We start from the raw sequence: 53731 nt of genomic DNA, 5'->3' as shown, positions 1-53731 counted from the left end.
CGAGCGTCCCGACGAAATAGAGCGCGAACCGCCCGACGACGACCAGCAGCGCCAGACCGATCAGCCACCACGCGACCCGCGACCGCTCCAGTTCCCGTGGCCACTGCATGGGCGCTGTACCGGTGGGCAGTCCCTTTGCTCTTCCCCCTACTCGCCTAACTCCCCGTCCAGCCCCCACTCCGCGGCGCGTTTCTCGGCCTCGGCGCGGGCCTCCTCCTGGATCGCGGCGATGCGCTCCTCGTCCTCGAGGAACGACTCCAGCGCGCTGGCGCCGCCACGGTCCGTGGCCTCCTCGGGGGCGCGCTCCCGTGTCCGCTCGGCGAGCGTGGCGTCGTCGGCCAACTCCTCGGCGGGCGCACCCGGCGGCACCGTGAACGACGGCTGTTCGTGAACGCGGTCGAGCGATCCGGCCGGGAGTTCGTACAGTTCGACCGTGCAGGGGCCCGGAACGGCCAGCGCGGCCAGCGCATCGACGCCACGGCTGTCCCCTTTCGCGCCACGCTCGCAGTACGCCGCGACTGGAACGCCGTCCGCGAACGTAAGCACGCCCGGGTCGCCGTCGGCGAGCAGGGAGTCGGGTTCGATCCGGGCGTAGCCCGTCAAATCCCGGGAGAGCGCGGCCTCGAGGGCACCGGCGACGCCGACCCGCGAGCGCACGAGCGTCCCGCGCGGGAGATCCAGTTCTCCGACCGCTGTCTCGCTCATGGCGACTCGGGGATCACCGCCGAGCGGAACCGGTCGGCCACCGCGCCCTCGTCGCCGTCCTGGATCTCCAGCCGACCTGCGGCACGGCGGTACGCCGCGGCGGCGTCGGAGTCGGGTGCGTGTGCGAGCAGGGGTTCGCCTGCCCGGCGCGCGGCGCGTGCGGCGTCGCTCTCCGGGATGGTCGCCAGCGTCGGCCCGCCGAAGTAGCGTTCGGCCTGCTCGGCCACCCGGTCGATGGCCTCGTCGTCGCGGACGCGGTTGAACAGCACGCCCGCGGTCTCGGTGCCGTAGGAGCGGGCGTACTCCTGGACCTTCAGGCCGTCCGAGAGCGAGGGGATGGTGGGCTGGAGCACGACGACCGTTCGATCCGCGAGCACCAGCGGGAGCACCGCCGACTGGGAGCCGAGCGCGGCCGCCGAATCGAGGAGGAGCACGTCAGTGTCGGCGGCCAACTCCGCGACCACCTCGCGCAGCAGCGTCGGGTCGGCCTCCCGGAACGCCGACAGCGAGGTGCCACAAGGGACCAGTGAGAGCCCGAACCGCTCGTAGACGGCGTCCTCGACGGTCGCGTCGGCGTCGTCGAGCAGCAGGTCCTGGAGCGTGGTGTTGGCGTCGGCGAGACCGGTGTGGAAACAGAGGTTCGCCATTCCGGTGTCGGCGTCGACGACGGTCACGTCGTACTCGTCGGCCAGCGCCATTCCCAGCGCCAGCGTGCTGGTGGTCTTTCCCACCCCGCCCTTGCCGCTTGCGACCGCCAGCGCTTCGACCATACGCTCGTTCTCCCCGTCATAGGGTTAAAAATTTCTCCCCAAGGCCGGATCAGCTCCACCACGCCGCCAGCACCCGCCGCCAGTTCCGGGAGGCGATGGCCTCCCGGTCCGCCCGGTCGAACCCCCTCGCTTCCAGGCCGTCGAGCACGGTCCGCAGCCCCCGCACGTCGCCCACCTCGTCGGGAATCGAGGCGCCGTCGAAGTCAGACCCCAGCGCGACGTGCTCGACGCCCATCCGGTCGGCGAGGTACTCGATGTGGTCCAGCAGTACCGACAGCGGGGCGTCGTCGGGCAAAGCCCGACTGCCCGAGGGACTGCGTCCCTCGACGCCGCGCTGGCCGTCCGGCCGGAGGTGGGCCGTGCCGAACGTGCAGCCGACCAGCCCGCCACTCCCGGCCACGGCGTCCAGCTGCTCGTCGGTGAGGTTCCGCGAGGCCGGCGAGATGTGGTGCGCGCCGGCGTGAGAGACTACCAGCGGCGCGTCAACCGTCTCGGCGACGTCCCAGAACCCCGCGGCGTTGAGGTGCGCCAGGTCGACGAGGATCCCCCGCTCCTCACAGGCCACAACGAGATCGAACCCCGACTCTGTCAGCCCCGGGCCGATGTCGGGCGTGGCGCCGTGCTCGAACGGCACGCCGTGGGCGAAGGCGTTCGGTCGCGACCAGACCAGCCCGAGCGACCGCACCCCAATTTCGTATAGCGAGTCAAGGTTTACGAGGTCGGGCGAGACGACGCCGGCTCCCTCGACGTGGGGAACGGCACCCACCGCTTCGCCGTCGATACAGGCGTCGAGGTCGTCGATATCGCCGATAACCCGGAAGCGGTCGGTCGCGTCGGCCCACCCGTGGAGGGTGCGGAACTGCTCGTCGACGATCCGGCGGGCGCGCTCGTGGTCGACGGCGGGCGGGAGTTCGCTCCAGTCGTCCTGTTCCCCTTCGTTGGGGACGAACGCGGCGAAAATGCCGGCCGCGAGCCCGGCTTCCTCGGCGCGGGCGAGATCGAGATGGCCCTCGGGGTCGTCGGATTCCGTGAGAAAGGCGCCGCCGGCGCGGTCGCTGGTGGCCGCGAGCAGGGTGTCGTTGTGGCCGTCGATGATGGGGAGCACGCCCCACCTCTGTTCCCCGACCGACTCCAAGCTTCCGGCGGGGGCGAAGCGCCACCCTTCAAGCCCATCGCCGCCCGTCCCCCGGTATGAACGCGACCGACGGCCTCTGTGTGGAGTCCTGCGAGCGCTGCCCGGCGCTCGTCGAGTCCCGGAGCCGTATCGTCAACGGGGTCGGCCCGGAGGACGCGGATCTGGTGTTCCTCGGCGAGGCGCCGGGCGAGAAGGAGGACGAGGGCGGCGAGCCGTTCGTCGGCCGCTCGGGCGACGTGCTCGACGAGGCGCTGCGCGACGCGGGCCTGGCGCGCTCGGATGTCCGAATCACCAACTGCGTGCGCTGTCGGCCACCCGAGAACCGCGACCCCCACAAGGAAGAACTCGGGAACTGCCGGGGCTACCTCGAGGCCGAACTCGAGACGGTCGACCCCGAACTGGTGGTCACGATGGGGAAAGTGCCCAGCGAGCACCTGCTGGACCGCGGCGTCGCCGTCACGAAGGAGGCCGGCGAGGTGCAGGACGCCCGAATCGGCGACCGCTCCCAGCGCGTGCTGCTCTCGGTTCACCCGGCGGCGACGCTGTACGACGCCTCCCAGCGCGACACGTTCTCGGACGCCATCGCCCGCGCGGCCGAACTCGCGGGCGTCGCCGACGAGGAGGGCGGGCAGTCACGGCTGGGCGACTACTGACGCCGCGGGTGGCCGTTCCCGCGACGACTACTGCGGTTTCTCCAGCAGCGCGCGCCACATCACCGATTCCTCGTCGCCCGGGTGGCCTTCCATGGCGTCGACGACGTCCCACGGGGTGCCGACCGCCGCTTCTCGCAGTCTATCGACCGAGAACAGCCGGAACTGCAGGGTTCGGCTCACCTCGCCCTCGTACTCGCTGTGGTAGACGCGGTGGGCCAGCCCCGGCGTCGGGTCGTCGCGGACGGCGAACACCCCCGCCTCGACCGCGCGGTCGGGGTCGTACCCGTCCAGCATCGCCGTCGCGTCGGGGGTCGTCACGTACGCCAGATCGGCGAGGAACTGCTGGAGCGCGTGGTCGCTAGCCGCCAACTGGAGCTGTGAGCCGACCGAGAGCGCGGCGCCGAAGCGGTCCCGGCCGAACTGCTCGCGGAGCGCGAACATGTCGCCGACGCGGGCGTCCTCGACGCCGCGCTCGCGCATCGTCTCGATGAGGTGCTCGCTCGGGTCGATGGCGACGGTGTCGACGCGCTCCTGGAAGTAGAGCGTATCTCGGCCGGCGCCGGCGCCCATGTCCAGCAGCGGCCCGTCGACACGGGGTTCGAACCACGATTCGGGGCGGTGGTCGCCGAAGTAGTAGCCCCCGATGTCGTGCTCGCGGGTCTCCGTGCCGTCGCGGTCGATCAGCGGCGCCTCGCGCTTGCCGCGGTGGTGATCGCGGATCGCCCGCCCGTAGGGGTCCGGGGACATAGGTCGGACTCGGGGCGGCGGGGTGGAGAGTGTTGTGCGGGTCTGTGACACTATACCGAACAGCCGCGACGGAAAGTCACTTGAGCGACGGAACCGCAGGCTCGCATATGGACACACTCGCCGAGGTAGTCATCGTGGACTACGGGCTCGGCAACCTCCGCAGCGTCACGAAGGGGCTCGAACGCGCGGGGGCGTCGGTCACCATCACCGACGACCCCGACCGCTTCGCGGACGCCGACGGCGTCGTCCTCCCGGGCGTCGGCGCGTTCCGCGAGGGGATGGAGAACGCCGACCCGTACCGCGAGGCGCTCGCGGACGTCGCGGCCTCGGACACCCCGCTGTTCGGTATCTGTCTCGGGATGCAGATGCTGCTTTCGGGCAGCGAGGAGGCCGAACACGCCGGACAGGGCGCCGTCGAGGGGCTGGGCTTCATCCCCGGCACGAACGTGCGCTTCCGCGGCGACCAGAAAGTGCCCCACATGGGCTGGAACGAACTGGACGTGACCCGCGACCACCCGCTGGTGACTGGCGTCGAGGGTGGCCGCGGCGGCTCCGTCGACGGCGACTACGCCTACTTCGTCCACTCCTACTACGCCGACCCGGAGGACGAGCACGCCGTCGTTGCGGAGACGGACTACGGCGTCACGTTCCCGGCCATCGTCGCCAACGACGACGGCACGGTGTTCGGCACGCAGTTCCACCCGGAGAAGAGCGGCGAGACCGGGCTCACGATCCTGAAGAACTTCGTCGACCTCTGCTGAGGCGGTTTTCGCCCGATTCGGGCTGGTTCTCGATTCTCGTGAGTAACGGGTGCTACCGGTTCGATAAATTAGATAGTGCGATACAGAACTATCGAACTGATCGCGAGCAGCGCCGCTCTCGGGTTGGGAGTGTCAGGAACCGATATCGGCGCCGCTCGCCAGTTAGCGTTCGTAAAACGGAGTTAAATCGCCGGAAGGCGACTACTCAGTTAGTTGCGGACGAGGTTCGTCGCGCGGGGGCCCTTGTCGGCCTGTTCAATTTCGAACTCCACTTCTTCACCTTCTTCGAGGTCCGGGCCGCCGATGTCTTCCATGTGGAAGAACACGTCGTCGTCCGCATCCTCAGTCTCGATGAAACCGTAGCCGCCTGTGTCGTTGAAGAAATCAACCGTACCGTTTGCCATTACAAACAAACGTAGAGGCCATTCGGGCATAAGGGTTGCGAGAGTCGTGGTACCACGGGGGTTCGTTTGGCGTTCGTTTACCCCAATCGCCCCTCGCTTCCCCGAACCGTTTTGCCCGCGCTGGCCCCAGCCACCGTATGGACGCAGGCTTCGACGCACGGCTCCGGGCCGACGGCGTGGCGTTCGGCGAGCGAGACGCCGAACTGCTCCGGGCCGTCGACGCCGCGGGGTCGCTCAACGCCGCCGCCTCGGAGTTGGGTCGCTCCTACTCCCGGGCACACGACCGGCTCACGGATCTGGAGGACGCCTTCGGCGCGCTGGTCGAGCGCCAGCGCGGCGGCAGCGGCGGCGGCGGCAGCGCCCTCACCGAACGTGCCCGCGACCTGCTCGCGGCGTTCGACCGCCTCCGCGCGGGCTACAACGCCATCGCCGAGACCACCGAAACCGTCCTCGACGGCGGGGTGATCGACCGCGACGGCGAACTCGGCACCGTGGAGACCGCTGCCGGCCGGGTCCGCGCACTCGTCCCGCCGGAAGCCGACTCCGTCGAGGTCGTGCTCCGCGCGGACGCGGTGACGCTTAACGATCCCGACGACGCGCCCGCGGGCGGCGCGACGAGCGCGCGGAACCGCTTTACTGGCGAGGTGGTGGCAGTCGGCCGCGGGGAGTCGATCTGTCGGGTCTCGGTCGACGTGGGCGCCGACGACCCCCTCGTGGCGCTGGTGACCGAGGAGAGCCGGCAGCGACTGGGGATCGAGATCGGGCGGACGGTGGTGGCGTCGTTCAAAGCGACGGCGACGCAAGCGACACCGCGGTGACGGGCAAGCGCGGTGGTGAGAGCGACACCGCGGTGACGGGCAAGCGCGGTGGTGAGAGCGACACCTCGATACGGCCGACCGTTCCCGGATGCGACAGTGTGGCGAATCCCCGACGCGTTTTTCCCGGCCCTCCGCAATCGTTCGGGTATGCACGTGGTCACGCTCGGCCCGGCGGGGACGTACTCCCACCGTGCCGCGCAGTCCATCGCCGATGGGTCGGTCAGCTTCCGCGAGTCGGTGACCGAAATCGTCGCGGCCGTCGCCGACGGCGAGTTCGAGCGCGGGGTCGTCCCCGTCGAGAACAGCATCGAGGGTTCCGTCGACGAGAGCCTCGACGCGCTGGCCGACCGCGAGGTCAGCGTCGTCCAGGAGATCGTCTCCCCGATCCGACACGCGCTGCTCGCACAAGCCCCCGAGTTCGACACTGTCGCCTCCCATCCGCAGGCGCTCGCACAGTGCCGGGAGTACCTGAAGGAGAACTACCCCGACGTGGCTCAAGAGGCGGTGGCGTCGACGGCCCGCGGCGTCGAACGCGCCCGCGAGGATCCCTCCGTGGCGGCCATCGGTCACCCCGCGAACGACGGCTCGCCGGCACAGGGAGGCGGCGAGGGCGACGGCCTCCAGCGCATCGCCGAGAACATCCAGGACCGCGACTCCAACGCGACCCGGTTCCTCGTCGTCGCGCCCGAGAGCGCGCGCTCGGACGCGGGCGGGAAGACCAGCCTCGTGGTCTACCCCGGCGCGAACTACCCCGGACTGCTGCTCGAACTGCTAGAGTCGTTCGCCGAGCGGGAGATCAACCTCTCCCGCGCCGAGTCACGGCCCAGCGGCCGTCGGCTCGGCGACTACTGCTTCCACTTCGACATCGAGGCCGGCCTCTACGAGGCCCGCACGACGCAAGCATTGGAGGAGATCGAGGAGATCTGTGCGAACGGCTGGGTCTGCCGTCTCGGCTCCTACGACACCGAGCACGTCGTCGAGTAGCGGGTCGGCGACAATTCTTAACAGTCCAGCCGCCCTTCAGTCGCGTATGTCCGGACGACGCGATCCGTTCAAGGAGATCGAAGAGCTGTTCGAGCAGCTAAACGAGGGGTTCGCGGACGTCGGCCGCGACCTCGGCGAGGAGTTCGGCGGGGGCAGCATCCACGTCGACGTGGCCGAGGGCGACGACGAGATCGTCGTCACCGCCGACGTGCCCGGCTTCGACCCCGAGGACATCGACGTCTCGGTGTCGGACCGACAGCTCCAGATCGCCGCCGAGCACACCGAGGAGACCGAAGAACAGAGCGAGGAGGAAGTCAAGTACTACCGCCGCGAACGGAGCCGTCGGTCGGTCAGCCGCACGGTCTCGCTCCCCACCGACGTGAAAGAGGAGGAGGCCGACGCGAGCTACGAGAACGGCGTGCTGACGGTGACGCTCCCCAAGACCGGCGGCGACGGCGGCATCGACATTCAGGTCAGCTAACGGCGATAGGCTAGCACGGCTCAGTACTGCTTTCCCGTCTCGCGACCCCGCTGCGAGGTCGCTGAACCGCTGGGACCCAGCGGCCGGCCGCTGAGAACCCTTCCGTCCGGCGCTTGTCCGATTTTCCGTCGTTCACTCCGCCCAGCGCCGCACCGCGTAGTCGCTGCCCACCGAGAACAGGAAGAACAGCGGCGGCACCAGCAGCGTCGTCACCCAGTTGATGTCGTTCGTAAGGTAGCCGTAGCCAAGCAGCGCGAGAAACACCGCGAGCGCCCGGAGCACGCGGGTCCGGAGCGACTTGCCGACGATTTCCATACCGAGGGGTGGACGCTACGGCCGAAGAAGCCCCCGGTGTCGTCGCGCCCCGATCACGATAGACCACCATCATTTTTCACCCCCCTCTTTGTGAACGACATATGGTTGCTGAAACCATCCCTCGCGCCGATGCCGACTCGATCCCGTTCCGGCGCATCACCCGGTATGCGCTCTACGCCCTCGTCATCGTCGCCGCCGGGCGCGTCGCTGCGGCCATCGCCGTCGGCGCTGTGGACCTCGTTGTCACCGCGCTCTGGCTCGTGTTCGAGGGGCTGATCTCGCCTGAACTCCGTCGGAGCGTACTCTCCCACCTCGGCGAGTCGATTCGGGCGTTCACGCTGCTCACGGCGGCTGGCGTGTTCCTCTCGCAGTTCGAACCAAACGGCTGATTCGGGTGGACTCGCTTCACCGGTATCGTTTTGCCGTCCATCGCCGAAGCCGCGGGCGTGTCACTCCCGCTGACCCAGCGTGTGGCCGCGGCCGCCTTCGGCGCGACGGTGGTCTGGCGCGCCCTCTCGGGCGTCGCCGCCGTCGTGCGCTGGCTCTGGCTGGGGGAGTTCCTCGGCAACGGCTCGATGGCGGCGCTGCTGGTCTCGGTGGTCGTCGGCCCCGTCGTCGGCGCCGTCGCGGGCGACGCCGCGCTCCGGCGGGGGTTCTGGTCGCGAGGAGAGCGGGCCCATCGGCGACGGATCGCGGCGTTCCTGGCGCTACTGGTCGTGCCGTTCGTGGTGACACAGACCCTGAACCTACTGTTCGGAACCACGTCGCTGCCGCTCTACGGGGCGGTGACGCTCACGGTGACGGCGCTGATTCTGCTCGGTGCGTTCTCAGGCCGCGACGAGTGAGACAATGGAGACGGCCGCGCCCACAGCGAGCGCGGGGACGGCGGCGCCGATGGAGAAGACACCGGCGAGTGCGCCGAGCGTGACCGGTACCATCGCGAGGAGACAACAGAGGCCGAGGCCGAACGCCAGGAATGGGGCGACGCGGCGGACGGCGTCGGGAATCGCGATAGAACCGTTCGTGCTGTCCATAGGTGTCCGAGTAGCGTCGGCTTCGCTGCAAAAGGTCTTCGGTCGGGGGATTCGCGTGTGGGCCGTCACCACGGCGCTCGGTTCGGGCGGCCGCGGATCGGCGTCGCTGCCGGCCGCGCCAGTCAGAACTGATGGGTATTTTTACGCGGGGACGGGAGAAACGGGTATGGACTACGACCCGCAGGCAATCGAGGAGCGCTGGCGGCAGCGCTGGCGGGAGGAGGGCCGGTACGAGGCCGATCCCGCGGAGGGGGCGGACGGCGAGGACGCCACCTTCGTCACCGTCCCGTACCCCTACCCCAGCGGCGGGATGCACATCGGTCACGCCCGCACGTACACGGTGCCGGACGCCTACGCGCGCTACCGGCGCCAGCAGGGCGACAACGTGCTGTTCCCGATGGCGTGGCACGTCACCGGCACGCCGATCATCGGCGCCGTCGAGCGCCTCAAAAAGGGCGAGGAGGAGCAGCTATCGGTGCTGCAGGACACGTACAACGTCCCCGAGGAGGACCTGAGCGATCTGGAGACGCCGATGGGGTTTGCGGAGTACTTCATCGAGGAGCACTACAAGAAGGGGATGAAGTCGCTGGGCCTCTCCGTCGACTGGCGCCGGGAGTTCACCACCAACGACGAGCGCTACTCGAAGTTCATCGAGTGGCAGTACCAGACGCTGAAGGAAAACGGGCTGGTCGAGAAGGGTCTGCACCCGGTGAACTACTGCACCGACGAGGAACAGCCAGTCACCACCCACGACCTGCTGGAGGGTGAGGACGCGGAGTTCCAGGAGTACACCCTCGTGCGATTCCGCGGCGACTCGCCCGACGAAGGCGACGCGGACCGGGCAGGCGCGTCGGACGACGGCGAGGCCGTCTTCCCGATGGCGACGCTGCGACCCGAAACCGTCCGGGGCGTCACGAACGCCTACGTCAACCCCGAGGCGACGTACGTCCGCGCGAGCGTCGACGGCGGGACGTGGGTCATCTCCGAGGACGCCGCCGAGAAGTTCCGCCTGCAGGACCGCGAGGTCGAAATCCAGACCGAGTTCGCTGGTGCGGATATCGTCGGGACGGGCGTCGAGAACCCCATTACGGGCGAGGACGTGCTGATCCTGCCCGCGGGCTTCGTCGACGCCGACAACGCCACGGGCGTCGTGATGTCGGTCCCGGCCCACTCGCCGGACGACTACGTCGCGCTGCAGGAGCTGCAGGCGCGCGCCGACGATCTGACGGAGTACGGGATCGAGCCCGACGCAGTCAGGGAAATCGAGCCGATCCCGATCCTCTCCGTGGAGGGGTACGGCGGGATTCCGGCCAAATCCGCCGTCGAGGAGCACGGCATCGAGTCGAGCAACGACCCCGCGCTGGAGGAGGCCACCAACGACCTCTACAACGCGGAGTTCCACTCCGGAATCCTGAACGACGAGTACGGCGAGTTCGCCGGCGAAGTGGTCGAGGACGTGCGCGAGCGCTTCCGCGAGCACCACGCCGGCGACGCGTTCGACACGATGCAGGAGTTCTCGGAGGAGGTCGTCTGTCGCTGCGGCGGCGACGTCGAAGTCGCCTACCAGGACACGTGGTTCCTGCGCTACAACGACGAGGAGTGGATGGAGAAGACCCGGCAGGCAATCGCGAACTTGGACGCCATCCCGGAGAACACGCGCGGCGAGTACGAACACACCGTCGGCTGGCTGAACGAGTGGCCCTGCATCCGGAACTACGGGCTGGGCACGCGCCTGCCGTGGGACGACGAGTTCGTCATCGAACCGCTGTCGGACTCGACGCTGTACATGTCCTACTACACGGTCGCCCCGCACATTCAGGACGTCCCCGTCGAGGACCTGGATCGGGACTTTTTCGACGCGATGTTCTACGGCGCCGACGCCGTCGAGGACAGCGAGGCGCGAAGCGCCTCGGAAACGTCGAGCGGCGACGAGCCGCGAGACAAGATCGAGAAAGCCCTGGAGCTGGGTGAGGAGTGGGACTACTGGTACCCGGTCGACTACCGCTTCTCGGGCAACGACCTGATCACGAACCACCTGACGTTCTACCTCTACCACCACGCCGAGTTCTTCCCCGAGCCGAAGTGGCCCGAGGGCATCGTCGTGATGGGGATGGGCCTGCTGGAGGGCCGGAAGATGTCCTCCTCGAAGGGCCACGTCGTGCTGCCGGGTGAGGCCATCTCGGAGTTCGGCGCCGACACGGTTCGGTTCTTCCTGCTGAACGCCTCCGAGCCGTGGCAGGACTACGACTGGCGCGAGGACGCCGTCGAGAGCACCCACGACCAACTGCGGCGGTTCTACAACCGCGGGCAGGAACTGATCGAGGGCGAGGAGGGACAGCGTGATGCGCTGAACGACGTGGACCGCTGGCTGCTCTCGAAGCTCCAGACCACAGTCGAGGAGGCGACCCAGGCGATGGAGGGCTCCGAGACCCGGACCGCCACGCAGGCGGCGTTCTACGGCTTCGAAGAGCACCTGAAGTGGTACCGACGCCGCGCCGACCTCGGCCGGCCGGGCGCGCGCTGGACGCTTCGACACGTCCTCGAGACCCGACTGCGCCTGCTGGCGCCGTTCACGCCGTTCCTGGCCAACGAACTCCACGAGGACCTGACGGGTACGCCCGCCGAGGACGCGCCGTGGCCCGAGGTCGACGAGGACCTGCGCGCGCCGGACCTGGAACTGCAGGAGGCCCGCGTGCAGGCGCTGGTCGACGACATCAACGAAGTCGCGGACGTGACCGACACCGACCCGGAGACCATCCGGATCTACGTCGCCGCCGACTGGAAGCGGCAGGTGTTCGACGCCGTCCGCGAGGTCGGCGCCGACGTGGGCGCGGTGATGAGCGAGGTGATGAGCGACCCCGACCTGCGCGAGAAGGGCGACGCGGTCAACCAGGTCGCACAGGACGCCGTCGAGTTCGCCCGCGACTACGACGAGGAGGAACTCGCGGACCTGCTCGATATGGACGAGCGCGCGGCCTACGAGAACGCCGCGCCGTTCCTCGGCCGCGAGTTCGGCGCCGACGTCGAGGTGTACGCCGAGGACGACGCTGACGTGGTGGATCCCGCGGATCGGGCCGGGAACGCGATCCCGTTCCGCCCGGCGATCCACCTGGAGTAGTCACTCGACCTTTTGCTGCGGTCGCTCGTTTTCACTCGCTCCCTGGCAAAAGCTCGGCCATCACCAGAAGCCGGAGGCTTCTGGTTAGCAGCCAGAAATCGAAGATTTCTGGCGACAAAAGCCGTCGTCACCCCCTTCGGGGGTTCCTCGGCCTGCTCGCTCACGATGTTCGCTCGCAGTCGGCGACTGGACTTGCGACAGCATTCGTTGGTTGGACGCGACCGCGAGGAACCCACTGCACCCGGACTGCGGCGGCTGTCGGCGCGAAGCGCTCGCGCCTCCGTGCGCGACGTGAGCGCGAGGGACGACTGAACGGAGCGAGGGAGTCGGTTGGGGAGGGTGTGGCTGCGGGGTCGTGCGGTCGCAAGTGGTCATACTCACTCCGCGGTGCCGTTCGCAGTAGCCGTACTGACCCAGTCAGTTACGAGAAAGTCGAAAAGTCGTTACCCAGTCGTCTTCGGTCCGATTCAGGCCAGGCCGAGCAGGTCGAAGTTCGTCCCGTTGTCGCGCTCGTTGGCGTGCTCGTACACCACGTGCGCCGCGGCGACGTCCTGAATCGCCAGGCCCGTCGAGTCGAAGACGGTCACGCCATCCTCGTCGGTTCGGCCTGCCTTGTTGCCGACGACGATCTGGCCGATTTCGCCGTAGAGGTCCTCGTCGCCGAGGACGCCCTCGCTCCAGGGGACGTTGATCTCGCCGGAGTGGGTACACTGGGCGTAGTCGTCGATCACCAGCTTTGCGTTCTCGAGCACCGCGTCGGCGATCTCGTGTTTCCCCTCGGCGTCGGCGCCCATCGCGTTGATATGGGTGTGCTCGCCCACGTCGTCGGCGTCGATGATGGGGTTGCGCACGGGGGTAACCGTCGAGAGCACGTCACAGCGGGCGGCGTCCCGCGGGGTGCCCGAGCGGATGGTGAAGCGGTCCTCGAACGTGTCGATGAACTCCGCGACGCGGGCCTCGTCGAGGTCCGAGATGACGACCTCCTCGATGTCGCGGATCTCCGAGATGGCCTCGAGTTGGCTGTAAGCCTGTACGCCCGCACCGACGATCCCCATCGAACTGGCGTCCTCGACGGCGAGGTGGTCGGTCGCGACGGCGGCGGCGGCGCCGGTGCGCTGCATCGTCAGTTCGGTGCCGTCCATGATCGACAGCGGGAACGCGTTCTCGGGCTCGGAGTAGATCATCGTCCCCATCACCGTCGGCAGGTCGAACTGCTCCTCGTTCTCGGTGTGGACGTTGACCCACTTGATCCCGGCCGCGTCCCACTCGCCCGTATCGAGGTAGGCGGGCATCGAGCGGAAGTCGCCGCTGTACTGCGGCAGGTCGACGTAGGACTTCGCGGGCATCTTGGCATTGCCGTTTTCGTAGGCGGCGAACGCCTCCTCGATGGCCGGAATGAGTTCGGCCATCGAGGTGTTGTGGTGAACGTCCTCGCTGTTGAGAAGCAGCGTCTCCATGGCTCCGGCTACCGCCGGCCCCCCCTTAATTCTGTCACAATCGCCGCCGTGGACGGGGTTCCGCCCTCGCGTCGCGGCTCAGCCCTCGAAGCCGCCGGCGTCGAGCGCGGCGTCGACGCCCGCGTCGTCGTGGATCACCGCCGACACCGCGCGGGCGATGTGCTCCGGCTGTTCGTGCTGGAAGATGGAGCGGCCCATCGAGACGCCCGAGGCGCCGGCGTCCATCGCGCCGCGGACCATCTCCACGGTCTGGCGGTTCGATCCCTTGCTCCCACCGGCGATGAGGACCGGCAGCTCCGTCGATTCGACGACGTGCTCGAAGGAGTCGGCGTCGTCGGAGTAGCCCGTTTTCACCAGATCAGCGCCCAGTTCCTCGCCGAGTCGGACCGCGTGCCCCAGCGATTCGGGGTCGGTGCTGTCGACGCCCTCGCCGCGGGCGTACGTCATCGCCAGCACGGGCATCCCGAACTCGCGGGCCTGTCTCGTCACCTCGGCCAGCTGTTCGATCTGCGTGGGCTCGTACTTGCTGCCGACGTTGAGGTGGAGGGAGACGGCGTCGGCGCCGGCCTGCACGGCCTCCTTGACCGTCCCGGTGACGCGCTTGTCGTCCTCGTCCGGGCCGATGGTCGTCGAGGCGTTGAGGTGGATCACGTAGCCCGCGTCGTTCTTGTTCGGGTGGACGCGCGGCGCGATGCCCTTCTGGGTCAGGACGGCGTCGGCGCCGCCGCGGGTGACGGCGTCGATAGTCGATTCGATGTCGGCCAGCCCCTGGACGGCGCCCATCGTGATGCCGTGGTCCATCGGCACCATCAGGACGTTCCCGTCGGTCGAGAGGCGGTCGAGTCGGGCGGCTCTGCCGGCGTCGGTTGGTGTGAGTCGTGTCATGGTTGTCGGTCGCCGGCACGTTTCAGCCGGCGTCGGTGTGGATGATCCGGCGTCGCCGCCGGCGTAGTGAGTGTGGTAGCTTGTGGCAACAGTAGGCTTGAGGGTTGCGCTCCCGGCCGCCCTATCTCCCGTCCGTTTCCGGTGATCGCTTGGCGCTCCGCAGCGCCCCCTCCTTCAGTTCGCGGGCCTTCTCCCGCAGCGCGTCGGCCACCTCGGCGGTCGGGCGGTCGTTCTCGACGCCGTCGGCGACGATATCCACGAGCGCGGAGCCGACGATGATGCCGTCGGCGCCGGCCTCGACGACGCGAGCGGCGTGGTCGCCCGAGGAGATGCCGAAGCCGACCGCCTTGGGCACGTCCCAGTCCGCAATCCGGGCGAGGCTTTCTGCGGTCTGGTCGGAGACGTCCGCCTGCGCGCCCGTGACGCCAAGCCGGGCCTGCACGTACACGTAGCCCGAGACCTGCTCGCGGATGGTTTCGAGGCGGTCGTCGGTCGTCGTCGGCGCGACGATGAAGACGAGATCCAGACCGAACTCGTCACAGGCCTCTCGCAGGTCGTCGGCCTCCTCTGCTGGCAGGTCCGGAACCACGAAGCCGTCGATGCCGACCTCGGCGGCGCGCTTCACGAACGGGCGCGGGCCGGGCGCCGCGTAGTCGCCCTCACCCGCCGCAGTGCCGGACTCGGCGCCGTAGCGGAAGATGAGGTTGTAGTAGGTCATACAGACCAGCGGCACGTCCACGTCGAGGTCGTCGACGAACTCGAAGTACGCATCGGGGGTGATGCCGCCCGAGAGCGACCGGACGACCGCTTTCTGGATCGTCGGCCCCTCCGCGATGGGTTCCGAGAACGGCAGGCCGAGTTCGATGCAGTCGGCGCCACCCTCGACGAGCGCTTCCACGTACTGCTTCGAGGACGGGATGTCCGGGTCGCCGACCGCGAGATAGGGGATGAACGCTGGCTCCGAGCCGAAGGCGCTGGGGAGCCGGCTCACAGTCCCCCCGCGAACTCCGACATATCCGGCGCGTTCGGAATGTCGCGCTTGTCGGTCTCCTCGATGACGGTTTCGAGGTCCTTGTCGCCGCGACCGGAGAGGTTGATGACGATGCGGTCGCCAAGCAGTTCGGCGGCCTCGTCGTCGACCTCTGCGTCCGCGTCGGCGGCTCCTGTTGCCGCCGACCGCTCCGGCCCGAGCACTTTCTCCACGTACGCCAGCGCGTGGGAACTCTCCAGTGCCGGAATGATCCCCTCCTCCTGCGAGAGTCGGTGGAACGCCTCCAGCGCGGCGTCGTCGCCGACGTTGACCGCCGAGACGCGGTCCTCGTCGACGAGGTAGGCCAGTTCCGGCCCGACGCCGGCGTAGTCCAGCCCCGCCGAGACGGAGTGGGACTCGACGATCTGACCCCACTCGTCCTGCAGCACCTTCGTGCGCGCGCCGTGGAGCACGCCCTGCCCGCCCGTCGAGAGCGAGGCGGAGTTGGGGGCGACGCCCTCCTCCTCGTCGACGGCCAGTGAGGAGCCACCCGCCTCGACGGCCAGCAGGCTCACGTCCTCGTCGTCTTCTCGCGGGCTCCGCCCGCTCGAACGGCCCGAGGCGCTTCGCGCTTCGCTGTCGACGAACTCCGCGAACGCGCCCATCGTGTTCGACCCGCCGCCGGCGCAGGCGACGACCGAGTCCGGGAGCGTGCCGAACTGCTCTTTGGCCTGCTTCCGGACCTCCTCGCTGATCACCGACTGGAACTCCCGGACCATCTCCGGGAACGGCGCGGGGCCGACGACGCTGCCGACGACGTAGTGGGTGTCGTCGACGTTGGTCGCCCAGTCCCGCATCGTCTCGCTGATGGCTTCTTTGAGGGTGCCTCGCCCCGCCGTGACGGGGTTGAGGTCGGCGCCGTTGATCCGCATCCGGAACACGTTGGGGCGCTGGCGCTGGATGTCGGTCTCGCCCATGTAGATCTCACAGGGCATGTCGAGATGGGCCGCGGCCATCGCCGTCGCGGTGCCGTGCTGGCCGGCGCCCGTCTCGGCGACGATGCGCTCCTTGCCCATGTACTTCGCCAGCAGCACCTGCCCCAGCGCGTTGTTGAGTTTGTGCGCGCCGCCGTGGACGAGGTCTTCGCGCTTGAGGTACACCTCGCGGTCGTAGCGCGCCGAGAGGTGTTCGGCGTGCTGGAGCGGCGTCGGCCGGCCGCCGAACTGCCCCAGCCGTTGCCGGAACTCGTCCACGAAGCCGTCCTCGTTTTCCAGCACGTAGCGCTCGTAGGCGTCCCGTAGCTCCTCGATAGCGGGCATCAGCGCCTCCGGTACGTACTGGCCACCGTACTCCCCGAACTTCCCGTCCGCAGATGAATCAGAGCTCATGCGTTGATGAACCGTGTCGTGTTCTCCCGTGGGTCCCCGTCCATGATAGCGGTGCCGATGAGCAGGCCGTCCGCGCCCGCCTCACGCATCCGTCGCGCGTTCGCGGGCGTCGAAATCCCCGATTCGGCCAGCAGCGTCGCCTCCTCGGGAACCGCGGGTGCGACTTCCTCGAACGTCCCCAGATCGACCTCCAGCGCCGCCAGATCGCGGTTGTTGACGCCGATGATCTCCGCGCCGGCGTCGACGGCCTGCTCGACTTCCGCTTCGGTGTGGACCTCGACGAGCACCTGCATCCCGCGCTCGCGGGCCGCCTCGATCATCGGTTCCAGATCGTCACCAGGTGGCTCCGCCACCTGGTTGGCTCGCGAATCTTTCGATTCGCGACCGTCGCCCAAGAACCGGGCGATCAGCAGCACGACATCCGCCTCGACGGCGTCCAACTGCGACTCCTTCACGAGGAAGTCCTTGCGGAGGACGGGCACGTCGACGGCCGCGCGGACGCGCTCGTAGTTCTCGACCGACCCGCCGAAATGCTCGGGTTCAGTGAGCACCGAGAGCGCCGCGGCGCCGCCGGCGACCATCTCCTCGGCCAGTTCGACGGGGTCGTGGTCGCTCTCGCCCGTGGTCGTCGGGCTGGTCGGTTTCACCTCGGCGACGACGGGGATCCGCCCGTCGGCCTCGGCGGCCGCGAACGCCGCCGGGAGGTCCCGCGCGTCGTCGACGGCCACCCGCGACCCCCCGCCGGGGCGCTCCCGGGCGGCGTCGAGGATGGAGCGCACCGCGGGCGCCATCTCGTTGGTGCTGTCCATAGTTGTACACTAATGTACGGAACTGTTCAAAAGACTTGCGACCCCGGTCGTCCAACCGGGCGTCGCCGCCGGGTTCAAGGTCGGGAGTCGCCTTTCCCCACCAAATGGAAGACGCCGGCATCTACGCGCGCCAATCGGACGTGCTCGGGCGGCCCGTCCAGATCGGAATCGCCAGCGGGCAGGTGATCGACGTGTCGTTTCCGGAGCGGATCCCGGACGATTCGGGGTCCGACCACGAGGTGCTGGATCGCGTGTTCGACTACCTCGGCGGCGCCGAGGACGACTTCGCGGACCTGGAGGTCGCCATCACGGTGCCGACCGACCAGCGCGACGTGCTCAAGGCGGTCTGCCAGATCCCCTACGGCGAGACCGGGACCACGCGGCAGGTCGCCCACATGGCCAACCTCGATCCCGACGACGAGGACGACGCACAGACCGTCAGAAGCGCGCTGCGGGCCAACCCCGTCCCGATTTTCGTCCCGGACCACCGCGTCGAGGACGCGCCGGGCGCGACGCCGAGCGACGTGGCGGCGACGCTCCGGAACGTCGAGCAGTCGTAGAACCCGCAGCGAGCCTCAGTCCAGCCGAACCACGAAGTACGCGACGGCGATCAGGAACAGCGCCTGTCCCGCGGTGCTGACGGGGCCGATGTCGAAGCTCACGCCGCCGCCGTACGTCGCGGCCGCGGCGAGAAACAGCGCGGTGTTGCCGACGGCGTTCACTCTGGGCCCGGCGTGGATCGCCAGCGAGCGGTAGCTCGCGACGACGGCGACGCCGAGGAAGGCGAGCGCCAGTAGTTCCTCGACGGTTCCGGTGCCGTAGTAGACGCGATACCCCCCGAACGCCACCAGCGCGACCCCCAGAACGGCGGTGAGCACGCTGCCGGCCTCGACCAGTCGATCCCCCATCGCCGTAATCGACTGACGGCGTCCACTTAACCCCGACGACAGCGCCGCGTGCCGGCACGCTGCCGGGCCGAACCACACGCTTTTGGCTCGTCGCGCGGAACGACGGCCAGCATGGAGTTCACGGCCATCCCGGGGGTGGGTGCGAAGACGGCCGCCGCGCTGGCCGAACTCGACGACGCCGAGACGGCGCTCCGCAGCGGCGACGTGGCGAGAATCGCCCGGGCCCCGAAGATCACCGAGGGCCGGGCGGCCGCCATCGCCCGCGCGGCAGTCCGCCGGGAGCACGGCGACGAGGGCGGCTTCCTCGCGACCGACCGCGCCGACGAGATCTACGACGACGCGCTCTCGTTGCTGCAGGCCCGTGCTGTCACCGAGTACGGCAAGAAACGGCTGCAGACGTTCTTCCCCAGCACGTCCGACTCCCGAATCGAGGAGGTCCGGACGTTCGCGACGGCGGCGATGGAGCGCGACCCCACCCCCGAATTGCTTGAAGCGTTGGCGGGTGTCGAACCACTGGAACCGGCCGAAGGAATCCGGGTCCGGGAGCGTTGTGTCGCGACGACTGACGCCGAGCGCTACGCCGAGGCGAAGGCCGCGCTCCCGGAACTGCCCGTCGAAGTGATCGACGAGCGCCGCGAACTCGGCGAACTCGGCCGCTCGTACTCGACGGTGTACGTCCTCGACGCGGCGTTCGCGGGGATCGACGTCGACGGCGACGTGCGCGTGGTGCCCGACGCGCTGGAGCATCCCGAGGAGTTCGTCCCCGAGCGCACGCTCACGTTCTTCGCCGAGAACCGCGAGCCCCTGCTGGCCGCCGCGGAGGTTCACGAGGTGGCGGGCACACAACCGGACTGCGACCTCGACTCGCTCCGGGCGGCGCTGGATCGGGTCGACGAGGAGGGCGGCGTCGTCGGCGACGCGAAACTCGAACGGCTCGAAGTCGCGGTCGACGACCTCGACGCCGCCGTGAGTACGGCCGAGTCGGTCGGCAACGACCACCTCCGTGACGCCATCGGCGAGCAGGACGTGACCATCGAGGGGACGGACTTCCTCTCGCTGGTCGAGCAGGGCGCCCGCGTCGACTCGCTGCTCTCCCGCGAACTGGCTGACGACTACGACCGCGCGGTCGAGTTGGCTCGCGAGCACATCGTCGAGAGCCTCGACCTCGATTCCGGCGAGGCGGAGTTCGTCGAACGTGTCTTCGGTGGCGAACCGGAGTTCCCACTAGAGCACAACGAGGAAGCGGTCTCCCGGCTCCGGACCGAACTCACGGCCGACCGGGACCGCCGAGCGAATCAGCTAGAGACCGAGTTGGCGGCCGAACTCCGGGAACTCCGCGAGCCAGCGGCGTCGATGGTCGAGTCCGCGCTGGAACTCGACGTGGAGTTGGCCGTCTCGCGGTTCGCCCGCGATTTCGACTGTGTGCTGCCGACGCTCGCCGGATCAGGCTTCGAGATCGAGGGCGGGCGCTCGCCGCTGCTGGATGTCCCCTTCGAGGCGGTCGACCCCGTCGACTACGGCGTCGAGGGCGTGACGCTGCTCTCCGGGGTGAACTCCGGGGGGAAGACCTCGACGCTCGACCTGGTGGGGCTGATCGCCGTGCTCGCCCACATGGGCCTGCCAGTGCCCGCCGAGAGCGCGCGGGTCGGGCGCGTGTCCGAACTCCACTACTACGCCAAGTCCCAGGGCACTCTCGACGCCGGCGCGTTCGAGAGCACGCTCCGGGAGTTCGGCGACCTCGTGGAGGGCGAGTCGGGCCGCCTCGTCCTCGTCGACGAACTGGAGTCGATCACCGAACCCGGCGCGTCGGCCAAAATCATCGCCGGGATCCTGGAGGAACTCCACGACCAGGGGGCCAGCGCCGTGTTCGTCTCCCACCTCGCCGACGGCATCCGGGAGGCCGCCGGCTTCGACGTGGCCGTCGACGGCATCGAGGCGGTGGGGCTGGTCGACGGCGAACTCCGGGTCGACCGGTCGCCGAAGAAGGACCACCTCGCGCGCTCGACGCCGGAACTCATCGTGGAAAAGCTGGCTGGCGAGTCCGAGGGCGGCTTCTACCGGGACCTGCTGGAGAAGTTCTGAGGTCCGCCGCGGGTCGCTAAAACGGCTCTTTGTGTTTACCTAACTACTTTGCTAGATACGCCCCTACGCTCAGGTGCGTCCCCGCTTCGGCCCTCCAACGCTCGAACCGGACGCTACGTGTCCCCCACGTCGAATCGATCGAACGTCTCGCCGTCGACGGTTACGAGCCGTCCGGCGAGTCCTCCATCCTTCGGTTCCAGTACCGCAAACGACTGTCTCGCCCCCCGCGGGTCCGCATGGCTCCCGGGGTTGAGCAGCGTCACCGCGCCCTCGTCGTCGACGCGCGGCCGGTGGGTGTGCCCCGAGATAACGAGGTCGGCGCCGCGTTCGCGCCCGAACATCGCTAGTCCCGTGGGGCCGCCCCGGCGTCGATGGGTGAGGGCGATCCGGACGCCGCCGTATTCGAGCGTGGTCGCCTCGGGCAGTCGTTCGGTCACCGCCTGATTGTCGGCGTTGCCGTGGACCGCACGGAACTCCTCGGCAGTGTCGTAGAACGACTCCAGCACCGCCTCGGTGGTGAAGTCGCCGGCGTGGACCACGAGGTCGGCGTCGTCGACGGCCTCGGCGGCCGCGCCGACGAGCGCCGTTCCGTCGGCAGCGTGGGTGTCTGAGAGCACGACGAGCATACAACTGGCTCGCTCCCGGCAAGGAAAAACAGCACGGGCCACACCAACCGATAAGGCCCTCCCTCGTGACCGTTCGCCCATGGCCGGTAGTACGAGAGTCGTGGTGGCGGCGCTGATCGCCAACGGCGCCATCGCGATTCTGAAGTTCGTCGGCTTCCTGCTCACCGGGAGCCCCTCCATGCTCTCCGAGACGTATCACTCCATCTCCGACACCGGGAACCAGGTGTTCCTCCTGATCGGGATCCGCTACTCCGGGAAGGAGGCCAGCCGGGGCCACCCCTTCGGCTACGGGAAGGCCCAGTTCTTCTACGCCTTCCTCGTCTCGGTGCTGCTGTTCGGCATCGCCGGCTGGGAGAGCCTGAATCACGGGATCCACGCGATCCAGACCGCGGGCCACACCGAGGCCGGCACGTTCGTCGTCCCGTTCGTCGGCGCCGAACTCGAGACGTTCTGGCTCAACGTTGCCGTCCTCTCGGCGGCCATCGTCTTCGAGGCGTGGGCGTTCGCGAAGGCGAACTCGGAGCTACGGAGCCAGATGCAGGAGTTCGACTGGACCTCGATCCCGGAGGCGTTCGAGAAGACCAGCGACGTGACGACGCTGACGGCGTTCACCGAGGACGCCATCGCACTCAGTGGCGCCGCCATCGCGCTGGTCGGCGTGGTGCTCACGCGCTACACCGGCAACGGCATCTACGACGCCATCTCCGCGGCGATAATCGGCGTCTTGCTGATGGTGTTCGCGGTCGCGCTGGCCTGGCAGAACAAGCGCCTGCTGCTGGGCGAGAGCCTGCCCGCCGACGCCGAACGTGACCTCCAGGGCATCATCAACAGCCACCCGAACGTCGTCCACGTGGACACGTTCCGGAGCGTCTTCTTCGGCCCCCAGAAGGCGCTGGTGGCCGTCGATGTGAGCGTCGACCCCGCGCTGGACACCGAGGCGGTCAGCGAGATCATCGCGGAGCTCGAGCAGGAACTCCGCGAGGGCGACACGCGCGTCACGATGGTGTACATCGAACCGGATCTATGACCGCCGACCGCGAGTTCTAAGGCGGCGCCCCAGTAACGCCCGGGTGTGCCGCGGTTCGACTACCCCTGTCCCGACTGCCACGCCACGAGCAGCCTCCACGACACCGGCTGTCGGTTCGAGGGGACCGAGTGGCAGACCGTCGAGCGCGCCTACGTCGACGTGCTGGCGCCGCTGTCGGCGGGCGCCCGCGAGGAGGACGACCTGCGCGAGTCGGCGCCGGAGTGGGACGCGCTCCATCAGGCCGCGCTCTCGTATCTCCGGCGCAGCGGCCGGATTCAGCCGGACACCAACGGCCGCCTCGAACTCCTGACCGCCGAGGAGTACCGCGAACAGGTCTCGGAGCCGACGACGGACCCGATGCGGACCATCTACCGCCGGGGCTCCTACCCCGGCTGTCACGACAACGCCGTCTTCGCCATGGTCGCGTGGTACGAGATGGTCGGCCTCACGTGGCCCGAGACCCGCGAGAAGGTGATCGACTGGCTCGAGGAGTCGGGCACGTGGGCCCGCGGGGGGTTCGAGGAGACCAGCCCGGGGGAACTGGTCGACAACAAACGCCACGTCTACGAGGCCGGCTACGGCTGGAAGGAGAAGGCCCAGGCCGCGAAGCGGGTCATCCAGCGTCACGGCTGAGGTGCTTTTCGTCCGCCGACCGTTCTCACACAACTCACCGTCGAGCCGTCGCTCCGCCGTCGCCCCGCCGTCGCTCCGCCGTCGCCCCGCCGTCGCTCCGCCGTCGCCCCGCCGTCGCTCCGCCGTCGCCCCGCCGTCGCCCCGCCGTCGCCCCCGCGGTTTATGACGGCTCCCCCGGTAGGGTGGGTAATGAACGTCGGGCTCGTCTACGTGGCGCTCGCCTTTGCCAGCGGGCTGACGACGCTCGCCATCGGCGGCTACGCGGCGCGCCGAGACAAGCCTGGGGCGACCTACTTCGCGGCGATGATGGCCGGCGCGTCGCTCTGGTCGCTCGCGTACGCGGTCTCGCTGCTGATCTCCGACCCCGGCGTGCACGTCCTGTTCGAACTCCCCGTCGAGGTGGGGAAGGCGGTGCTCGTGCCGTCGTGGTTCCTGTTCGCGCTGGCGTACACCGGCCGCGGCGGCTACATCAGCCGCAAACTCATCGCCGGCGTGTTCGTGTTGCCGGCGGCGACGATGGGGCTGATCGTCACCAACGACGCCCACCACCTCCTCTGGCGGGACTACCAAGTCACCGAACAGCTCGGGATCGCGATCAGCTGGTACGACCCCGGGGTCTGGCACTGGATCCACGTCGGCTACGGCTGGATCCTCGTCGGAGTCGGCGTCGCGCTCATCTTCGAGTTGGTGCTCTCCCGCGGGTCGCTCTACCGGGATCAGGCCGTCGCGCTGGTCGTCGGCACCCTCGTCGCCACGGTCACACAGGGGAAGGCGGCGCTGTTCGTCGGCCCCTATCCCGGCCTCGACCTCACGCCGGTCGGGCTCGGGGTCACGGGGGTTTCCTTCGGCTACGCGCTGTTTCGCTACCGGCTGTTCGGTGTCTCGCCGGCGGTGAGTCGGCTGGGGACCCAGGCGGCCGTCGACGACGTGGGCGTCGCCGTCGCCATCGTCTCCCGCAACGGCGAGGTGGCCGAACTCAACGCCGCCGCCGAGTCGGTGCTCGGCGTCGACACCGCCACCGCCCTCGGGGAGCCACTCGGGTCGTTCCTGCCCATCGAGCGCTTCGACCCGGCGGACCCACCTCGAACAATCGAACTTACCGACGGCGAGCGCCGCACCTACGAGGTGACGACCAGCACCGTCGCCGACCAGCACGGCGACCCGCTCGGCTACACGGTCGTGCTCTCGGATGTAACCGTCCGCGAGCGCCAGCGCCAGCGCGTCGAGGTACTGAACCGGGTGCTCAGACATAACCTCCGGAACGACCTCACCGTCGTGCTCGGCTACGCCGAGACGCTTGCGGACCGACACGACGGCGAGGATCAACGGATGGCCGAACTGATCGCGGCGAACGCCCGCTCGCTCACGGATCTGGGCGAGAACGCCCGGGAGGTCGAGGCGTTCCTCGAAGCCGAGGAGACGACGTTCGACGCCGCCGCAATCACTCGTTCGGTGCTCGCGGATCTCGCCGCCGACGCGCCCGAGGCGGCCGCCGAGACGGATATCGCCGACTCGATTCGGCTGCACGGCGTCGACCGCGCGTTCGAGGCGGTGGTCGAGAACCTCGTGGAGAACGCTATCGACCACGGCGCCGAACCGATCACGATCTCGCTCACCCCGACCGACGGCGGCGCCCGCCTCGTGGTTCAGGACTCGGGGCCGGGCATCCCGGAGCACGAACTCGCGGTGCTGCGCTCGGGCGGCGAGACGGCGCTCGAACACGGCAGCGGGCTCGGCCTCTGGGCAGTCTACTGGGGGGCGACGCTACTCGGCGCGACTATCGACATCGAGACGCCCGAGGAGGGTGGGACTGAAGTCGCCGTGACGTTCCCGGCTGGCTCGCCAGACGCGTCAGCGGAGCCGTGAGAGCGTGTCGAGGTGGGCGAGATGGACGCGAGAATAGACAGCGCGCATGCTCGTGATTCGAGTGGGCGGCTGAAAAAGTCGCGGTGGGTGGTCGCGTTACACCCAACCACGGCATGGGCTCCGAGAGAGCGACACGAGGCCGCTCTCGGTCGCGAGCCGCGGTGGCGTTACTCCGACTGAATACGCGGCGCCAGCATGAACGTCACCTTGCCGAGCCCCTCGGCGAACTCGTAGTGGAGCTTCACCGGGAACTCCTCGCCGAGTTCGACGCGGACCTCGGCGTCGGAGGCGATGGCCTTGTTCATGTCCTTCAGGTAGTCGAGGCTGAACAGCGAGTCGGCGGGCCCGGCCGTGAGGTCGATCAGGTCCTCGGACTCGAGCTGCAGGTCGACGTCGTCGGTGTCGCCCTCGGCCTCGATGTGGAACGTCTCCGCGCTCTCGTCGACGCGCAGGCGGATGTGGTCCGAAACCATGTCCGCGGCGGTGATCCCGCGGCTGAGCTGTGCGCCCTCGAGTACGATCTCGGCCGGGAGGTCGAGATCCGGGATGTCCGGCTCCTGGCGGATCGAGTCGGGGTCGATCAGCGCCAGCGTGTAGGAGAGACCCTCACACTCGATGTGGAGCTTGCGGGTCTCCTCGTCGAGTTCGAGGTGGATCAGGTCGTCGGCGTTGGCCATCCCGGCGACTTCCTCGAGTCGCGTGAGGTTGACGCCGATGACGCCGCCGTCGGCTTCGTAGGACTCGAAGGCCGCCGCCTCCAGCGTCAGATCGACCATCCCCACGTTCGCCGGGTCGACCGCGCGGATCGACAGCTCCTCCTCGTTCAACCGGATCTTGCACTCCTCGACCAGCACGCTCACGGCGTCGAGGGAGTCCCGGAGCGTCGACGCGCTCACGATGGCCTTGAACATGGTCTACGGTTCCCTCCCACACTCAAAAAGCCTCCCGATTCGGGGTGCCCCGGCCCCCGTCTCGCGGGCGCCGGGACAGCATCGCGCCGCTGTCGAGCGGACTCCGCAAGCGGTTTGCCGCGGTGCCGAGAGCTTCGAGTATGGATCCGCGAATCCGCGAACACGCCGAGACCATCGTCGAGCACTCGACCGGCATCGAGGCCGGCGACGACGTGATCGTCTACCTCCCCGGCGACGCCGAGGACCTCGCCGTCGCCCTCCACGAACTGCTGGGCGAGAAGGGCGCCAACCCGCTGCTGTTGACCTACTCCGAGCGCGTCGAGCGCGCGTACCTCCGCAACAGCGACGAGTTCGACACGCCCGAGCACGAACTCGCGCTCTACGAGAACGCCGACGCGACGATCATCGCCCGCAGCGGCCCGAACCCCAGCGAGAAGGCCGACGTGGACCCGGAGACAACGGCCGCGTACAACCGCGCCCACGACCCCGTGAAGAAGGCGCGACTCGACACCACGTGGTGTCTCACCCAGTACCCGAGTTCGGGCTACGCCCAGCTGGCGGGGATGAGCACCGAAGCTTACGAGGAGTTCGTCTACGACGCCGTCACCCTCGACTGGGCGGCCCAGCGTGAGTTTCAGGAGAACCTCGTCGAAATCCTCGACGACGCCAGCGAGGTCCGCATCCGCGCGGGCGAGGAGACGGACGTCACGATGTCCATCGAGGGCAACACCGCCGCGAACGACTACGGCGAGGCGAACCTCCCCGGCGGCGAGGTGTTCACCGCCCCCGTGAAGCACAGCGTCGAGGGTGAGGTCCACTTCGATATGCCGCTCTACCGGCAGGGCCGCGAGGTGCAGGGCGTTCGGCTGACGTTTGAGGACGGCAAAGTCACCGAGTTTTCCGCCGAGCGCAACGAGGACGTGCTGCAGGGCGTCTTCGACACCGACGAGGAGGCGCGCTACCTCGGCGAACTCGGCATCGGGATGAACGACGCCATCGACCAGTTCACCTACAACATGCTGTTCGACGAGAAGATGGGCGAGACGGTCCATATGGCCGTCGGGAGCGCCTACCCGATGTGTGTGGGCGAGGGCAACGAGGTCAACGACAGCGCCGAGCACGTCGACATGATTCTGGACATGAGCGAGGACTCGGTCATCGAGGTGGACGGCGAGGTTGTGCAGGAGGACGGCGAGTTCATCTTCGAGTAACGTAGTCTGTCGTCGGTTTTGCGGTACTTCTCGTCGGATTTTCGTTCGCTTTCGTGTTTGTGTGGCCTGACTGGGTCGTCGATTTCCGCAACAGCATCTCGATCGTTGACCACTTGCGACCGCAGGGCGTCGGGTACAAGACCCGACGCAGCGCCGAGTCCCCACCCCTCCCCCCGCGCTCGCCGGCCGCTGGCGAGCGCGAGGCGTCCACCGCACCCGCAGTGGCGGTGGCGCGCGACGTGAGCGCGTCGGCGCGAACGAGCGTGCGAGGGACGAGCGAGGGTTAAGCCCGAGCGAGTCGGCTGGGGAGGCTGTGGCCGCTGAGCGGTCAGCGGTGCGGTCACAATTTGCCCTGGGAACTCCGCGGTGCCGTTCGCGGTCGCCCGAACTCTACCGAACGAGAAGCTACCAACCACCGAGAAACAGCCGCCGCTCTACTCCGCGTCTTCGTCGACTTCCAACTCGAACTGCTGATTCTCCACAACCGCGTTCAGCACGACCGAGGTGTTCGACTCGCGCACGTCGTCGTCGGTCAGAATCCGCTTGATGCGCTCGTTCATCGCGTCCGTATCCTCGAACTTCCCGATAGCGATGATGTCGTGGTCGCCCGTCACCTCGTACACCGAGACCATCCCCTGGAGATCCGCGAGGCGGTCGGTGATCTCCGGCAGCGCCTCACCTTCGACTTTGAGTTGGAGCACTGCGGTCACGTCGTAGCCGAGTTCGTGGTAGTTCACGTCGGGGCTGTACCCCTCGATCACGCCGGACTCCTCCAGGCCCTGCAGGTGGTTCGACACCGTCGTCACCGACACGTCGAGCTCCTCGCCCAGACTGCGCAGGCTCGCGCGACCGTTGCCGAGCAGTGAGTTGATCAGGCGCGCGTCGAGGTTTTCGTACGTCATGGTACTCCGATCCGCTCGCGGGGGTCAAGAACTTTACGAACATCCAATTTTCTTCTGTACCCTCTCGCACACGGCTTCCGGGAGGGCAATTTACTTGTAGTATCGGTTTCTCCACCCCGGTAGAGCATGACGGACGAGCCAGTCGCCGACGGCGGACTCACCGAGGAGGAGAGCGAAGTACTGAAACGTATCGACCGCGAAGGAATAGACTTCCTCCGCCTCCAGTTCACGGACATTCTCGGCACGGTCAAGAACGTCTCCGTGCCCGCTGAGCAGGCAGAGAAGGCCTTTACCGAGGGGATCTACTTCGACGGCTCCTCAATCGAGGGGTTCGTCCGCATCCAGGAGTCGGACATGCGCCTCAAGCCCGACGCGACCACGTTCGCGGTGCTGCCGTGGCGCGACACCTCCGCGCGCCTCATCTGTGACGTGATCGACACGACCACGGGCGAGCCGTTCGAGGGCGACCCGCGTGCGGTGCTGAAGGACGCGCTTGCCCGCGCCGAGAAGTTGGGCTACGAGGTCAACGCCGCGCCCGAACCGGAGTTCTTCCTGTTCGAGGAGGACGAGGAGGGGAAGGCGACGACCAACACCAACGACGCCGGCGGCTACTTCGACGTGGCGCCGAAGGATCTGGCCAGCGACGTCCGTCGAGACATCATCTACGGTCTCGAGGAGATGGGCTTCGACATCGAAGCCTCCCACCACGAGGTCGCCGAGGGCCAGCACGAGATCAACTTCGAGTACGACGACGCGCTCTCGACGGCCGACAACGTCGCGACGTTCCGCACCGTCGTGCGGGCCATCGCCGCCCAGCACGACCTCCACGCGACGTTCATGCCCAAGCCCATCGCGAAAGTCAACGGCTCGGGGATGCACGTCCACTTCTCGCTGTTCACGGACGGCGAGAACGCGTTTCACGACGAGGACGACGAGTTCGACCTCAGCGAGGTGGCCAAGCAGTTCACCGCCGGGGTTCTGGACCACGCGCCCGCGCTGGCGGCGGTCACCAACCCCACCGTGAACAGCTACAAGCGCCTCGTCCCCGGCTACGAGGCGCCCGTCTACGTCGCCTGGTCCGACCGCAACCGCTCGGCGCTGATCCGCAAGCCGGCCGCGCGCGTGCCCGCCGCCTCCCGAATCGAGGCGCGTTTCCCCGACCCCTCGTGTAACCCCTACCTCGCCTTCGCGGTGCTGATCCACGCGGGGCTCGACGGGATCGAGAAGGAGATGGACTGCGAGGATCCGATCCGCGAGAACATCTACGAGTTCGACGAGCAGAAACGCGAGGAGTACGGCATCGAGACGCTGCCGACCAATCTCGGCGAGGCCATCGACGCCCTGGAGAACGACGACACCGTCTACGAGGCGCTCGGCCCCCACGTCGGGCCGAAGTTCGTCGAGGCCAAGCGGGCCGAGTTCGCGGACTACCTCGTCGACGTCTCGGACTGGGAGCTCGACCGCTACCTCGAGACGTTCTAAACCAACCTCTTTTACCGGGGTCCTCCCTCGCTTCGCTCGGTCGAACCCCGGTAAAACCCGTTGATGTCGCCAGAATCGAAGATTCTGGCTGCTAACCGGAAATCGGAGATTTCCGGTGATGCTGTCGGACTACGTCCGACTGCTAACCAGAATCGCGGTGCGATTCTGGTAATGCCAAAACCCCGCCTCCGCGGGGCTTCACCCGCTCCGGCGGTGAACCGCTCGCTTCGCTCGCGGATGCGACACTTGCAATACTTCTCTTCACCGCGCGCCGGTGGGTTCACGGGACTGGCGTGTTAACACGGAGCTATGGCCGATGTCAGCCTGCGTGCAGCCACCATCGGGGACGCCGACGCGCTCGCGGCCGCCTACCGCAGCGCCTACGCCGAGAACCGGGACCTCGGCTTCCCGGCGAAGGCCGAGTCGGCGACCGCCGCGGCGGTCCGCGAGTGGGTCGGGGAACAGCAGGTGTTCGTCGCCGAAACCGACGAGGGCGTCGTCGGCGGCGTCCGCCTCGGGACTGAGGACGTCGCAGAGCAAACCTCTGCGGGCAACCAGAACGCTTCGCGTTCTGGTGACGATGCGGCGACGATCAGCCGACTCGGCGTCCGCGAGCGCTGGAAGGGCGAGGGGATCGGCAGCCGCCTGCTCGAACGCGCCGAGCGCGCCGCCCGGGAGGCGGGCCACACGCGGGTCCGGCTCACCACGCCCGACGAGCACCCGTTCCTCCCCGAGTTCTACCACGCCCACGGCTACGAGATCACGGGTGACTACCCGCTCTCCTTCCGCGAGTACGACGAGGTCGTCATGGAGAAATCACTCGAGTGAGTCGACGACGCCCGGGACGGCGACGATCCCCCCGACAGCGATCGCTGACCCAACCGCGCTGACCACCGGCGCCAGTTCGGCGACGTAGATGCCGCCCCAGAGACCACCCAGCACCACGCCAGCGGGCACCGCGATCCGGACCGGGACGGGCGGGAGGTCACCCCCGGTCCGGTGCCACGCGACGGCGGCGCCGAGCCCAGCCCCAAGGGCGATAGCGGCTTTCAGCAGTTCCTCGGGGTGTTCAGGGGCGAAGACGAGCGTAGCGACGACGGATATCGCGCCGAGCGTGCCGGCCGCGAGGAAGGCTCGCTCGGGATCCCGGCCCGCGACCCAGCGCACCGCGAGCAGCACTGCCAGCCCCGTCGCGATCCCCGCGAGCACGTCCGGCAGGTGGTGAACGCCGAGGACGAGCCGTGAGAGCGCGACGGTTGCGGTGACTGCGACGGCGCCGAGGATCCGCCGGCGCTGGTCCCAGAGTCGGTCCAGATAGAGCGCGAGGCCGCCGTAGACGATGCTGCTCGAGGTGGCGTGGCCGCTGGGGAAGCCGAAGCCGTCGCCGGTCGCGAAGTCGACGAACACCCGGTCGAGCAGCGCCGGGAGCCACACCGGCGGCGTCGCCGATCCGGCGCCGACGGGGCGGTGGAGGCCGAAGGCGGTCTTGAACGTCACCGTCGCCGCAATGGTGCAGACCCCCAGCGCCACCAGCAGCCCGCCGGTGCGGCGTGGCTCGCTGGCGAGTCGCTCGTCAGCGAGCAGGTACAGGAGGGTGAGCCCGGCGAAAACGAACCACGCGTCGGCCAACTGGGTCAGGAGGGCGAACACGAGCACGACCCAGTCCGGGAGCGCGGCCAGCGCCTCGGTGACGCCCCAGCCGTGCATTACCGGAACCGTTCGGAGAGGCTGCCGGCGGTTCGCGCGGCGCCGAGCACGCCGCCGAACAGGACGAACAGGACGTAGATGCCGAGCGTCGACGTGAACGCGACGAGCATCGCGGCGACGGCGGCCCAGCCCGAGAGATAGTGGAACGCGGCGATGCTCAGCGCGACGCCGTAGAGCAACACCAGATACGGCCCCCAGCCGCGAGCCTTGCCGCGGCGCATCCGCGAGCGGACGTACGCCCGGAGGTCAGCCTCCAACTGCGGCCGGTCGACGGTCCGTCGGTCGACGTCCTCCTCGAAGCCGTCGAGCTCGGACCGGAGCTCCTCGACTTCCGCCGCGAGTTCGGCGACATCGGGCGCGCCGCGGGGTTCGCGCTCAGCCATGTACTCGGAGGCTGGCTCTCGGCCCTCTTGGAACTGCCGGTAGTCCCCGACGGTGGCGTCTTCGGGCGGGGGGCCGACGGTGGCGCCGCCGGACTCGGCGCCGGGTTCGCGGTTCTCCGCGAGCACGACGTTGACGACGGCGCCGAGGATGACGACGGCGCCCGCAAGGTAGAGCCACGTCACCAGCAGGATCACCCCGCCTACGATACCGTAGGCGGAGGTGCTGGCGACGCTGGCGTACAACTGGAAGACGGCCTGCATCACGGTCCACCCGACCGCGGCGAGTGCGGCACCGGGCAGCGCCTCCCGGACGGTGACCGCAGTGTCCGGGAACCGGTAGAAGATGGGGAGAAAGGCCGCGGTCAGGATGACGGGGAGCGCGAGCACCCCGACCGCCTCGGTGACGATGCCGAGGTCGAACGCGGCGAACGCGCCGGCGAGCGCGAACATCAACGTCATCGAGGCGCCGATGCTGACGACGACGATCAGCGAGTCGACCAGTTGGTCCAGCAGCGTGTCCTGCTGTTCGGTGCCGTAGACGTCGCCGAACGCGGTGTCGAGCGCGCGGAACACTTTCAGCGTCCCCCAGAGCAGGAAGGCGCCCCCGACGACGGTCGCGCCACTGCGGCCGTCGCTGGCAGTGAGTGCGGTGGTGAGCACCTCCTGCCCGCTCGCGGTGAGCAACTGGCTGGTCGACTCCAGCACGACCCGGGCGAACTGCTCGCCGCCGAACGTGCTGGCGATGACGAGGACGAGCACCGCCGCGGGGATCAGCGAGACGAACGCGTAGTAGGCGACGGCCGCCGCGAGGAAGGTGAGTTCCTGCTCCTTGGCGACGACGCCGACGCGCTTGGCGGTCTCGAGGGCGCTACGGAGGCGCGTTTTCACTGCACGTGGCTACACGAGCGCGCTACAAGAACCCCGGGGAGCGCCGACCTCGGCCGTCCCAAGTCGACGGTGGCTGCCTCGACCCGTCGGTCCACTTATTCATGGGCATATCTAACACGCACCATGGCCATCGCCCGACACGGGAGCGGCCCCGCCGCGGCCGCGAGCGCCTACGCTTCGCAGGTCCATCCGGTGTTCATGCTCCCGCCGGTGGCGACGGCGCTGTTCGGGGCGGCGCTCGCCGGGCCGTTCGACCCACCGGTCGCGCTGCTCGCGGCGAGCGCGGCCTTCTTCGCGGTCTACACCGCTCACGTGAAGGACGGCTACGTCGATTTCCACCGCCGCGGCGAGGATGACGACCACCCGCTGACCGTGCTGGGCTGTCGGATCGGACTCGTCGCCGCCACCGCCGGGTTCCTCGCCTGTCTTGCTGCGCTCGCCACCTTCGCGAACCCCCTTGCCGTCGCGCTCGCGGCGCCGACGTGGCTCATCGGCTACCTCCACGCGCCGCAGTTCGACACGAACCCCGTGACGACGACGCTGGGCTACCCCGTCGGTATCGGTCTCTGTCTGCTCGCGGGCTACGCGGCCCAGACCGGCGCGCTCGCGACCCGGCCGCTCGCGCTCGCGGCCGTACTCGTGACCGTCCTCGCGGGCGTGAAGATAATCGACGACGCGCAGGACTACGAGTACGACCGCTCGATCCAGAAACAGACCGTCGCGGTCGCGCTGGGCCCTGCCCGTTCGCACTCGCTCGCGGCCGCGCTGCTCGCTATCGGCCTCTTTGCCGTGGTTCCGCTCTCGATCACCCGAACACTGCCGCCGAGTGCGCCGCTCGCGAGCCTCGCCTTCGGCGCCGTTGCCGCCGTCGCCGTCCGCCGGGAGCCCGGGACGGCGACGATGCTGCTCGTTCGCGGCGCGTACCTGTTTCTGGCAGTGCTGCTCGTCGCAGTCTTCTTCGAACCGCTGGCGGGCGCGCCGCTCCCGGATATCTCCGTCCTCGGCCGGTACACCTACCTCGTGACCGAGGTCGTGTTCGGCGCCGCCGCGCTCGTGCTACTGCGCCGGGCCGGCGACGGCGCGCTCCGCCGGGCCGGCCGGACGATTGTGGCGCTGTACCCCATCGCGTACGTCTGGGACTGGTACACGCTGGAGGTCGGGGTGTTCGCGATTCAGATGCGGACGGGGATCGACCTGCTCGGAATCCCGCTGGAGGAGCACCTCTTCATGCTCGTCGTGCCGGCGCTGGTACTGGGGATTCACGAGACAGTCAATCCGCGGGAGTGAGGGCTACTCCTCGGTCGTGTCGAGGGTCGGTTCCACAGCCGCGGCATGGGCTCTGGTCGTGACCCGACGGTCACTCCCGGTCGCTCGCCGCGGCTGGTTCCGCTGCCGCGCGGATCTCGTCCACACTCGCGTCGGTTTTGAAGCAGGTCCCGCCGTAGTGGGCCGGACTCGCCTCGTAGCCGGCGTCCCGGAGGTCCTCGAGGAACGTCTCCAGTTTGTTTGCGGGCGCGCCCCACTGCTTGCAGAGGCGGTGCTGGTCGTAGTGGGTCGGCGTGTCCAGTTCCTCGCCGAGCGTGTCGAGCAGGCGGCTCACGCGCTGCCACTCGCCCATGTTCGGCGTCACCTCGGCGGCGACGTCGCCGACGAACTCGCTGTCGGAGACCTGCCCGAGCCAGATCGGACCCGCTGCAGAGCACCGCGAGGAGCCACAGTTCGGGCAGTTCTCGGGCGGGTGGGCGATCCGCCCGAACTCGTGCTCCCGGTAGAGACAGTCCTCGCAGTGATAGACGAAGCCCAGCCACTGCAGCGCCTTGTCGGCGGCCGTGGCCTTGTGGGTGAGTTCGAGGTAGGTCCGGGCGTAGTGCCGGGTGGCGTGCGAACAGATGGGTTCGACCGCCACATCTCGGCGGGCGGCGATGCGGGACATCGCGCCGATGAGCACGCGCAGGCCCATCTCGCGGTGGAAATCGGTGTTCCGCGGGACGGTGTCGTACTTCCGGACCCCGGAGTCGAAGTGCGCGCCACAGAGCGGCGCGGTGTCGGTCGCGGTCACACAGAGCAGTTTCCGCGTGCCGGCGACGGCGGCGTCGGCGAAGGGCATCGGCGTCCCGAACGGGTCGAGGTCGACCACGTCGAAGCGCTCCTGGTGCATGAGGACGTTGGCGTCCGACTGGACGGCCGTCCCGGGCAAGTCGTTCAGCGCGAGGTTCTCCCGGGCGAGTTCGACCGCGTCGGGGTCCACGTCGGCGGCAGTCACGTCGTAGCCCACCTCGGCCGCCCGGGCCGCGCGGACCCCCGTGGCGGTCATGGCGTCGAGGTAGCTGAGTGTGCGCTCCTCGCTGTCGGGTTCGTCGCGGCTGACGTTCGCCGCGCCGGCGTCGGTGCGGTCCTCGAAGGCTCGGAGCACCGCCACCGTGAGGTCGCGGTTGAGCTCCATCTCGGGGTTGAAGAAGACCGCTTCCCCGGCGCCCTCGCTGCTCCCGTCCCGCGGATCGGGCGCCTCGACCGTTACGTCACCCTCGCTCACGCGCATGGTCGTTGGTGGTCGGGGTGCGCGGAAAGCGGTTCTGGTGTTGGTTCTTTGCTCTCTGGGTCCGTTGTGTGGGCGTTCTCGTCGGTCGATGGGTCAGCAACACCGAGAAAGCCCCTGTTCGCTCGGCTCCCGGGAGTCGCTGCGGTCCTCGCCTCACTCCGCCAGAGCGAAGCTCTGCCGTGCTCTCGCTCGCTCCGCTCGCGAGAACTCCGTTCGGCTGCGGTCCTTGCTTCCTCCGGGTTCGCCGAGCGAACAGCCCCTTTCAGCCCCGCCCACAGCCCACATCCTCCCCAGCCGATTCGCTCCTTCGCTACGCTCAGTCGCTCATCCCTCGCGCTGGCTCGCCAACGGAGCGGCGAGCGTCTCGCGCCGCTTCCGGTCCAGTCCCAGAACCGGCCACTCCTTCTTAACCCAGCGCGCCGAACAGCCGGTATGGACGTGTTCGTCTACGGCACTCTCACCGAACCCGAGCGAGTCGCGTCGGTGGTCGACTCCTACGCCTTCCTCGGGTCGGCGGTGCTCTCGGGACTCCACCCCGTGCAGGGGGAGTACCCGACGCTCGCGCCCGGCGGGGAGACTGGCGGGCGATTGCTCCGGACCGACGACGTCGACGCGCTCGACGCCTACGAGGGCGTGGAGGAAGGTCTCTACGTCCGGGTCTCGGTCCCCGTGGATGGTGCGGGCGCGGGCGACGACATCGACGACGAGGTAGCGGTGTACGTCGGCGACCCCGTGCGCCTCGGCGTCGGTGACGAGGTGACTTGGCCCGTCCTGGACGATAAACCACCTGGGGGCGACGAGTTCGGATCCCGGATCCGGGCGTACCTCCAGCAAAACGACGTTCGTGTTCTCCCGCAGTGAGGTTTACCGGGCCCGTCCCCCGGAACCGTCTCCCCGCTAGCTTCACTTTCACCGTGGTCTGCGTACCCTTATGTCCTCGCACGGCGAAGCCGTGAGTGCACGCAGGTGACGCGTGTTTCCCCCTTTCCCCCTTTGACCGAAACTCCTTAGCCGCGGCCGACGGATTTCCGCCGGTATGCTCTCGCTCGCCGACGTCGAAGCGGCCCGCGACCGGGTCTCGACAGTGGCCCGTCAAACCCCGCTGGAGTACTCCCACAGTTTCTCGCGCATGACCGACGCCGAGGTGTACCCGAAACTGGAGAACTTCCAGCGCACGGGATCGTTCAAGATCCGGGGCGCGACCAACCGGATCGCCACGCTCTCCGACGCCGAGAAGGAGGCCGGCGTCATCACCGCCAGCGCGGGCAACCACGCCCAGGGCGTCGCACTCGCGGCGACCCGGGAGGGCGTCGACGCCAAGATCGTGATGCCCGAGCACGCCCCCATCGCGAAGGTCGAGGCGACCGAGGGGTACGGCGGCGAGGTAGTGCTGTTCGGCACCGACTACAACGACGCGCAGGCCCGCGCCCACGAGATCGAGGAACTCGAGGACCGGACGTACGTCCACGCGTTCGACGACGAGCACGTAATGGCCGGGCAGGGGACGATCGGCCTCGAAATCGCCGAGCAGTGCCCCGAGGTCGACACCGTGGTCATCCCCATCGGCGGCGGCGGGCTGATCTCCGGGATCGCCACAGCGCTGAAGGAGAAACTGGACGACGTGCGCATCATCGGCGTGCAGGCCGAGGGGGCCTCGAGCGTCGCGCACTCGCTGGAGAAGGGGAAGCGCCACGAGATCGACGCCGTCGACACCATCGCCGACGGCATCGCCACGCGCTCGGTCGGCGAGAAGCCCTGGGAGATCATCCAGGAGCGCGTCGACGAGGTGGTGACCGTCTCGGACAACGAGATCGCGCTGGCGCTGACCTACCTGCTCGAGCGCTCGAAGACGATGGTCGAGGGCGCCGGCGCGGTGCCGATGGCGGCGGTGCTCGCCGAGGCGTTCGACTACGAAGAGGGCGAGACGATTGTGCCAGCGCTCTGTGGCGGGAACATCGACCTGAACGACCTCACGACGGTCGTGGTCCGGGGGCTGGTCCAGATGGGCCGCTACATCAAGATCCGGACCGAGCTCAAGGACAACCCCGGCGCGCTGGAGCGTCTGGTCGAGATCGTCGCCGAGCACAACGCCAACATCTACGCGGTCCAGCACGACCGCACCTCCCGGGATATCGCGATGAACGCCGCCGAAATCGTGATCGACATCGAGACCCACGGCCACGACCACGTCGACGAACTGATCGCCGGCCTCGAGGCCCGGGGGTACGAGGTCGAGATGCTCGTTTAGGCCCGCTGGATCTCGTACTCCACGTTGAGGAACGTCGCCCCGCGGAGCCACATCTCGTGGGTGGCTCGTAGCGCTATTTCGTCCTCATCGACGGGCCACACCTCGAACGACTGGCCGCCCGGCACCTCAACCGACCCGAGCGGCGTTCGGAGGTAGAGCCTCGGGTCACCTGCCGCCTCGGTCGTGAGTCGGATCCCGGTCCGGTTGTCGGCCCTGACCGCGAGGTTCTCCGGGCGCAACACGGTGTCGACCCCGCCGGCGGGGACGGGGACGGAGATGTTTACGAAGCCGTCGCCGTCGCGGTGATGGGTCGCATAGAGCGCGACGAACACCGCATCGCCCGTCTCGGGGTCGGTGCGGACCCACGCGCGCACGTCCTCGCGGGCTGGCTCGACGGTGTCGTCGTCGATGGCGACGGAACCCGGCTCAGCAATGTCCAGAAACTGGCTCTCCAGCCGGTGCCACGACTCGTCGCCCGGGGCGGGCAGATTCAGCTGTTCGATCCGACTGGTGAACCGGCTCGCGACGGCGGCACCGGTCCGGAACGGCCGGTGCCACTGCGCCCGGTAGCGCATCTCGTAGTCGGCAGTCCGCTCGTAGAAGCGCCGCACCTCGGGGTGGAGTCGGTCGGGATCGAACGCCTCGCCCGCGAAGTGGCTCACGTCGGCGACTTCACCGGCTGGCTCCTCGCCGGTCGTCAGTCCCTCGCGCTCGACGAAGTTCGGGCCGACGTACCAGTCGGCGGTGACCGGCGAGAGCGGGGTGCCCTCGGCGCGCTTCTTGGCTCGCCGGAACGCGACCGCAAGCAGCGCTGCCGCGCCGAGGGTCACGAACTGGAGGGTTCGGACGAGCGTTCGTTTCACGCCCACAGCTGGGGCGCCCTCGTACTTGAAGCGTCGCCCCGTGGTAGTGGGAATTAAGGGGGATCCGCCGCCATCAGGGGGCGTGAAAGAGACCATCAGCACCGACGACGCCCCCGGCGCGGTGGGCGCGTACAGTCAGGCGACGACCAACGGCGAGACCCTGTTCACGGCGGGCCAGATCCCGATGACGCCCGACGGCGAACTGCTTGACGACGCGGACATCGCGACCCAGGCCGAGCAGTCGCTCTCGAACCTGCAGGCCATCGTCGAGGAGGCCGGCGCGTCGATGGACGACGTGCTCAAGACGACGGTCTTTCTGGCCGATATCGACGACTTCGACGAGATGAACGAGACCTACGCGAGCTTCTTCGACGACGAGCCGCCGGCCCGGAGCGCCGTGCAGGCCGGCGCGCTTCCGAAGGGCGTCGGCGTCGAGATCGAGGCCGTCGTCAGCGTGGAGTGAGGCCCCGCGCGAAGTCGGCGCTGCTGTGGGGGACGGTGGGGCTGCTCGCCTTCCTCACGGCGGCGCAGGGCTACCAGCTACTGGTCGCCCCGCTGCCCGTCTCGCTCCCGGCCATCGGCGCCGTCGCGGTCGTCGTTGCCGCGCTCACGGCCGCAACGGCGTACGTGACGGAGCATCGACTCCGGTCGAAAGGAAGGACTTAACCCCGACAGGGCGGTACGTTCGGCTGAGCCAGGATGGCCGAACGGTAAGGCGCACGCCTGGAAAGCGTGTTCCCTTATGGGATTCTGGGTTCAAATCCCAGTCCTGGCGTTTTCCGCAGTCAACGTGAGTGAGGAGCGACGCGACGAGCGAACCGACTGCGGAAACGGCTGTCGGATTTGAACACGCGAGTCGCAGCCCGTCGCCGAGCAACGCGAGGCGACCGGACCGTCTCGCCATCGGTTCAAATCCCAGTCCTGGCGTTTTCGCGTCGACAACGAACGAGGAGCGTCGGCGCCGCCGACGCCGATTCGGCGATAAACTCTATCTATCTGCCCGAACAGAATCCACTGTATGGCAGTCATCGACTTCGTCGACAAGACGGAGAGCCTCTCGGCGACACACGCCGAGGTCCACGACGAGTGGGTGATCGCACGGGTAACCCCGGAGGACGGGGAGACCGAACGACACTGCTTCCCGCGAGAACGGATCGAGCGCATCGTCGGCGTCGGCAGCGGCGACGACGTGACTATCGAGTCGTAAGCGGCCAGAAAACCACCGATCGGCGGTATCGTCCTTTTTCGCTCGTCGCGGCAGGTCGCCAGCCGTGGTTGGCTTACTTCTCGATGATGCTCTCCTCGACCTTCTCGCCGAAGTGGCGCCCGCCCTCCTCGTAGTACATCAGCACCTCGTCGCCGGCCTCCAGATCCGTCACCGCCGTCCGACCCTCCTTGGTCGGCACCTTCACCGTCTCGGCGTTCTGGAGCAGCGTCTCGACCACGTCGACCTCGCCGTCGACCTCCACCTCGGCCTGCACCCGGAACATCGGGCGCTTCTCGATTTTCACGCGGCCGACGATGGCCTCACGAGTGTGACCTGCGGTGTCGGCGACCTGCACGCGGTCGCCCGACTGGAGTTCAGCGAGGTATTTCGTCTCGCCCTCGGGCGTGCGGACGTAGGCGTGGACCGCGCCAGCATTGACGCGGAACGGCCGGGAGGCGACGTACGGCGAGTCGGCGGTCTCGCCGTGGACGAAAAAGAGTCCGCGGGAGAGCGACCCGACGAGCATCCCCTCGTCGTCCTCCAGCAGCGACCCGGTGTCGATGCAGACCCGGTCGGCGCCGCCGGTCTCCTCGACCTGCTGGATTTCGGCGTAGCGCAGGTCCAGGCGCTCGCGCTCGCTGCGGTCGCGCACCTCGACCGTCTGGCGGATCACGTCCGGGTCGTCGGTGTCGAGCAGGACGTCGTCGACGCCGATCTCGAGCGTCTCGAACGCCGTGGCGGCGGCGTCGGCGTCCTCGACGCCGGCCACGAGGTTCGTCTCCTCGCCGACGCGAGCGATCAGGTTCTCCAGCGGGATGATGTCCCAGTCCTCGGTGGCGACGATGGTGTACTCGGCGTCGCGGGCGGCGGCCCCCGCGAACTCCTCGTAGTCCTCGTCGAACACACGGACGTACGACGCCTGCGCGCGGTCGTCCGAGCGGCGCAGCGTCGTGAGGTCCGCCGACCCGGAGAAATCCGAGGGGAGATCGACGGTGCCGTCGCCCTCGCCCTCCTTCCCGACGACGTAGATGTCCGGTTCGGTGTCCTGACTGGCGTCGAGAATCTCCTCGTCGCGCTCGCCGCTCCCTCTGAACGCGGCGATGTTGAGGCTACCGAGTTCGCGCACGCGACCCACGTCGGCCTCGTCGACCAGCACCCAGTCGACGCCGGCCTCGAGCCCCGCGGTGATCCGTTGCTTCCGTGCTTCCCAGTCGCCGACGGTGTCGTCGGCTTTCAACCAAACCGAACGCGTCATGGCCGAACTCTCTGGGGCAGGTGGCTTGAACGTGGCGGATGGTGTGGGCGGGAGATCAGTTCGGCAGCCGACCGGTGCGCTCGAGCGCGAACATGCCGACCACCATCACTCCGACCAGCAGCGCGAGCCCCCGGTAGGCAGTCACGTAGGGGACGCCGGCCTCCGCCAGCGACCCCATCACCCACGAGCCGGGGGCTTGGGCGACCATCATCGTGCCGCTGTAGACGGCGTAGGCGCTCCCGCGGTTGTGGTCGGGGAAGGAGTCGAGCAGGAACGTGTCCATCGCCGGGAACAGGCTGTGGACGGTGTAGCCCAGCACGGCCGAGACCGCGAGCAGTGCGGCCGTTCCGGAGACGACCGTCAGCGTGAGGACGACGACGACGAAGGAGCCAGCGATCCCCAGCAGATACTTCGTTCGGGGGAGTCGGTCGGCCAGCCAGCCGCTGATCGTGAATGCGGGCACGCCGGTGGCGAAGACGAGCGTCAGGGAGTTCCGGGCCAGCCCCGGCGACATCCCGCGGGACTCCATGAACAGTTGGTAGAAGTTGAACATCCCCTGCCACGCGAAGCCGAGCGTCCCCATCACGGCGACGCCGAGCAGGATCGTCGGGTACTCCGCACGGGCGGCACCGAGCAGCTCCCGATCTTTCGCGCCGGCGTCGGGGAGTTCGACGCCCCGCGAGAGCACGAACGTCACGGCGGTGATGGTCACCCCGGCGAGCGAGAGGGCGACGAACACCAGCCGCCACGGCTCGTCGACGGGGAGGCCGAGCGCCGTCAGCACCGGCGTCCAGTCGACGCTCGTGCCGATAGCGAGGGTGACGACCGGCGCCGCGGTGACGGCGGCCAACTGGCTTGCCGTGCCGTGGATGCCCAGCATCCGGCCGACCCGGGAGGGGAACAGTTCGCTGACGAACGTGTTGCCGGTGACGAAGTAGAGGCCGGAGGCCAGCCCCGATAGCCCGGCGCCGAGGATCAACAGCGGGAGGCTGCTCGCGACGGCGGCGCTGGCGGCGCCGACGGCGAGGATCAGCCCCGCCGAGAGGAGGACCGGGAGCCGATTCACTCGTGTCAGGAGGTAGCCGGTCGGGATCCGCGGCGCGGCGCTGCCGATCCAGACCGCCGTCGCGACGAACCCGGCTTTCGCTTCCCCGACGCCGAACGCCAGCATGAACACGCTGACCAGCGGCGCCATCACCACCCGCGCGAAGTTGACGAGGAACACCTGCCCACAGAGCGCACCGAACAGCCGAGAGCGAGACACGGACCGGCTTGGCCGGGGGTGTGTTCAAGGGTTCCGAATCCGTGCGGGGCCTTTTAAGCATCGCCGCCCAAGCGGTGCGTATGCAGAGCACTCGCAAGGGCCTCCGGAGCGGCGAACTCGAGAAGGACACCTACGAACGGCTCAACTGTGCCGAGTGTGAACAGACCCTCGGGACGGAGAACCCGCCAGACGAGGTGTACACGGTCCGGATCTGCCCGGACTGTGGTGAGGAGTGGAAGGAACTGCCCTGAGAAACGTCGTCGCGTCGTTCCGGCAGGTCGCTCGTCGTCGTTGACCTACACACAGCCACGGCATGGGCTCCGTGCCGGCGACACGATGTCGCCGGCTGGTCACGCGCCGTCGCCGGACTACGTCCGGCTGGCAGCCGGGAATCTGCGATTCCCGGCAACGTCACCAGAAATCGGAAATTTCTGGTTGGCAGACGAGAGCCGGCGGCTCTCGTCGACGTGACTGGTTACGCTTCGATGATCTCGTCTTCCTCGAACTCCGGAACCGTCAGCGACCCGTCCAGCGACACCACCGCGTCGCCGCCGACCTGCACCGTCCGGCCGTCGACGCGCACGCCGACGTAGCCCGGGCGGTCCATGAAGTGGCCCTGTTCGAACGTCATCCGTTCGGGAAACTCGTCGTCGAACGCCGCGAAATGGTCCAGATACGCACCGCAGGCACCGGATGCGGTTCCGGTCACGGGGTCCTCGTCGATGCCGAGGCCGGGAACGAACGCACGGCCGTGAAGCGTCGAGTCCTGACTCCGGCCGACGGCATCGAAGGTAAAGACGTAGACGCCGGCGCAGTCGTGCTTCTCGGCCAGTTCTTCGACGGCGGGTATGTCCGGATCCACCCCCGAGAGATGCTCGAGGAAGTTCACCGGGAGCATCAGGAACGGGAGGCCGGTCGAGGCGTACGCCGGCGGGAGGTCGGCGCCCACGTCGCGGAACGCGTCGGGGTCGATCCCCAGCGCCGCGCCCGCGGCGTCGTAGTCGAGGTCGACCTCGAAGATCTGCGGGGCGTTCTGGGTCATCCAGACCGCACCGGTCTCGGTGACCTCGATATCCAGCACGCCCACTGGCGTTTCGAGGGTGTAGGTGCCGGCGTCGATGGCGCCGTCGTCGAACAGCGCGCCGTGGGCGGCGATAGTCGCGTGGCCGCAGAGGTCGACCTCCTGTGTCGGCGAGAAGTAGCGGACCTTTCGGTCGGCCTCCGTCGAGGACATGAGGAAGGCCGTCTCGGAGACCGATAGCTCGCGGGCGATCGCCTGCATCTGCTCTTCGCTCAGGCCGTCGGCGTCGGGCACCACCCCGGCGGCGTTGCCCGTCAACGGCTCCGTGGTGAACGCGTCGACGAGCAGCGTCCGGTAGCTCTCCATGCCCCGATCTCGGGCTGGGTCGGTTTAGTCGTGACGGGGTCAGACCCCGGCCAGCAGCACCACCAGCGTCAGCATGACGCCGAGGACGACGAACGCGACGCCTTCGAGCGTCGGGGACTCCGGCTCGATCGGCTCGACCTCCTGCATCGACGCCTCGTCGTCCCCCTCCAGGTCGTCGAGGCTGACCGCCCACTCGTCGTCGGCCAACGCCTCGGGGGAGTCACTCATTGCCCGTATCGAGGGTGCGCCGGCAGAAAGCCGTTGTGGGTCTCGGTGTCGGCGCCCCCGCTGTCGAAACCCCTTTGTCCGCGAGCCACGCAAGCGAATGCGTGACACGCGGCATCGACGAAGAGAAGCGGGCCACGCTCAAGCGGTTCGCGGCCGCCGGCGCGGCCGCGCCGTTCGCCGCGTTGGGCGGCAACAGCGATGCCGGCGGCGGGAGCGACACCCGCGACGCCATCGCGGGATACGTCGTCGCCACGCCGGGCGCGCACTTCTCGAAACTCCGGGACGACCTCCAGTTGGGCACCGGCGAGACCCAGCACCACGTCGAGCGGCTGGCCTCCGAGGGGACGCTGGTCTCCCGGCGCGACGGCGACTACCGGCGGTTCTTCCCGGCGGGCCGTTTTTCCGAGTTCGAGCAGGCGGCGCTAGGCTACCTCCGGCGCTCGACCCCGCGGGGGATGGTGATCACGTTGCTCCGGACCCCCGACGCGACCGGCGCCGATCTGGCCGAGGAACTCGGCGTCTCCCGGGCGACCGTCAGCAGCCACGCCGCCGCGCTCGCGGAGGCCGGCCTGCTCTCCCGGGAGGACGGCTACACCCTCTCCGAACCGGAGACGCTGCTCTCCCTGCTCGTTCGCTACGCCGACTCCTTCGACGCCGGCGCCGACGCGCTGGCGGCTGACGCGGCGGATCTGATCAGCTACGACCCGTAATCGTGCTGATGGGTCCCAAACGCTAAGGTCGCAGCTACGTATTTTTCAGCCGTGCCCGACAACGCCCTGCTCTGGCTGTTGCTCGTGGTGCCCATCGCGGCGCAGGTGCCGCTGCTGTGGTTCATGATGAACCGTATCGAGATCGACGAGGCGCCGGACTACACCGGCGCGGAGATCTGGGGCGGCGAGGAGGACGACGGCGCGGCCTACCGGCGGGAACTCGGCGACAGCGGCCCGGCGACCGCCCGAACCGAGGCCGCTACTGACGGCAAAACGCGCTGTCAGCACTGCGGCACCGAGAACGACCCCGCCTACCGCTACTGTCAGGGCTGTGCCCGGCGGCTCTGAGCTACTCGGCCGGCGTGACCTTCCACGTCGTGCCCGAGGAGTAGCCCCATTTCTCGATTTCGAGGCCGTGGTCGGTCGACAGCAGCGCCCGCATGTTGGCGCCGACCTCCTTGGCGGTCATGTCCAACTCCTTGGCGACCAGCCGGGACTTGAAGTACGTCTGCTCGCCCGCGGCCTCCCGCAGGTGGTTCAGGATCCGGGTCTGCTTCTCCGAGAGATCGACCGGCGTCGCCGACACGCCTGCGTGGCTCATACATCTGTACAGGGAGTGTTCCCACTTCATGCGTTTGGTACGTCGGATTAATTCCGGTCCCCTCGGGCGGTTTTCTGCTTCATGGCGGTGGCTGGCGCTGCCGATAGCGAGCCGTGAGGTACGCTCGGTTAACGCCCAGCGGGCCCGCTGACGCGCTCCGAACACCCCCCCGCCGTCGTCGCCGTCCGGCCCCGTTCTGTAGCCCTTCAGAAGCTACTTACCCGCGCCCCGGTCAACGTCGGGCATGAGCAACCCCGCCGACGGGAGCGACGCCGCCGAGACAGCGGCGGGGTCGACGACGCCGACGCTGGACCGCCATGCCGTGGCGGTCAGCGTCGTGCTCCCGGCGTACAACGAGGAGGCGACCATCGAGAACACGGTCCACACGACCCTCGACACGCTGGACGCGTTCCTCAAACCCGGGACGTTCGAAGTCATCGTCGCCGAGGACGGCTGCGACGACCGCACGCCCGAAATCGCGGACCGACTCGCCGCCGAGAACGCGGCGGTCCGGCATTTCCACAGCGACGAGCGACTCGGCCGCGGCGGCGCGTTGGAGCGCGCGTTCGAGGCCGCCGACGGCGAGACGCTGGTCTACTTCGACACGGACCTCGCGACCGACATGAAGCACCTGGGGGAGCTGGTGAACACGGTCCACAACGGTGATGCTGACCTCGCCACGGGATCGCGCTGGATGCCCGAGAACGTCGCCGACCGCCCCGCGAAACGGGGCATCCCCTCGAAGGGGTACAACGGCGCGGTCCGCCTGTTCCTCCGCACCGGCCTCCAGGACCACCAATGCGGTTTCAAGGCTATCTCTCGGGAGGCGTTCGAGGCAGTCCACGAGGACGTCGAGGACCGCCACTGGTTCTGGGATACGGAACTGCTCGTGCGCGCCCAGCGCGCGGGGTTCCGGGTGAAGGAGTTCCCCGTCGACTGGGAGCCGAAGGGCGACTCGAAGGTCGACCTCGTCCGGGACGTGTTCGGGATGGGGAGTCAGATCCTCCGGACCTGGTGGCAGCTATCGGTCCAGCCGCGGCTGAACAAGTGGGTGACCCTCGGCGCCAGCGCGCTGCTGGTCCTGATCGCGTTCCTGCTCTCGACGCTGTACATCGACTACCGGGCGGTGCTCGACCGTATCTCCGACGCCGACCCGACGCTGATCGCGGTCGCGGCGGTCGTGTACGCGCTCTCGTGGCCGCTGCGGGGGCTGCGCTACCGCGATGTCCTCGCGGAACTGGGATTCTCCGAACGGCTCGGCTTCCTCACGGGCGCGGTGTTCATCTCCCAGACCGGGAACCTCGTGTTCCCGGCCCGCCTCGGCGACGGGGTGCGGGCGTACGTCGTGAAGGCCCGCCGCGGCATCCCCTACCCCTCGGGGTTCGCGTCGCTGGCGGCCGAGCGCGTGTTCGACCTGCTCACCATCACCGTCCTGGCGGGACTGGTGCTGCTGGGCTACGCCGCCACGGGTGATCTGGCGCGGGTCGCCCAGTCGGTGACGGGGGCGTCCCAGAGCGGCCAGATCGCGGTGATCGTCGCGGTCGGGATCGCCGTCGTCGCGATCGCCGCCGTCACGGGGATCGTGCTCTCGGCCCGCTCGGATCGAAACCGCATCCGCGGCCTCGTCGAGCGGTTCTCCTCGGACTCCTACGCGGAGTACGTCGCGGGCGCTCTGGAGCGGTTCGTCGGCGACGTGCAGCAGGTCGGCGGCGACCCGAAGGCGTTCACCCGCGTCGGCGCCACGAGCCTCGTGATCTGGACGCTCGACGTGATCACGGCGGTGTTCGTGCTCGCGGCGTTCGACACCGGCCTCGAGGCCGCGACGCTGGTGACGATCTGTTTCTTCGCGGTATCGGTCGGGAACCTCGCGAAGGTGCTGCCGCTGAGCCCCGGTGGCGTGGGGCTGTACGAGGCGGCCTTTACCCTGCTCGTCGCGGGGCTGACGCCGGTGACGGCGTCGGTCGCGATCGGTGCGGCGATCGTCGACCACTTCCTGAAGAACGTGGTGACGATGATCGGCGGCGGCGTCTCGATGCTCGCGCTGAACGTCTCGCTGACGACCGCAGTGGAGGAGACAGAGGACGTCGACGAGGAGACGGTCGAGGAGCCGACCGCTCAGTAACGCTCGGTCACGAACGGTCCCATCGCTGCCCCCGTCGCCGCCGCGAGCGCCTCGTCGCGGTCCACGATTCCCCCCGAGAGCGCGCCTGCTGCGCCCTGCTTTTTCGCCACGTCGTCCTCGCCGAGTACGTCGTCCATCACCGGGCCGAGTTCCTCCCCCGCCGCCACGCGGTCGCCAATTTCCACCGGGAGCCGGAACGCCGGCCCGGAGCCGAGTCCTACCTGCTCGCCGTCGGTGACGGCGGCCCACATGATCAGGAACAAGCCATCGGCGCCCTTCACCTCGGCGACGCCGCCCTCCAGGCCGACGCCGAGGTCGTACTCGCCGGCCGCAAGCGCGTTCGCGGCGCGGTTCTTCGCCCCCTCGACGGTCTCCGCGCGGCCGTGTGGCTGCTCGGAGACGCCCGAGTCGACCGGGACGGCCTCGATTTCGGCGTCGAGGGTCGTCTCGGCGGCCTGTTTGACCGCGCGTCGCTTCACCGGGTTGCCGCTGCCGACAGCGATTCGCATGGGCTCGCTCGGGGCCGGGGGGACGTTTCCTTTGCGGCTCCGGCGCCTCAGGTCGCGTCGGCGCCGACGCCGTGCAGAATCCCTGCCAGCCGCTCGATGCCGTCGATCAGTCTGGGGCTGGGCTGGTTCAGTAGCGAGTCGTCGACGACGTGGACCGCGGCGTCGGGCGCCCAGCCGCGCTCGCGGAACGCGGACGGGTCTGCGCGGTCGCCCTTCCCGCAGGGGTGGAGGATCACGTAGTCCGGATCGGCGGCCCCGACCTCCTCCCGGCTCACTTCGCCGGAGCGCTCGCCCGGATCGACGAACGGGTAGCGCCCGCCGGCGGCGTCGACGGCCTCGGGTACCCAGTTCCCGGCAGCCATCGGCGGATCGGCCCACTCCTCGCAGTAGACGGTCGGGCGGGACTCGTCGGCGACGGCCTCGCGGACGGCGCGGAGGCGTTCGCGTGCGTCGGCCGCGAGCCGTTCGCCCGCGTCGGCGTGGTCGACCGCTTGGCCCAATTCTGCGAAGCCGTCGACGGCATCGTCGAGCGTCCCCGGTTCGGCGTGGTAGACCGCCAACCCCCGGTCCCGGAGGGCGTCCCGGGTCTCGCGCTGGAGCGGGTCGCTCGTCAGGACGAGATCCGGGTCGAGCGCCGCGACGGCGTCGAAATCCGTGTTGAGCCAGCCGCCGACGCGCTTCGGGTCAACCTCGACGCCGTCGAGGCCGCAGTGATGGGTCGCGCCCACCAGTTCGTCGGCGGCGCCCGTCGCCGCCAGCGTGGCCGTGGCGCTCGGCGCCAGCGAGACGAGTCGCATTACCCGTGTTCCGTGCCGGCGGGGGAAAACACTCCCGCGTCAGCCGCAGTTCGTCCGGAGCGAGACGCTGTCCCCGTCCGTGGAGAGCAGGCCGTTCTCGACCGGCATGTACCCCGTGCCCGGCGTTCCGTCGGCCGACCACCGCTCGTCGCCCGACGCGGCGTCGAGGCCGACAAGCCCGTCCCGCGTCGGGAGTATGACCGTCGAGCCGACGAGCAGGGGCGCCCCGCTAACCGAGTACGCCCGCGTCCACTGTTCGCCTCCGTCCGCCAGCGAGAGGGCGACGACGCGCTCGCGGCCGGCGCTGATCACGCGCCCCTCGGCGACCGCGGGCGGGAACAGCCGCCCGCCGTGGATCGGCTGTGACCACCGCCGCTCGCCGCTTCCGGCGTCGAACGCGGCCACCTCGTACCGCCGATAGCTCGCCAGCACGAGATCCGCCGCGCGGACCAGCGCGTGTGGGATCGACGGCCCCGGGATCGACCACGCCGTCTCGCCGCTCCCGCGGTCCAGCGCGTAGATCCCCTCCGCGGCCGACCCCTCTGCAGAGAGATACACCCGCTCGCCGTCGACGGCCGGCGGCGCGGGGATCCGCGCGCGCTGGCGGTCATCGCCGAACGAGCGCCTCCAGCGAACCTCGCCGCCGTCGCCGTCGAGCGCCGTCACGTCGCCGGCGTCGCTGCTGGCGACGACGGCCCCGCCGTGGACCGCGGGCGGGTTCGGCCGGCCGGCGGTCCCGTGGCGCCAGGGCTCGGTCGACTCGGAGAGATCGACCGCGACGAGGCCGCCGGTTTCGGGGTCGGTGAACGAGCCGAGCACGGGGACGACGGCGACGCCGCGGTCCAGCGCGGGCGTGCCGGTCGCCGGCCGGTCGAGTTCGTACGCCGTCCGGGTCTCCTCGTCGTCGAGGTCGAGCGCCGCGAGCACGCCGGCCTCCCGGCGGGCGGTCGCTCCGGCGGCGACGACCACGTCGCCGACGGCAGCCACCCCGGCCAGGTCGGCCGCCTCGGTCGCCACGGTCCATCGTTCCTCGCCGTCCGTGATCGCCGGGAGCGTGGGGGCGGCGTTCGTGTTCCCGGCGTCGCCGCGGGTCTGTGGCCACCACGCTGTGCCGGGATCCACGGGCGAACACGAGTCGAACAGGCAGCCGGCGGTCGCCGCGAGCGCGCCGGTGGCGGCGCCGGTGAGGTAGCGCCGGCGGCTGATGGAGGGCATCGACCGGTGGATCCGGGCAGTCGCACTTAGCCCCGGCGATCGGTGGCGTTCGGTTGCTCCGCTCCCGGCTGCAGCCGGACAAACCACGCGTGTCGGACCGGTGAACAAACGTTCCAAACAGCTATGTCCCAACAAAACCAACATCCGCCTATGTCGAGCGGCACCATCGACATCGACGAGTTCGAGGACGCCGACGCCGACGAGTTCGAGGAGCGGAACGACACCGAACGGATCGTGCTGTTCCTCGACGAGAACGACGACCGTGCGTGGAAGGCGGCGACGATCGCCGAACGACTCGGGCTGGATGTGGACGCCGTTAGCGCGATCCTTTCGCGGCTGAAGGAGCGAGAGATCGTACGACACAAGCGCCCGTACTGGGCGATCACGGACGACGAGGAACGGCCTCGATCCGCCTATCGACTCCACCGGCAGTTCGAGACCGCGGACGAACGGTACGGCGAGGAGCGTCTCGCGGAGCTACGGACCGACGATACGGAGGAAGTACGGTGACCGAGTTCCATGACCTGGAACGCGGTGATGTCGTCTGGGGGACCGATCCGCTCTCGGACAAGGGCCGTCCGATGCTGGTGCTCGGGACGCCCCGACTCCCCAACCACGGCTTACAGCTCATCACCGTGCTCATCTCCACGAAAACATACCACGAGGAGTCACTCACGCTTCGGGACGACGACTACGAAGGCGACCCGCTCGGGGAACGGAGTCACGCCCTCCCGTGGTCGCTCGCGACGCTCAACAGTGCCGCGGAGGTCGAGTTCTACATGCCCTCCCTCGTCGACGAACGGGTAGCTGACGTGACGACACGGTCGACCGGCTACATCTCCTCCTAGCCGGCTCGCTTTGCCGTACGGTTCACCGGTTCCCGAACACCGCACCGACCCCGAATCTGTAAACCCCCCACGCCCCTCCGTTCGCCCGTGTTCGACTCCTTCACCCTCGTCGCCGCCACCGCCGACCTCGCCGACGAGCGCGCGGCCCGCGGCGTCGCCGACCTCGTGGAGTTCCGGATGGATCTCGCGACCGACCCGCTGGGCCAGCTCGCGGCCTACGACGGCGAGCTGCCGCTGCTGGTGACCAACCGCCCCGAGTGGGAGGGCGGCGACGCCGACGGTGGGACCGTGGACGCCGAGACCGCCCGACTGGAGGCGCTGGAGGCCGCGCTCGGGAACGACGCCGTCGCCGCCGTCGACCTCGAACTCGCGGCGCTCCGGCGGGACGAGCGCGCAGTTTCGGTGGCCGAGCAGGCCGACTCGTTGGGCGTCGAGGTCGTCGTCTCGGTTCACGACTTCGCGGGCACCCCCTCCGAGCGCGCGATGGCGTCGCTGCTCTCCGCGGCCGCGTCGGCCGGCGACGTGGGGAAACTGGCGGTGACGGCCCACGACCGCGAGGACGCGCTGGCGCTGCTGTCGGCGACCCACGCCGCCGACGCCGCGGGCGAGCGCGTGGCGACGATGGCGATGGGCGAGGCCGGCCGGCACACCCGAGCGGTCGCGCCGACCTACGGCTCGAAGATCGGCTACGCGCCGGTTCACGCCGAGGAGGCCACCGCGCCCGGGCAGTACGATCTCGAGACGCTGGCCGACTTGGTCGCACAGCTTCGCTCCCAGTAACAGATAAAGAGGGGACCGTTTTTGCGGTACGGGGCCCCACCCCCGGCCATGCCCACCATCAGGGAAAAGCGCGTCTACGACGAGGCGACGACGCCGACGCCGGTGTTCGTCGCGGCCGAGCAAGGGCTGGTCGTCGCCCGGATCTCCGAGGACAAAGTGGGGGAGTTCGGGCTCGAACGTCGCTGCACCGCCCAGGATGTGGCGGTCGGCGCCGACGGAACGCTCGCGCTCGCGACCGACGAGGCGACGCTGGTCGCGCCCGAGGCCGACCCCGAGCAGTTCCGCGAGACGGGGTTCGGGCCGGCGACGGCCGTCGCGGTCGTCGAGGGACAGGGCCGCGCGCTCGTCGCCGCCGACGAGTCGGGCGAGATTTCGCGGCTCCCGATCACCGACGACGGACCAGTCGACGCTGAATCGACTGATTGGGAATCTCTCGGCACAGTCGACGACTTGCGCGCGCTCCGCGGCCGCCTCGTCGCCGCTGCGGACGGGATCTACCGAGTCACCGACGCCGGCCTGGACGACGCCGGCCTCGACGACGCACGGGACGTGGCGGCCCGCGGCGCGCCGCTGGCGGCGACCGGGGCAGGGCTGTACGAACTCGGCAACGGCTGGATGGTCGCCAGCAAGGAACCCTTCGAGACGGTTTCGACTGACGGCGACCGGGGTCACGCTGTCGCTGCGGATGGGACGGTGCTGGGGCGCGAGAAGGGCGGCGGCGAGTGGAGCGAACTGGCGCTCCCGGCCGGCGACCCCATCGCCGACTTCGCGTACACCGACGACGCCGTCGTGGCGGCGACGGCGTCCGGATCGCTGCTCGCGGATGCGGGTAACGGCTGGCGTTCGCGCCGGGTCGGCGTGACGGGCGTGCAGGCGGCAGTGGCGGCGCCACGGCCCGGCGAGGAGTAGCCCGCCGGGGCCAACGGAAACGTGTTTACCGGCGCGGGCGCGAGCCTCCTCCATGATACTCCCGGGTTCGCACTCCCAGTCGCTCGCGGCGCGACTGGCGGCGGCGACCGACCACGCGCTCGCGAGGGTGAGCTACGACCAGTTCCCGGACGGTGAGCTCTGTACCGCGCTCTCGGAGGGTGACGCCGAGGCGCTGACCGACGAGCCAGCAGTCGTTGTTGCGTCGACGCTCACCAGCGACGCCCACCTCGAACTGCTGCAGCTACAGGACGCCGCCCGCGAGGCCGGCGCGAGCGAGGTGACGACGGTCATCCCCTACATGGGCTACGGCCGGCAGGACGAGGCGTTCCAGGCCGGCCAGCCGATCTCGGCCCGCGCGGTCGCCCGCGCCGTCTCGACCGGAACTGATCGCGTGATCCTCGTCTCACCCCACGAACCCAACATTACGGAGTTTTTCGACGCGCCCTGTGAGACCGTCAGCGGCGCCGGCCGACTCGCCGAACCCCTCCCCGAGGACCTCGAGAACCCCGTCTTCGTCGCGCCGGACGAGGGCGCCGTCGACATCGCCGAGCGCGCCCGCGACGCCTACGGCCGCGGCACGGCCGACTACTTCGAGAAGGAGCGGGACTACGACACCGGCGAGGTCGAAATCTCGCCCGGGAACGCCGACGTGGAGGGCCGCGACGCCGTCCTCGTTGACGACATCGTCGCCACTGGATCGACGATGAGCGAGGCCATCGACGCGCTCCACACCCGGGAGGTGGGGCGCGCGTTCGTGGTCTGTGTTCATCCGCTGCTCGTCGGAAACGCCCGGACGAAGCTCGAACGCGCCGGCCTCGCCGGCATCTGGGGAACCGACACCGTCGAACGGGACGTGTCGGCCGTCTCGGTCGCGCCGGCGCTCGCGGATCTGGTCTGAGCGGGCCCCTACCTTCATAGCCCGACGAACCCAACACCCCCGCATGGCCGAAGACTGCATCTTCTGTCGCATCGTCGCCGGCGACATCCCCGGCCGCACCGTGACGGAGACCGACCACGCGCTCGCCTTCCTCGACGCGAACCCGCTGGCGCCGGGCCACACGCTCGTCATCCCGAAAGAGCACTACTCGCGGCTGAACGACGTGCCCGGCGACGAGGCCGCCGAACTGTTCGGCGCGGTCCACGAACTCGCGGCGACCGTCGAGGAGGCCGTCGACGCCGACGCAGTCTCCATCGGGATCAACGACGGCGAGGCGGCAGGGCAAGAGGTCCCCCACACTCACGTCCATCTCGTCCCGCGGTTCGAGGGCGACGGCGGCGGCCCGTTCCACGCCATCAACCCCGACAGCGAGCAGCCGAGCGACGCGGAACTCGACGACATCGCCGACGCGATCCGCGAGGCCTGAGCCGGTTCGATTCACGCCACGACACAGAGTTTTTCAGGCAGAACGCGAGAAACCAATAGCATGCCAGTCACGACTGCGGCGCTCGTCGGTGCGACCGGCGGCGCGGGCACGACCCGGAGCTGTCTCGAACTCGCGACCGCGCTCGCGGCCGCCGGCGATGACGTGGCCGTTCTCGACGCCGCCTACGACACACAGGGGCTCTCTCGCCATCTCCCGGGGCGGATCGACCCGGACGCGACGGCGCTGGTCACCGACGCGAGCGAGCGACCGCTCTCGGCCGGCCTGACCGACTACGACCCGGACCGGGACGCGAGCGCGCTCGAGGCCGCCGACCTGCCGGAACGGGGCCGGATCGCCTGCCTCCCCGCTTGCGCGCCGTTCGAGCGCCTCGCTCGGGCGAAGACCGCCGAGGCCGCTCAGGAACTGGAGCGCCGCATCGACGAGGCCGCCGCGGAGTTCGACCGCGTGCTGATCGACACGCCGCCGCTCGGGTCGAACCCCGCCGTGGCGGCGGTCACGGCCGCCGACCGGATCGCCGTCGTCGCGCCCGCCATCGAGCGCGGTGTCGACGCAGCCCAGATGACCCGCGGCCGGCTGCAGGACGTGGGGACGAACGCGGACGCCGTGTTTGCTGTCGACCGTGCAGGCGAAAATGCGTTCCCCGAAGCTGACGCCGACGCCGTGCTCCCGCAGTTCGCCGGCGACGCGCCCGCGGGACTCGAAACCGAGGCGGGTGTCGAGACGCTCGCGAAAAGCTCCGAGGCCGTCTTCGACCGCTCGCTGAATTTGCCGCTGGCCGAAGGT

General features: G+C 69.0%; 62 protein-coding genes and 1 tRNA gene (2 of these 63 only partly in view). 34 read left to right on the top strand and 29 right to left on the bottom strand.

Annotated elements, in window-relative coordinates; translation table 11 throughout:
* The 4 genes in view from J2753_RS12490 to J2753_RS12475 are tightly spaced (at most 49 nt apart) and all read right to left on the bottom strand, a layout consistent with a single transcriptional unit that may run on beyond the window.
* A protein-coding gene (locus J2753_RS12490; protein ID WP_209492391.1) for an AI-2E family transporter crosses the window boundary here: on the bottom strand, window positions 1–109 show its 5' end (the start). The gene continues 1043 nt to the left of window position 1, outside the view; the window shows 109 of its 1152 coding nt (coding positions 1–109); its start codon is at window positions 107–109; its stop codon lies off the left edge, out of view.
* 38 nt (window positions 110–147) lie between these two features.
* Window positions 148–705: a hypothetical protein gene (locus J2753_RS12485; protein WP_209492390.1), complete on the bottom strand. Its 558-nt coding sequence runs from the start codon at window positions 703–705 to the stop codon at window positions 148–150.
* Entirely contained in the window at window positions 702–1475 is a 774-nt protein-coding gene (locus J2753_RS12480) for a nucleotide-binding protein (RefSeq protein ID WP_209492389.1), read from the bottom strand. Before J2753_RS12480 ends, J2753_RS12485 begins: the two co-directional genes overlap by 4 nt.
* 49 nt (window positions 1476–1524) lie before the next feature.
* The gene (locus J2753_RS12475; RefSeq protein ID WP_209492388.1) at window positions 1525–2580 is read right to left on the bottom strand and encodes a dipeptidase; all 1056 of its coding nucleotides are present in this window, start codon (window positions 2578–2580) and stop codon (window positions 1525–1527) included.
* 86 nt (window positions 2581–2666) lie between these two features.
* Here J2753_RS12475 and J2753_RS12470 point away from each other — a divergent pair, with 86 nt between their 5' ends.
* The gene (locus J2753_RS12470; RefSeq protein WP_209492387.1) at window positions 2667–3263 is read left to right on the top strand and encodes a uracil-DNA glycosylase; all 597 of its coding nucleotides are present in this window, start codon (window positions 2667–2669) and stop codon (window positions 3261–3263) included.
* Between the two features lie 27 nt (window positions 3264–3290).
* Here J2753_RS12470 and J2753_RS12465 read toward each other — a convergent pair whose 3' ends face one another.
* A complete protein-coding gene (locus J2753_RS12465; RefSeq protein WP_209492386.1) occupies window positions 3291–4010 on the bottom strand; it encodes a class I SAM-dependent methyltransferase in 720 nt (239 codons plus the stop codon).
* 107 nt (window positions 4011–4117) lie between these two features.
* On the opposite strand from J2753_RS12465, the gene hisH reads away from it, so the two are divergent.
* On the top strand, window positions 4118–4771 hold the full coding sequence (hisH, locus tag J2753_RS12460; RefSeq protein WP_209492385.1) for an imidazole glycerol phosphate synthase subunit HisH: 654 nt from the start codon (window positions 4118–4120) through the stop codon (window positions 4769–4771).
* A 209-nt stretch (window positions 4772–4980) separates the two neighbouring features.
* Here hisH and J2753_RS12455 read toward each other — a convergent pair whose 3' ends face one another.
* Window positions 4981–5175, bottom strand: coding sequence for a cold-shock protein (locus J2753_RS12455; RefSeq protein ID WP_209492384.1), 195 nt, complete (start codon window positions 5173–5175; stop codon window positions 4981–4983).
* A gap of 137 nt (window positions 5176–5312) precedes the next feature.
* Between J2753_RS12455 and J2753_RS12450 the strand changes: the two genes are divergently transcribed.
* From J2753_RS12450 to J2753_RS12440, 3 genes are all read left to right on the top strand, one after another.
* Window positions 5313–5993 carry a TOBE domain-containing protein gene (locus J2753_RS12450; protein ID WP_209492383.1) on the top strand — a complete coding sequence of 227 codons (681 nt, stop codon included), beginning with the start codon at window positions 5313–5315 and terminating at the stop codon, window positions 5991–5993.
* A 147-nt stretch (window positions 5994–6140) separates the two neighbouring features.
* Window positions 6141–6977 (top strand): prephenate dehydratase, encoded by an 837-nt coding sequence (pheA, locus tag J2753_RS12445; RefSeq protein ID WP_209492382.1) that lies wholly within the window; start codon window positions 6141–6143, stop codon window positions 6975–6977.
* Between the two features lie 46 nt (window positions 6978–7023).
* Complete coding sequence (locus J2753_RS12440; RefSeq protein WP_209492381.1) at window positions 7024–7458, top strand: Hsp20/alpha crystallin family protein; 435 nt, start codon at window positions 7024–7026, stop codon at window positions 7456–7458.
* A 132-nt stretch (window positions 7459–7590) separates the two neighbouring features.
* On the opposite strand, the gene J2753_RS12435 is transcribed toward J2753_RS12440, so the two are convergent.
* Window positions 7591–7773, bottom strand: a complete 183-nt coding sequence (locus J2753_RS12435) for a hypothetical protein (protein WP_209492380.1) — start codon at window positions 7771–7773, stop codon at window positions 7591–7593.
* 101 nt (window positions 7774–7874) lie between these two features.
* Here J2753_RS12435 and J2753_RS12430 point away from each other — a divergent pair, with 101 nt between their 5' ends.
* A complete protein-coding gene (locus J2753_RS12430) occupies window positions 7875–8162 on the top strand; it encodes a hypothetical protein (RefSeq protein WP_209492379.1) in 288 nt (95 codons plus the stop codon).
* A gap of 57 nt (window positions 8163–8219) precedes the next feature.
* On the top strand, window positions 8220–8618 hold the full coding sequence (locus J2753_RS12425; RefSeq protein WP_209492378.1) for a hypothetical protein: 399 nt from the start codon (window positions 8220–8222) through the stop codon (window positions 8616–8618).
* On the opposite strand, the gene J2753_RS12420 is transcribed toward J2753_RS12425, so the two are convergent.
* On the bottom strand, window positions 8601–8807 hold the full coding sequence (locus tag J2753_RS12420; RefSeq protein WP_209492377.1) for a hypothetical protein: 207 nt from the start codon (window positions 8805–8807) through the stop codon (window positions 8601–8603). The two genes, J2753_RS12425 and J2753_RS12420, sit on opposite strands and share 18 nt — an antisense overlap.
* A 166-nt stretch (window positions 8808–8973) precedes the next feature.
* On the opposite strand from J2753_RS12420, the gene leuS reads away from it, so the two are divergent.
* Window positions 8974–11925 (top strand): leucine--tRNA ligase, encoded by a 2952-nt coding sequence (gene leuS / locus J2753_RS12415; RefSeq protein WP_209492376.1) that lies wholly within the window; start codon window positions 8974–8976, stop codon window positions 11923–11925.
* Window positions 11926–12392: 467 nt separating this feature from the next.
* Here leuS and J2753_RS12410 read toward each other — a convergent pair whose 3' ends face one another.
* From J2753_RS12410 to trpC, 5 genes are all read right to left on the bottom strand, one after another.
* Window positions 12393–13382, bottom strand: coding sequence for an ornithine cyclodeaminase family protein (locus J2753_RS12410; RefSeq protein ID WP_209492375.1), 990 nt, complete (start codon window positions 13380–13382; stop codon window positions 12393–12395).
* 78 nt (window positions 13383–13460) lie between these two features.
* Window positions 13461–14267 (bottom strand): 2-amino-3,7-dideoxy-D-threo-hept-6-ulosonate synthase, encoded by an 807-nt coding sequence (locus J2753_RS12405; protein WP_209492374.1) that lies wholly within the window; start codon window positions 14265–14267, stop codon window positions 13461–13463.
* A gap of 121 nt (window positions 14268–14388) precedes the next feature.
* A complete protein-coding gene (gene trpA / locus J2753_RS12400; protein WP_209492373.1) occupies window positions 14389–15258 on the bottom strand; it encodes a tryptophan synthase subunit alpha in 870 nt (289 codons plus the stop codon).
* On the bottom strand, window positions 15255–16625 hold the full coding sequence (gene trpB, locus J2753_RS12395; RefSeq protein WP_209492372.1) for a tryptophan synthase subunit beta: 1371 nt from the start codon (window positions 16623–16625) through the stop codon (window positions 15255–15257). The genes trpA and trpB overlap by 4 nt, the downstream gene beginning before the upstream one ends.
* Window positions 16622–17434, bottom strand: a complete 813-nt coding sequence (gene trpC / locus J2753_RS12390; RefSeq protein WP_209492371.1) for an indole-3-glycerol phosphate synthase — start codon at window positions 17432–17434, stop codon at window positions 16622–16624. Before trpC ends, trpB begins: the two co-directional genes overlap by 4 nt.
* Window positions 17435–17538: 104 nt before the next feature.
* Between trpC and J2753_RS12385 the strand changes: the two genes are divergently transcribed.
* A complete protein-coding gene (locus J2753_RS12385) occupies window positions 17539–17994 on the top strand; it encodes an MGMT family protein (protein WP_209492370.1) in 456 nt (151 codons plus the stop codon).
* 15 nt (window positions 17995–18009) lie between these two features.
* On the opposite strand, the gene J2753_RS12380 is transcribed toward J2753_RS12385, so the two are convergent.
* The gene (locus tag J2753_RS12380) at window positions 18010–18342 is read right to left on the bottom strand and encodes a hypothetical protein (protein WP_209492369.1); all 333 of its coding nucleotides are present in this window, start codon (window positions 18340–18342) and stop codon (window positions 18010–18012) included.
* Between the two features lie 111 nt (window positions 18343–18453).
* On the opposite strand from J2753_RS12380, the gene J2753_RS12375 reads away from it, so the two are divergent.
* Window positions 18454–20424: a MutS-related protein gene (locus J2753_RS12375; RefSeq protein WP_209492368.1), complete on the top strand. Its 1971-nt coding sequence runs from the start codon at window positions 18454–18456 to the stop codon at window positions 20422–20424.
* Between the two features lie 113 nt (window positions 20425–20537).
* Here the strand turns inward: J2753_RS12375 and J2753_RS12370 are convergent, their stop codons facing one another.
* Entirely contained in the window at window positions 20538–21050 is a 513-nt protein-coding gene (locus J2753_RS12370; RefSeq protein ID WP_209492367.1) for a metallophosphoesterase, read from the bottom strand.
* A 79-nt stretch (window positions 21051–21129) separates the two neighbouring features.
* On the opposite strand from J2753_RS12370, the gene J2753_RS12365 reads away from it, so the two are divergent.
* From J2753_RS12365 to J2753_RS12355, 3 genes are all read left to right on the top strand, one after another.
* Window positions 21130–22077 (top strand): cation diffusion facilitator family transporter, encoded by a 948-nt coding sequence (locus J2753_RS12365; RefSeq protein WP_209492366.1) that lies wholly within the window; start codon window positions 21130–21132, stop codon window positions 22075–22077.
* A gap of 45 nt (window positions 22078–22122) precedes the next feature.
* Window positions 22123–22710, top strand: coding sequence for a DUF7474 family protein (locus tag J2753_RS12360; protein ID WP_209492365.1), 588 nt, complete (start codon window positions 22123–22125; stop codon window positions 22708–22710).
* Between the two features lie 189 nt (window positions 22711–22899).
* Complete coding sequence (locus tag J2753_RS12355; protein WP_209492364.1) at window positions 22900–24576, top strand: sensor histidine kinase; 1677 nt, start codon at window positions 22900–22902, stop codon at window positions 24574–24576.
* Window positions 24577–24743: 167 nt separating this feature from the next.
* Here J2753_RS12355 and J2753_RS12350 read toward each other — a convergent pair whose 3' ends face one another.
* Window positions 24744–25487: a DNA polymerase sliding clamp gene (locus tag J2753_RS12350; protein ID WP_209492363.1), complete on the bottom strand. Its 744-nt coding sequence runs from the start codon at window positions 25485–25487 to the stop codon at window positions 24744–24746.
* Window positions 25488–25627: 140 nt separating this feature from the next.
* On the opposite strand from J2753_RS12350, the gene J2753_RS12345 reads away from it, so the two are divergent.
* Window positions 25628–26698 (top strand): aminopeptidase, encoded by a 1071-nt coding sequence (locus tag J2753_RS12345; protein ID WP_209492362.1) that lies wholly within the window; start codon window positions 25628–25630, stop codon window positions 26696–26698.
* A 434-nt stretch (window positions 26699–27132) separates the two neighbouring features.
* On the opposite strand, the gene lrp is transcribed toward J2753_RS12345, so the two are convergent.
* Entirely contained in the window at window positions 27133–27600 is a 468-nt protein-coding gene (gene lrp, locus J2753_RS12340; protein WP_209492361.1) for an HTH-type transcriptional regulator Lrp, read from the bottom strand.
* A 126-nt stretch (window positions 27601–27726) separates the two neighbouring features.
* On the opposite strand from lrp, the gene glnA reads away from it, so the two are divergent.
* Together glnA and J2753_RS12330 are read left to right on the top strand one after the other, a co-directional pair.
* Window positions 27727–29082 (top strand): type I glutamate--ammonia ligase, encoded by a 1356-nt coding sequence (gene glnA / locus J2753_RS12335; protein ID WP_209492360.1) that lies wholly within the window; start codon window positions 27727–27729, stop codon window positions 29080–29082.
* Window positions 29083–29391: 309 nt separating this feature from the next.
* Window positions 29392–29910 (top strand): GNAT family N-acetyltransferase, encoded by a 519-nt coding sequence (locus J2753_RS12330; protein WP_209492359.1) that lies wholly within the window; start codon window positions 29392–29394, stop codon window positions 29908–29910.
* On the opposite strand, the gene J2753_RS12325 is transcribed toward J2753_RS12330, so the two are convergent.
* Window positions 29899–30789, bottom strand: a complete 891-nt coding sequence (locus J2753_RS12325) for a phosphatase PAP2 family protein (protein ID WP_209492358.1) — start codon at window positions 30787–30789, stop codon at window positions 29899–29901. The two genes, J2753_RS12330 and J2753_RS12325, sit on opposite strands and share 12 nt — an antisense overlap.
* Window positions 30789–32060 (bottom strand): YihY/virulence factor BrkB family protein, encoded by a 1272-nt coding sequence (locus J2753_RS12320; protein WP_209492357.1) that lies wholly within the window; start codon window positions 32058–32060, stop codon window positions 30789–30791. Before J2753_RS12320 ends, J2753_RS12325 begins: the two co-directional genes overlap by 1 nt.
* A gap of 123 nt (window positions 32061–32183) precedes the next feature.
* Here J2753_RS12320 and J2753_RS12315 point away from each other — a divergent pair, with 123 nt between their 5' ends.
* Window positions 32184–33347, top strand: coding sequence for a lycopene cyclase domain-containing protein (locus J2753_RS12315; RefSeq protein WP_209492356.1), 1164 nt, complete (start codon window positions 32184–32186; stop codon window positions 33345–33347).
* A gap of 70 nt (window positions 33348–33417) precedes the next feature.
* Here J2753_RS12315 and J2753_RS12310 read toward each other — a convergent pair whose 3' ends face one another.
* Window positions 33418–34599 carry a tRNA (guanine(26)-N(2))-dimethyltransferase gene (locus J2753_RS12310; RefSeq protein ID WP_209492355.1) on the bottom strand — a complete coding sequence of 394 codons (1182 nt, stop codon included), beginning with the start codon at window positions 34597–34599 and terminating at the stop codon, window positions 33418–33420.
* Between the two features lie 432 nt (window positions 34600–35031).
* Between J2753_RS12310 and J2753_RS12305 the strand changes: the two genes are divergently transcribed.
* Window positions 35032–35460 (top strand): gamma-glutamylcyclotransferase family protein, encoded by a 429-nt coding sequence (locus J2753_RS12305; protein WP_209492354.1) that lies wholly within the window; start codon window positions 35032–35034, stop codon window positions 35458–35460.
* A 175-nt stretch (window positions 35461–35635) separates the two neighbouring features.
* Window positions 35636–36847, top strand: coding sequence for a threonine ammonia-lyase (ilvA, locus tag J2753_RS12300; protein ID WP_209492353.1), 1212 nt, complete (start codon window positions 35636–35638; stop codon window positions 36845–36847).
* Here the strand turns inward: ilvA and J2753_RS12295 are convergent.
* Entirely contained in the window at window positions 36844–37710 is an 867-nt protein-coding gene (locus tag J2753_RS12295) for a hypothetical protein (RefSeq protein ID WP_209492352.1), read from the bottom strand. The two genes, ilvA and J2753_RS12295, sit on opposite strands and share 4 nt — an antisense overlap.
* An 82-nt stretch (window positions 37711–37792) precedes the next feature.
* Between J2753_RS12295 and J2753_RS12290 the strand changes: the two genes are divergently transcribed.
* The 4 genes from J2753_RS12290 to J2753_RS12275 all read left to right on the top strand — a co-directional run bounded on the left by J2753_RS12290 (window position 37793) and on the right by J2753_RS12275 (window position 38917).
* A complete protein-coding gene (locus J2753_RS12290; protein ID WP_209492351.1) occupies window positions 37793–38173 on the top strand; it encodes a RidA family protein in 381 nt (126 codons plus the stop codon).
* On the top strand, window positions 38170–38376 hold the full coding sequence (locus J2753_RS12285) for a hypothetical protein (RefSeq protein WP_209492350.1): 207 nt from the start codon (window positions 38170–38172) through the stop codon (window positions 38374–38376). The genes J2753_RS12290 and J2753_RS12285 overlap by 4 nt, the downstream gene beginning before the upstream one ends.
* A 27-nt stretch (window positions 38377–38403) precedes the next feature.
* Window positions 38404–38485 (top strand) — tRNA-Ser (locus J2753_RS12280).
* Between the two features lie 243 nt (window positions 38486–38728).
* Window positions 38729–38917, top strand: coding sequence for a hypothetical protein (locus J2753_RS12275; protein WP_209492349.1), 189 nt, complete (start codon window positions 38729–38731; stop codon window positions 38915–38917).
* A 73-nt stretch (window positions 38918–38990) separates the two neighbouring features.
* Here J2753_RS12275 and J2753_RS12270 read toward each other — a convergent pair whose 3' ends face one another.
* Together J2753_RS12270 and J2753_RS12265 are read right to left on the bottom strand one after the other, a co-directional pair.
* Window positions 38991–40172, bottom strand: coding sequence for a 3-dehydroquinate synthase II (locus J2753_RS12270; RefSeq protein ID WP_209492348.1), 1182 nt, complete (start codon window positions 40170–40172; stop codon window positions 38991–38993).
* Window positions 40173–40227: 55 nt separating this feature from the next.
* Window positions 40228–41436 (bottom strand): MFS transporter, encoded by a 1209-nt coding sequence (locus J2753_RS12265; RefSeq protein WP_209492347.1) that lies wholly within the window; start codon window positions 41434–41436, stop codon window positions 40228–40230.
* 80 nt (window positions 41437–41516) lie between these two features.
* Here J2753_RS12265 and J2753_RS12260 point away from each other — a divergent pair, with 80 nt between their 5' ends.
* On the top strand, window positions 41517–41687 hold the full coding sequence (locus tag J2753_RS12260) for an HVO_0758 family zinc finger protein (RefSeq protein ID WP_209492346.1): 171 nt from the start codon (window positions 41517–41519) through the stop codon (window positions 41685–41687).
* A 224-nt stretch (window positions 41688–41911) separates the two neighbouring features.
* Here the strand turns inward: J2753_RS12260 and J2753_RS12255 are convergent, their stop codons facing one another.
* Both J2753_RS12255 and J2753_RS12250 read right to left on the bottom strand, forming a co-directional pair.
* Entirely contained in the window at window positions 41912–42823 is a 912-nt protein-coding gene (locus tag J2753_RS12255; RefSeq protein ID WP_209492345.1) for a PhzF family phenazine biosynthesis protein, read from the bottom strand.
* A gap of 39 nt (window positions 42824–42862) precedes the next feature.
* A complete protein-coding gene (locus tag J2753_RS12250) occupies window positions 42863–43051 on the bottom strand; it encodes a DUF7312 domain-containing protein (protein WP_209492344.1) in 189 nt (62 codons plus the stop codon).
* A gap of 101 nt (window positions 43052–43152) precedes the next feature.
* Here J2753_RS12250 and J2753_RS12245 point away from each other — a divergent pair, with 101 nt between their 5' ends.
* Window positions 43153–43761, top strand: a complete 609-nt coding sequence (locus J2753_RS12245; RefSeq protein ID WP_209492343.1) for a winged helix-turn-helix transcriptional regulator — start codon at window positions 43153–43155, stop codon at window positions 43759–43761.
* Between the two features lie 51 nt (window positions 43762–43812).
* Window positions 43813–44109, top strand: a complete 297-nt coding sequence (locus tag J2753_RS12240; RefSeq protein WP_209492342.1) for a zinc ribbon domain-containing protein — start codon at window positions 43813–43815, stop codon at window positions 44107–44109.
* 1 nt (window position 44110) lies between these two features.
* Here J2753_RS12240 and J2753_RS12235 read toward each other — a convergent pair whose 3' ends face one another.
* A complete protein-coding gene (locus J2753_RS12235) occupies window positions 44111–44362 on the bottom strand; it encodes a DUF7123 family protein (protein WP_209492341.1) in 252 nt (83 codons plus the stop codon).
* A gap of 244 nt (window positions 44363–44606) precedes the next feature.
* Here J2753_RS12235 and J2753_RS12230 point away from each other — a divergent pair, with 244 nt between their 5' ends.
* Window positions 44607–46484 (top strand): flippase-like domain-containing protein, encoded by a 1878-nt coding sequence (locus tag J2753_RS12230; protein ID WP_209492340.1) that lies wholly within the window; start codon window positions 44607–44609, stop codon window positions 46482–46484.
* Here the strand turns inward: J2753_RS12230 and yjjX are convergent.
* Genes yjjX through J2753_RS12215 form a run of 3 tightly spaced genes read right to left on the bottom strand, consistent with a single transcriptional unit; the run spans window position 46478 to window position 49005 of the window.
* Complete coding sequence (gene yjjX / locus J2753_RS12225; RefSeq protein ID WP_209492339.1) at window positions 46478–46993, bottom strand: inosine/xanthosine triphosphatase; 516 nt, start codon at window positions 46991–46993, stop codon at window positions 46478–46480. The genes J2753_RS12230 and yjjX overlap by 7 nt on opposite strands.
* A 47-nt stretch (window positions 46994–47040) precedes the next feature.
* Window positions 47041–47790 carry a helical backbone metal receptor gene (locus tag J2753_RS12220; protein ID WP_209492338.1) on the bottom strand — a complete coding sequence of 250 codons (750 nt, stop codon included), beginning with the start codon at window positions 47788–47790 and terminating at the stop codon, window positions 47041–47043.
* 39 nt (window positions 47791–47829) lie between these two features.
* Window positions 47830–49005 (bottom strand): PQQ-binding-like beta-propeller repeat protein, encoded by a 1176-nt coding sequence (locus J2753_RS12215; RefSeq protein ID WP_209492337.1) that lies wholly within the window; start codon window positions 49003–49005, stop codon window positions 47830–47832.
* 150 nt (window positions 49006–49155) lie between these two features.
* Here J2753_RS12215 and J2753_RS12210 point away from each other — a divergent pair, with 150 nt between their 5' ends.
* From J2753_RS12210 to J2753_RS12180, 7 genes are all read left to right on the top strand, one after another.
* Window positions 49156–49515 (top strand): MarR family transcriptional regulator, encoded by a 360-nt coding sequence (locus tag J2753_RS12210; RefSeq protein ID WP_209492336.1) that lies wholly within the window; start codon window positions 49156–49158, stop codon window positions 49513–49515.
* Entirely contained in the window at window positions 49512–49853 is a 342-nt protein-coding gene (locus tag J2753_RS12205) for a PemK-like protein (RefSeq protein ID WP_209492335.1), read from the top strand. The genes J2753_RS12210 and J2753_RS12205 overlap by 4 nt, the downstream gene beginning before the upstream one ends.
* An 87-nt stretch (window positions 49854–49940) precedes the next feature.
* Complete coding sequence (locus J2753_RS12200) at window positions 49941–50633, top strand: type I 3-dehydroquinate dehydratase (protein ID WP_209492334.1); 693 nt, start codon at window positions 49941–49943, stop codon at window positions 50631–50633.
* 48 nt (window positions 50634–50681) lie between these two features.
* On the top strand, window positions 50682–51542 hold the full coding sequence (locus J2753_RS12195; protein WP_209492333.1) for an HVO_0234 family beta-propeller protein: 861 nt from the start codon (window positions 50682–50684) through the stop codon (window positions 51540–51542).
* Between the two features lie 52 nt (window positions 51543–51594).
* Window positions 51595–52461, top strand: a complete 867-nt coding sequence (gene prs, locus J2753_RS12190) for a ribose-phosphate diphosphokinase (protein ID WP_209492332.1) — start codon at window positions 51595–51597, stop codon at window positions 52459–52461.
* A 43-nt stretch (window positions 52462–52504) separates the two neighbouring features.
* Window positions 52505–52927 carry an HIT family protein gene (locus J2753_RS12185; protein ID WP_209492331.1) on the top strand — a complete coding sequence of 141 codons (423 nt, stop codon included), beginning with the start codon at window positions 52505–52507 and terminating at the stop codon, window positions 52925–52927.
* A 60-nt stretch (window positions 52928–52987) separates the two neighbouring features.
* On the top strand, window positions 52988–53731 hold the 5' portion of the coding sequence (locus J2753_RS12180) for a ParA family protein (protein WP_209492330.1). Its footprint extends 42 nt past the window's final position; only the first 744 of its 786 coding nucleotides appear in the window; it begins with the start codon at window positions 52988–52990; its stop codon lies off the right edge, out of view.

Origin of the sequence: Halolamina salifodinae (genome assembly GCF_017874235.1) — an archaeon.
In the GTDB taxonomy this organism is placed as follows: Archaea; Halobacteriota; Halobacteria; order Halobacteriales; family Haloferacaceae; genus Halolamina; species Halolamina salifodinae.
Note: the sequence above shows the minus strand (reverse complement) of the source record. Positions and strands in the feature narration are given on the sequence as shown.

Bases quoted from the DNA above. Each gene is read 5' to 3' on its own strand.
- J2753_RS12485 (WP_209492390.1), bottom strand. From the start codon at position 705: ATGAGCGAGACAGCGGTCGGAGAACTGGATCTCCCGCGCGGGACGCTC.
- J2753_RS12480 (WP_209492389.1), bottom strand. From the start codon at position 1,475: ATGGTCGAAGCGCTGGCGGTCGCAAGCGGCAAGGGCGGGGTGGGAAAG.
- J2753_RS12470 (WP_209492387.1), top strand. From the start codon at position 2,667: ATGAACGCGACCGACGGCCTCTGTGTGGAGTCCTGCGAGCGCTGCCCG.
- J2753_RS12465 (WP_209492386.1), bottom strand. From the start codon at position 4,010: ATGTCCCCGGACCCCTACGGGCGGGCGATCCGCGATCACCACCGCGGC.
- hisH (WP_209492385.1), top strand. From the start codon at position 4,118: ATGGACACACTCGCCGAGGTAGTCATCGTGGACTACGGGCTCGGCAAC.
- J2753_RS12455 (WP_209492384.1), bottom strand. From the start codon at position 5,175: ATGGCAAACGGTACGGTTGATTTCTTCAACGACACAGGCGGCTACGGT.
- J2753_RS12450 (WP_209492383.1), top strand. From the start codon at position 5,313: ATGGACGCAGGCTTCGACGCACGGCTCCGGGCCGACGGCGTGGCGTTC.
- pheA (WP_209492382.1), top strand. From the start codon at position 6,141: ATGCACGTGGTCACGCTCGGCCCGGCGGGGACGTACTCCCACCGTGCC.
- J2753_RS12440 (WP_209492381.1), top strand. From the start codon at position 7,024: ATGTCCGGACGACGCGATCCGTTCAAGGAGATCGAAGAGCTGTTCGAG.
- J2753_RS12435 (WP_209492380.1), bottom strand. From the start codon at position 7,773: ATGGAAATCGTCGGCAAGTCGCTCCGGACCCGCGTGCTCCGGGCGCTC.
- J2753_RS12430 (WP_209492379.1), top strand. From the start codon at position 7,875: ATGGTTGCTGAAACCATCCCTCGCGCCGATGCCGACTCGATCCCGTTC.
- J2753_RS12420 (WP_209492377.1), bottom strand. From the start codon at position 8,807: ATGGACAGCACGAACGGTTCTATCGCGATTCCCGACGCCGTCCGCCGC.
- leuS (WP_209492376.1), top strand. From the start codon at position 8,974: ATGGACTACGACCCGCAGGCAATCGAGGAGCGCTGGCGGCAGCGCTGG.
- J2753_RS12410 (WP_209492375.1), bottom strand. From the start codon at position 13,382: ATGGAGACGCTGCTTCTCAACAGCGAGGACGTTCACCACAACACCTCG.
- J2753_RS12405 (WP_209492374.1), bottom strand. From the start codon at position 14,267: ATGACACGACTCACACCAACCGACGCCGGCAGAGCCGCCCGACTCGAC.
- trpB (WP_209492372.1), bottom strand. From the start codon at position 16,625: ATGAGCTCTGATTCATCTGCGGACGGGAAGTTCGGGGAGTACGGTGGC.
- trpC (WP_209492371.1), bottom strand. From the start codon at position 17,434: ATGGACAGCACCAACGAGATGGCGCCCGCGGTGCGCTCCATCCTCGAC.
- J2753_RS12385 (WP_209492370.1), top strand. From the start codon at position 17,539: ATGGAAGACGCCGGCATCTACGCGCGCCAATCGGACGTGCTCGGGCGG.
- J2753_RS12380 (WP_209492369.1), bottom strand. From the start codon at position 18,342: ATGGGGGATCGACTGGTCGAGGCCGGCAGCGTGCTCACCGCCGTTCTG.
- J2753_RS12375 (WP_209492368.1), top strand. From the start codon at position 18,454: ATGGAGTTCACGGCCATCCCGGGGGTGGGTGCGAAGACGGCCGCCGCG.
- J2753_RS12370 (WP_209492367.1), bottom strand. From the start codon at position 21,050: ATGCTCGTCGTGCTCTCAGACACCCACGCTGCCGACGGAACGGCGCTC.
- J2753_RS12365 (WP_209492366.1), top strand. From the start codon at position 21,130: ATGGCCGGTAGTACGAGAGTCGTGGTGGCGGCGCTGATCGCCAACGGC.
- J2753_RS12355 (WP_209492364.1), top strand. From the start codon at position 22,900: ATGAACGTCGGGCTCGTCTACGTGGCGCTCGCCTTTGCCAGCGGGCTG.
- J2753_RS12350 (WP_209492363.1), bottom strand. From the start codon at position 25,487: ATGTTCAAGGCCATCGTGAGCGCGTCGACGCTCCGGGACTCCCTCGAC.
- J2753_RS12345 (WP_209492362.1), top strand. From the start codon at position 25,628: ATGGATCCGCGAATCCGCGAACACGCCGAGACCATCGTCGAGCACTCG.
- lrp (WP_209492361.1), bottom strand. From the start codon at position 27,600: ATGACGTACGAAAACCTCGACGCGCGCCTGATCAACTCACTGCTCGGC.
- glnA (WP_209492360.1), top strand. From the start codon at position 27,727: ATGACGGACGAGCCAGTCGCCGACGGCGGACTCACCGAGGAGGAGAGC.
- J2753_RS12330 (WP_209492359.1), top strand. From the start codon at position 29,392: ATGGCCGATGTCAGCCTGCGTGCAGCCACCATCGGGGACGCCGACGCG.
- J2753_RS12325 (WP_209492358.1), bottom strand. From the start codon at position 30,789: ATGCACGGCTGGGGCGTCACCGAGGCGCTGGCCGCGCTCCCGGACTGG.
- J2753_RS12315 (WP_209492356.1), top strand. From the start codon at position 32,184: ATGGCCATCGCCCGACACGGGAGCGGCCCCGCCGCGGCCGCGAGCGCC.
- J2753_RS12310 (WP_209492355.1), bottom strand. From the start codon at position 34,599: ATGCGCGTGAGCGAGGGTGACGTAACGGTCGAGGCGCCCGATCCGCGG.
- J2753_RS12305 (WP_209492354.1), top strand. From the start codon at position 35,032: ATGGACGTGTTCGTCTACGGCACTCTCACCGAACCCGAGCGAGTCGCG.
- ilvA (WP_209492353.1), top strand. From the start codon at position 35,636: ATGCTCTCGCTCGCCGACGTCGAAGCGGCCCGCGACCGGGTCTCGACA.
- J2753_RS12275 (WP_209492349.1), top strand. From the start codon at position 38,729: ATGGCAGTCATCGACTTCGTCGACAAGACGGAGAGCCTCTCGGCGACA.
- J2753_RS12270 (WP_209492348.1), bottom strand. From the start codon at position 40,172: ATGACGCGTTCGGTTTGGTTGAAAGCCGACGACACCGTCGGCGACTGG.
- J2753_RS12260 (WP_209492346.1), top strand. From the start codon at position 41,517: ATGCAGAGCACTCGCAAGGGCCTCCGGAGCGGCGAACTCGAGAAGGAC.
- J2753_RS12255 (WP_209492345.1), bottom strand. From the start codon at position 42,823: ATGGAGAGCTACCGGACGCTGCTCGTCGACGCGTTCACCACGGAGCCG.
- J2753_RS12250 (WP_209492344.1), bottom strand. From the start codon at position 43,051: ATGAGTGACTCCCCCGAGGCGTTGGCCGACGACGAGTGGGCGGTCAGC.
- J2753_RS12235 (WP_209492341.1), bottom strand. From the start codon at position 44,362: ATGAGCCACGCAGGCGTGTCGGCGACGCCGGTCGATCTCTCGGAGAAG.
- J2753_RS12230 (WP_209492340.1), top strand. From the start codon at position 44,607: ATGAGCAACCCCGCCGACGGGAGCGACGCCGCCGAGACAGCGGCGGGG.
- yjjX (WP_209492339.1), bottom strand. From the start codon at position 46,993: ATGCGAATCGCTGTCGGCAGCGGCAACCCGGTGAAGCGACGCGCGGTC.
- J2753_RS12220 (WP_209492338.1), bottom strand. From the start codon at position 47,790: ATGCGACTCGTCTCGCTGGCGCCGAGCGCCACGGCCACGCTGGCGGCG.
- J2753_RS12215 (WP_209492337.1), bottom strand. From the start codon at position 49,005: ATGCCCTCCATCAGCCGCCGGCGCTACCTCACCGGCGCCGCCACCGGC.
- J2753_RS12210 (WP_209492336.1), top strand. From the start codon at position 49,156: ATGTCGAGCGGCACCATCGACATCGACGAGTTCGAGGACGCCGACGCC.
- J2753_RS12195 (WP_209492333.1), top strand. From the start codon at position 50,682: ATGCCCACCATCAGGGAAAAGCGCGTCTACGACGAGGCGACGACGCCG.
- prs (WP_209492332.1), top strand. From the start codon at position 51,595: ATGATACTCCCGGGTTCGCACTCCCAGTCGCTCGCGGCGCGACTGGCG.
- J2753_RS12185 (WP_209492331.1), top strand. From the start codon at position 52,505: ATGGCCGAAGACTGCATCTTCTGTCGCATCGTCGCCGGCGACATCCCC.